Genomic DNA, 55943 nt, shown 5'->3' on the forward strand with positions numbered 1-55943 from the left:
ACTCGATCCACGGCCGCGCGCCGGCGATCGCGACCGGGCTCGCGGTGGCCCGGCCGGACCTGAGCGTGTGGGTGGTGACCGGTGACGGCGACGCGCTGTCGATCGGCGGCAACCACCTGATCCACACCCTCCGGCGGAACGTGAACCTGAAGATCCTGCTGTTCAACAACCGGATCTACGGCCTGACCAAGGGGCAGTACTCGCCGACCTCGGAGCCGGGCAAGGTGACCAAGTCCACGCCGATGGGCTCGGTCGACAACCCGTTCAACCCGGTGTCGCTGGCGCTCGGGGCCGAGGCGACGTTCGTGGCCCGGACGGTCGACTCCGACCGCAAGCACCTGACCCAGGTCCTGCGGGAGGCCGCGGAGCACCGCGGGACGGCGTTCGTGGAGATCTACCAGAACTGCCCGATCTTCAACGACAACGCGTTCGACGCGTTCAAGAACCCGGAGACCCGGGACGACGCGATCATCCCGCTGGTGCACGGTGAGCCGATCCGCTTCGGCAAGGACGGCCGCCTCGGCGTGGTCCGCGACGGCTTCGCCTCGCTGGCCGTGCGTGAGGTCGCCGACCTGCCGAACGGCGAGGCCGACCTGGTCGTCCACGACGCGCACACCGACGACCCGGCGTACGCGTTCGCCCTGTCCCGGCTGACCGACGCCGGCGTCCTGCACCAGGCCCCGATCGGCGTCTTCCGTAAGGTCGACCGGCCGGCGTACGACGACCTGGTCCGCCAGCAGATCACCACCTCCCAGGAAGCCCAGGGCACGGGTGACCTGCAGGCGCTCGTCACCGGCTCCGACACCTGGACCGTCAACTGAACAGCTAACGGTGGACACTCGGGCGCCTATCGTGGACAGGTGGGCGAACGAGTTGTCCTGGTGGTGGCGTACGACGGCGTCGAACTGCTCGACGTCGCGTGTGTGACGTCGTGTCTGGACATCGCGAACCGGATCGGGGCGAGTCCGCCGTACAAGGCGGTGCTGCTGACGCCGGGTGGGCGGGCCGTCACGTGTGATTCGGGGCTGCAACTGCAGGCGCACGACGCGCTCGAGCGGTTCAACGAACCCTTCGACACGTTGCTGGTGTCCGGCGGGCTCGGCCACGAGAAGGCCGCGGCCGACGCTCGGCTGGTCGGTCACGTACGCCGTCTCGCCGCGCTCGCCCGGCGGGTGACGTCGGCCTGCACCGGCGCGACCGTGCTCGCGGAGAGCGGCCTGCTGAACGGCCGCCGGGCGACGACGCACTGGATGTACGCCGACCGGCTGGCCGCGAACTACCCCGAGGTCCAGGTCGACGCCGACCCGATCTACATCCGGGACGGCCATGTCGCGACCTCGGGCGGCGTCACGAGCGCGCTGGACCTGACGTTGTCGTTCATCGAGGAGGACCACGGCGAGGCGCTCGCCCGCGGCGTCGCGATGGGGACGGTCGCCTATCTCCAGCGGCCGGGTGGGCAGTCGCAGATGAGCATGTTCGTGGCGACCCGGCTGAGCGGGGACCTGCTCGTCCGCCGGATCCGCGACCACATCCACAGCCACCTCGGCGCGGACCTGGCCACACCGGCGCTGGCGCGGTTCGCCGGCGTCAGCGAGCGACACCTGTCGCGGTTGTTCCTCACCCACGTCGAGCAGACGCCTGCGCAGTACGTCCGCCGGGTCCGGACCGAGGCGGCGGCGCACCTGGTGGCGTCGGCCGGGACCCCGCTCGTGGCGGTCGCGCGGCAGTGCGGGTTCGGGTCGACCGAGTCGCTGCGGCAGGCGTTCCTCGACCGGTACGGCGTACCTCCGTCGACGTACCGTCGCCAGCAGGCCGGCTGACGCGCGCCGTCTGGAGCCGAGCCGCACCGCAGGAATCCGGTCCGCTTCCCCAAGGATCCGGACGCGATCACGCGGAGGCGGCCGACTCGAGGGCTGGTGTCCGCAGGATCGGGCCCATGACGAACAGGGGGTTGACGGCAGGCTGGCCGACCGGGCTGGCCCTGGTCACCGCCGCGGCCGCGCTCGCGCTGATCATCGGGTTCGACCGGGAGGCCGAGTTCTTCGGCCCGGCGGTCGCGACGATGGCCGGGATCTACGTGATGGCCTACGCGATCGGCCGGCCGTGGACGGCCTGGGTGGCGTTCGCCGTCCTCAGCGCGGTGGCCTCGGTCTTCCACACCCTCGACGCCGCCGGCGCCTGGTCCGTCGAGCCCGGCGTAGGGATGGTCGCGGTCCTGGTCGTGCTGTGGGTATGGGCGATCGTCCGGCGCCGGTACGCCGAGCCGACGTTCACGCTGGAGACCGCCGGCATGGTGTTCTTCGGCGCGATCACGATCCTCGTCGTCGCGACCGAGTCGACCGCCGCGATCGCGCTCGCCGGCCTCGGCTGGCTGCTGCACGGCGCGTGGGACGCGTACCACTTCCGGACGAACACGATCGTCAACCGCCCCTGGTCGGAGTACTGCGGCATCATCGACCTGATCGTCGGGGTCGCCCTGCTCGTGTCGGCGGTGACCCGATGAGCGACACCGAGGAGCGCAACCTCAGAGCAACTCGCTGACGGTGTGGATGATGAGGCCGACCAGGGCGCCGACGACGGTGCCGTTGATGCGGATGAACTGCAGGTCGCGGCCGACGTGCAGCTCGATCCGGGCGGCGGCCTCGCGGCCGTCCCAGCGCTCGATGGTGTCGGAGATGACCGAGACGATCTCGCTGCCGTAGGTGCGGATCACGTACCCGACCGCCTCGGCGGCCCGCGCGTCCACCTTCGACCGCAGCGACTCGTCGTCCTGCAGCCGCTGACCCAGGTCCTGCAGCGCCTTGGTCCCGCGCACCCGCAACGTGCTGTCCGGGTCGTTGATCGAGTCGATCAGCGCCGTCCGGACGGCGTCCCACACGGCGGTCAGGCTGGACCCCATGTCGGGGTGCGTCAGCATCCGGGCCTTGAACGTCTCGAACCGGTCCATCACCTCCGGGTCGTGCTGCAGGTCGTCGGCGAGCTCGCTGAGCAGCTTGTCGATCGCCTTCCGGGCCGCGTGCGCCGGATTGTCGCGGACGTCGGCCAGCCAGGCCAGCGCCTCGCGGTGGATCCGGTCGATCACCAGCCGGTCGACCCACTGCGGTGACCACCGCGGCGCCCGCGGCCCGACGACCTCGGCCAGCAGCTCCCGGTTGTCGCGCAGCCAGTCGTGTGCCTCGACCATGAGCAGGTCGAACAGGGCGTGGTGCGCGCCGTCGTCGACCACCGACTGCAGGAAGTGGCCGGCGATCGGGCTCAGCGGCTCCTTGACGAACCGCGGCAGCAGCGACCCGCGGACGAACGCGGTCACGTCGTCGTCACCGAGCTTCGGCAGGGCCGCGCCGATCGTCCGCGCGCCCTCGGCCACGATCCGCTCGGCATGGTTGCCGGAGGCAAGCCACTCCCCGGCCCGGCGGCTGACCTCGGCGGTCCGCATCTTCTCCGCCACCACCTCCTCGGAGAGGAAGTTCTCGGTGACGAACTGCTCCAGGCTCTCGGCCAGGCTGTCCTTGCGGGTCGGCACGATCGCGGTGTGCGGGATCGGCAGCCCGAGCGGCCGGCGGAACAGCGCGGTGACCGCGAACCAGTCCGCCAGCGCACCCACCATGGCGGCCTCGGCCGCCGCGTTCACGTACCCCCAGGCGCCGTCCCGGTGCAGCGTGACCACGTAGACCACGGCCGCGAACACCAGCAACGACAACGCCACCGACCGCATCTGCCGGAGGCCGCGCCGCCGTACCTCGTCAGCAGCACTCAACGTCAAGGTCGCCATACCTTGATCTAACCAAGTCGGCGGTGATCACGCCCTCAGGCGACTCCCCCGGCGATCCATGAGTCCGGAGATCAGGGCGAGGACCAGGCCGGCGGCCGCGAGGGCGGCGCCGACGCGGCTGGGCCACTCGTAGCCGTAGCCTGCGGCCAGGACCACGCTGCCGAGCCAGGCGCCGAGGGCGTTCGCGATGTTCAGCGTCGAGTGGTTCAGGGACGCGGCCAGCGACTGGCCTTCGTGGGCGACGTCCATCAGCCGGGTCTGCAGCGCCGGGACCAGGATGCTCGCCGAGAACCCCATCGCGAACACCGCCGCGAGCGCGCCCGGCCGGGTCTGCGCGAGCCACCCGAACGTGCCGAGGACGACGGCGATCGCGATCAGGCCGCCGTACAGGCTCGGCATCAGCGCGCGGTCGGCGAGCCGGCCGCCGACGACGGTCCCGCACGTCATGCCGACGCCGTACACGGCGAGCACGATGGTGACCGCGGCCTCGGAGAAACCGGCCAGTTCCGTCATCGTCGGGGTGATGTAGGAGTAGGTCGCGAACATGCCGCCGAAGCCGACCATGCCGACCAGCAACGCCATCCACACCTGCGGCCGGGACAGCGCGCTCAACTCGCTGCGGACGTTGACGTCGCTGCCGACCGGCTGCGGTGTCACCCAGAACCAGACCGCGACCAGCGTCAGCAGACCCAGCCCGCCGACGGCCAGGAACGGCACCTGCCAGCCGAGCTTCTGGCCGAGCAGCGTGGTCACCGGGACTCCGACGATGTTGGAGACCGGCAGTCCGACCATGCTCATCGAGACCGCCCACGCCCGCCGGCCGGCGGGCACCATCGACGCCCCGACCACCGCACCGATCCCGAAGAACGCGCCGTGCGGCACCCCGGTCAGGAACCGCGCGGCCATCAGGAACTCGTAGCTGGAGGCAACGGCCGACAGCACGTTGCCGAGCACGAAGACCGCCATCAGCCCGAGCAGCAGCCGCTTCCGCCCGGTCCGCGCGCCGAGCGCCGCGATCACCGGCGCCCCGACCACGACGCCGAGCGCGTACGCCGAGACGACGTGCCCGGCGGTCGGGATGGAGACGCCCACCCCGTCGGCGATCTGCGGCAGCAGGCCCATGGTGACGAACTCGGTGGTGCCGATCGCGAACCCGCCGGTCGCCAGCGCGAACAACGCCAGTCCGACGTGCCGCCCGCCGCGATCAGTGTCAGGCGTCATCGAAGTTGTCACGACTGATTGTCCCATCGGACCGCCACCTGCAAGGATCCGGCATGGGCAACTTCGGAGACCACCAGTTGGGCATCTACCTCCAGGGCATGCTGCAAGGGACCAGGCCGGAGATCACCACGGACCTGGCCCGGCTGGAGTCTCAGGCTGCCGGCAAGCTGTCGGCGGAGGCGATGGGCTACATCGTCCCGAGCGCCGGCAGCGGCGCGACCGCGCGGGCCAACCTGGCCGCGTTCGACCGCTGGCGGCTGGTGCCGCGGATGCTCCGCGGCAGCACCGAGCGCGACCTGTCCTGCGCCATCCTCGGTACGCCGATGCCGGCGCCGGTGCTGATCGCGCCGATCGGCGTCCAGACGCTCGCCCACCCGGACGGCGAGCTGGCCACCGCGCGTGCGGCCGACGCGCTCGGGCTGACGTACACGCACTCGACGCAGGCGAGTCACGCGTTCGAGCAGATCGAGGCCGGCAGCAAGTGGTACCAGCTCTACTGGCCGACCGACCGCGACGTCTGTCTGAGCTTCCTGCGGCGCGCGAAGGCCGCCGGGTACGGCGTACTCGTCGTCACCCTGGACACCGGGACGCTCGGCTGGCGTCCGGCCGACCTGGACCGCGGCTTCCTGCCGTTCCTCAAGGGTGAAGGGCTGGCGAACTACTTCAGCGACCCGGCCTTCCAGGCGAAGCTGGTCAAACCGGTCGCGGAGGATCCGGCCGCGGCGGTGATGCACTGGGCGCAGATGTTCCCGAACGTCGGCCTGGGCTGGGACGAGCTGTCGTTCCTGCGGGAGAACTGGGACGGCCCGATCGTGCTGAAGGGGATCACCGCGGTCGACGACGCCAAACTCGCGGCCGAGCACGGCGTCGACGGCATCGTGGTGTCGAACCACGGCGGCCGGCAGGTGGACGGCGCGATCGGGGCGTTGGACGCGTTGCCGGCGATCGCCGAGGCGGTCGGCGAGCAGCTGACCGTGCTGTTCGACTCCGGTGTCCGCACCGGCGCGGACGCGGCCAAGGCGCTCGCGCTCGGCGCGAAGGCGGTGCTGCTCGGGCGGCCGCTGCTGTACGGTCTCGCGCTGGCCGGTCAGGCCGGCGTCGAGCACGTCCTGCGGTGTTTCCTGGCCGAGCTCGACCTCACGCTGGCGCTGTCCGGGTACGCGAACCACCGGGAGCTGAACCGCGACTCGCTGGTCCGCGCATGAAGGCGGTCATCTTCGACCTGGACGACACGTTGTTCGACCACACCACGTCGGCCACGAAGGCGCTCCATAGCTGGGTCCCGGCACTCGGCGGTACGTCGTCGGACGAGCTGGTCGCGCAGTGGTTCGTGATCGAGCAGCACTGCTTCGACCGCTGGCTGAACGGCGACACGACGCATCAGGGCCAGCGCCGGGAGCGGTTGCGCAGCTTCCTGCCGCTGATCGGCCACGTGGTCCCCGACGGCGACGCCGAGCTGGACGACATCTACACCGACTTCCTGGGGCACTACCGCGCCCATTGGGTCGCCTTCCCGGACGCGCAACCCGCCCTGGAGGTTGCCCGGAGCAACGGTTGGCGGATCGGCGTGCTGACGAACGGGAGTACGGCGCAGCAGAACGCCAAGCTGACCGAGATCGGGCTCGCGGCGCTGGTCGACGTGGTCTGCACGTCGGAGATCCTGGGGGTCAGCAAGCCGGATCCGCAGGCGTACCTGAGGACCTGCGAGGCCCTCGGCGCGGATCCGGCCGAAACCCTGATGATCGGCGACAACTACGACCTGGACGTGGCGGCGGCCCGGAAGGCGGGGCTCACTGCCCACCACCTCGACCGGGCCGCCGGTGTCACCCTGCTGGACCTACTCAGACGCCGCAGCTAGGCGCGTCCCAGACGTTGCTGGTGCGGATGTCTACACCCTCACCACAACGCCCGAAGGGCTAGACCCCGCAGGTGGGAGCGTCCCAGACGTTGCTTGTGCGGATATCGACGTGTGTGTGGTCGTTGTGGCCCGGGTAGCCGGGGCCGAAGATGCCGCCGAAGCCGTGGTTGCGGGCCTGCTTGGCCAGCGTGCAGAGCGAGTGCGACCCGACCAGGTCGGCCGACCGCCCGTACAGGTGCTGGCTGTTGCTCGCGCCACCGACCGAGTTGTTGCACGGGATGCTGCGGAACCCGCTGGTGACGTTCAGCGGCTGGTCGCCGAGCGCGTGCCGCATCGCCTCCAGCTGCCACATCGTCTGCAGCGCGTTCGCCTTCGTGGCCGCCGCACTCAGCGGTCCGCCGTCGAACCCGGAGCCGCCGCAGCCGTCGTCCAACTCGGTGTAGGTGAAGTGGATCGGCGTACAGTCGTCGTCCTGCAGCGAGTAGATCTTGCTGAAGGTCGCCGGTCCGGCGATGCCGTCGGCCGCGAGTCCGTACGCCGACTGGAAGCGCTGGACGGCCGCCTTGGTCGCCGGCCCGAACGCACCGTCCGTGGCCAGATGACCGCCGTACCCGGGCCAGCCGGCCACCCGGATCTGCAACTGGCGCACGTCCTCGCCGCTGGCGCCTTGGGAGAGCGTGCGACCCCACGTGTAGCAGCCGTCCGCGTGGGCCTTGGTCGCGCTGACCACCTGCGTGGTCACGGTCGCGCCGACCATGGCGGCGAACAGCGCCAGGACGGCCAGCAACCGGGGTAGGGGTTTACTCAGGAGTCGGGACATCGGACACCTCCGGGGCGGTGAAGGAACCTGTCCGAGCCAGCATTACGGCACCATCCACCCCTTGGCCAGTCCTGGGTGAAACTTTCTGACCAACACGCGGAGAAATCGCGTGGTGACGCGATCAGATCCAGGAGTGCAGGTCGGCCGCGTCCTTGGCGAGCCGCTCCGGCGAGTCGTCGGCGACGAACTCGAGCAGCGCGTTGATCTCGCGGTCCTCGGCGGCCAGCCGGTTGAGCACGGGCCGCCACAGCGACTCCCGGCCGGCCAGCGGGAGCCGGTAGTTCGACGGCCACCAGGAGAACACGTGCACGGTCGTCAGCCACGGCATCAACGCCTCGAGTTGCTCGAGGCACGCGGCGTCGCTGAGGTCGACCGGCGGCTGCCAGTAGGTCTTGAGGTTGGGCGCGCCGACGTCGAGCAGCAGCGTGATGGTCGAGTCCACCTCGTCGGTCAACGTGTTGCGGTGGAACTCGAGGGCGATCTCGACCCCGGAGCCGGCCGCCACGTCCGCGAGCTCGGCCAGTCCACGGGTCACCGCCATCCGGTCCCCCACCCCGGCGTCCGCCGTACCGACGTTGCCGGCCCAGACCCGGATCCGGGGAGCTCCGAGGGCCACGGCGGTGGCGACGGCGGAGCGCATCTCCTCGCGGTCGACACTGCCGGCCCGCAGGTACGAGCCGTACGCCGCGATCGCCAGTCCCCGGTCGTCGCACAAGGCCTTCACCCGCTTGGCGGTGTTCAGATTCCCGAGCGGCACGTGCACGTCGCCGCCCCACTCGACCGCCGCGAGCCCGGCCCCGGCCGCGACCTCCACCACCTCGTCGGCCGGCAACTGGCGGAACGTCACCGAGACCAGACCGGTCCTCACACCCACGCGTGCCTCCTCGTGTCCACCCCTCTATCCAACCGCATCACACCAGCGCGTCTCACGTCATGAGCAAACAGCTTGGACGCCACTGTTGCCTGCGCCTAGGGTGGAGGGGTGCCAGAGCAGCGGAGAGGGTTCGTCTACGGCCTCGCCGCGTACCTGATCTGGGGTCTCTTCCCGCTCTACTGGAAGCTCCTGGACCGTTCCGGAGCCGTCGAGGTGCTGGCCCACCGGGTCGTCTGGTCGATGGTGACGATCGCCCTACTGGTCGTCGTACTGCGGAAGTTCGGCCAGGTGAGAGCGGTCCTTCGGGACCCGCGGCGGCGGTGGCGATTGATCGCGGCCGCGGTGCTGATCTCGGTGAACTGGGGCACCTACATCTGGGGCGTGCACAACCACCGGGTCGTGGAGACGTCCCTCGGGTACTTCGTCACTCCGCTGTTCACCGTGCTGCTCGGCGTCCTCGTGCTGAAGGAGAAGCTGCGGACGGTGCAGTGGGCGGCGCTCGCGATCGCCTTCATCGCGGTGATCGGGCTGACCGTCGAGAACGGCAAGCCGCCGTGGGTCGCGCTCATCCTGACCTTCTCGTTCGGGCTGTACGGGCTGGCGAAGAAACAGGCCGGCGCCGGGGCGATCGAGGGGATGGCGATCGAGACCGCCACGGTCGCGCCGGTCGCGCTCGCGGCGATCGTCGTGCTCGGAGCGCAAGGGCAGTCGACGGTCACCGACCACGGCGCGGGGTACCTGGTCGTGCTCCTGCTGGCCGGGCCGATCACGTCGATCCCACTGATGCTGTTCGGCGCGGCCTCGACCCGGGTGTCCATGACCACGCTGGGTCTGCTGAACTACATCACCCCGACCATGCAGTTCGCGCTGGCGGTGCTGCTCTTCCACGAGGCGATGTCGCCGATGCGCTGGGCCGGCTTCGGCCTGGTGTGGCTGGCGCTGGCGATCTTCACCTGGGACAGCATGGCGCACCGGCGCCGGATCCAGTCGCTCGAACGGGCCGCGCTGACCGCCTCCGCAGTGTGACTGTTCGGCTTCTCCTTGCTACTTAGGGCAACCTAAGCCTTCGGACGTTCACCTGACCTTCACGTAGTTACCGCCTGGCCTCCCTAGGGTCCCGGGCGTGACCAAGTTCCTGCCGCTGATCAGCCAGATCGGCACCCGCCACGGATCCCGAAGCTTCCGCACCTGTGAACTCAAGTGCGCCAACCAGTGCGACCACCCGGAGCCGAACACCTCCGGCAACGAGCACATCCAGACGGTGATGCGGTCGGCGTTCTCCCGCCGCAACGTCCTCAAGGTCGGCGCCGCCGGCGTCGCGGCCGCCGGCGTCGGCGCGCTCGCGGCCAACCTCACCCCCGCGGCCGCCGACCAGTCGGCCGGCGCCGGCTGGGGCGGTGACCAGGGCAACGGTTCGTTCCCCGGTTTCGGCAAGAAGGGTGCGCTCACGCACGGCGTCGTACCGCCGAACCGCAAGGACGACATCGTCGTCCCGCGCGGCTACGACCAGTCCGTCATCATCGGCTGGGGTGACCCGGTCGAGTACGGCGCGCCGCGGTTCGACGCGTACCGGCAGTCGCCCGAGGCGCAGGCCAAGCAGTTCGGGTACAACAACGACTACACGATGATCGTGCCGCTGCGCGACGAGCGGAAGGCGCTGCTCGTCTGCAACCACGAGTACACCGACGAGAACCTGATGTTCCCGGCCGGCAAGTACGACCAGAAGACGATCGCGAAGATCGCCATGGCCGCGCACGGCATGACCGTGGTCCAGATCGAGCGGGTCGGCCGCAGCGGCGAGTGGCGCCGGGACCGGCAGGGCTCGAAGTACAACCGCCGGATCACCGCCACCACGAAGTTCGAGGTCACCGGCCCGGCCGCGTCCGACCCGCGCGTCGGCAAGGTTGCCTACGGCACCTTCGGCAACTGCGCCGGCGGCGTCACCCCGTGGGGCACGATCCTGTCCGGAGAGGAGAACTTCAACGGGTACTACGACGTGTCCGGCACGATCCCGGCGGAGTACGTCGACAGCTACAAGCGGTACGGCGTCCCGACCACGGTGACCAAGTCGGCCCGTGAGTGGAGCACCGTCGACCCGCGGTGGGACCTGAGCAAGACGCCGACCGAGGTCTTCCGGGCCGGCTGGATCGTCGAGGTCGACCCGTACGACCCGAAGGCGGCGCCGAAGAAGCGGACCATGCTGGCCCGGCTCAAGCACGAGGGCGCGACCACCACGATCACCGCCGACGGGCGGATCGCGGTGTACCTCGGCGACGACGAGAAGGGCGAGTACATCTACAAGTTCGTCTCGGCCGGCAAGTACGACGAGAAGAACCGGAAGAAGAACTTCGGCCTGCTCGACGAGGGCACCCTGTACGTCGCCAAGTTCACCGGCGACGGCGCCGGGGACGGCCTGTACGACGGCACCGGCCAGTGGATCCCGCTGACCACGGACAAGAAGTCGTTCATCGACGGCATGTCCGTGCAGGAGGTGCTGATCAACACCCGGATCGCCGCGGACAAGGTCGGCGCGACCCGGATGGACCGGCCCGAGGACGTCGAGCGGAACCCGGTCAACGGCCGGGTCTACGCCGCGCTGACGAACAACGACAACCGGGGCGTGAAGTTCCCGGCCGACGAGGCGAACCCGATCGTGACGTCGCACACCCGCGACACCCTCGGCGGCCCGCTGATCGAGAAGGCCGGCAACCGCAACGGCTACGTGCTCGAGCTGACCGAGGAGGGCGACGACGCGGCCAAGACCGGCTTCTTCTGGACGCTCTTCCTGGTCTGCGGCGACCCGGCCGCGCAGGAGACGTACTTCGGCGGGTTCGACAAGACCAAGGTGAGCCCGATCTCCTGCCCGGACAACGTCGCCTTCGACGGCTCCGGCAACCTGTGGATCTCCACCGACGGCAACGTGCTCGGCTCGAACGACGGCATCTTCACCGTCCCGGTGGCCGGCCCGAACCGCGGTCAGGTCAAGCAGTTCCTGTCCGTGCCGTTCGCGTCCGAGGCCTGCGGTCCGTTGGTGTCGGAGGACGACAAGACCGCGTTCGTCGCCGTCCAGCACCCGGGCGAGACCGACGACGCGACCTTCGAGAAGCCGACCTCGACCTGGCCGCACACGCACAAGTACCCGCGCCCGGCGATCGCCTGTGTCTGGCGCAAGGACGGCGGCCGCGTCGGCAGCTGACCGGCCGATCGAATCGCACGAGGCCCGGCACTCTGGAGGGTGCCGGGCCTCTTGCGGTCCCGATCCTGGATGTTTAGTATCCAGGTTATGAAGATGAACGAGGGCGTCGAGTGGGCGATGCACAGCTGTGTGAACCTCAGCTGGGTGCCGGGTCAGCCGGTCACCGCCAAGCACCTCGCCGCCTTCTACGACCTGCCCACGGCGTACCTGAACAAGCAGCTCCAGGCGCTCACCCGGGCCGGCATCCTCAGCTCGGTCTCCGGACCGAAGGGCGGCTTCCAGCTCGCCCGCGACCCGCGCAACATCTCGCTGCTGGACATCGTCGTCGCCATCGACGGGCCGGACGAGGCGTTCCGCTGCACGCAGATCCTCAAGGCCGGCCCGGGCGCGGATCCGACAGCCGACTACACCAAGGTCTGCCTGGTCTCCCAGGCGATGCGGACCGCGGAGCTCGCCTACCGCCGCGAGCTGGCCGGCCAGACGATCGCGGACATCGCCGAGCGCGTGGTAGCGCGGACCCCCGAGGCACCCACCCGGGTCCGCACCCGCTTCGCCAACCTGAAGTCCTGACCTTCTCGTTGCCATCGTCAACCATTTCCGCCGGAGTTGATTCTGGATGTCTGATATCCGAAATAAGCCGCTGGTGCTCGCGCTGCTGGCGTTCGCCCAACTGATCATCGCGATCGACTACACGATCGTGTTCGTCGCGGTGCCCGACATCGGCCGCGAGCTCGGGTTCGCCGCGCACAACCTGCAATGGGTGGTCAGCGGGTACGCCGTCGCGTTCGGCGGCCTGCTGCTGCTCGGCGGCCGGATGGCCGACCTCCTCGGCCGCCGCCGGATGTTCACCCTCGGCCTCTTCCTGTACGGCGTCTCGTCGCTGGCCGGTGGATTCGCCGGCGAGCCGGGGCTCCTGGTCGCGGCCCGCGCCGTACAGGGCTTCGGCGGCGCGATCCTCGCCCCCGCCGTCCTCTCGCTGATCGGCACGCTCTTCGAGGAGGGACGCGAACGCAACCGCGCGTTCTCGATCTGGGGTGCGGCCGGCGGCAGCGGGATGGCGCTCGGCTCGCTGCTCGGCGGCGTCCTCACGCAGTCGTTCGGGTGGCCGGCGGTGTTCTTCGTGAACGTGCCGCTCGCGCTGATCGGCGTGGTCGCCGGTCTGCTGCTCCTTCCGCTCGACGTGGCCAGGCAGGCAGGCCGACGCTTCGACGTACCCGGTGCGCTGACGGCGACCGCGGGTATCACCTCGGTCGTGTTCGCGCTGGTCCAGGGACCGGCCACCGGATGGAACGGCATCAGCCTGACCGCCGCGGTCGTCGGTGCCGTCCTCCTCGCCCTCTTCGTGCTGATCGAGGCGCGGTCCGCGGATCCGCTGATGCCCCTGCAGCTGCTGGGGATCCGGAACCTCCGCACCGGCTTCTTCGTGATCACCCTGTTCGCCGCGACCTTCGGGCCACTGCTGTACTTCGAAACCGTCTACTTCCAGGACATCCACGGCTACAACGCTCTGCAGACCGGCCTCGCGTACCTCGTGCCGACCGTCGCGATCTTCGTCGGCGCCAACCTCGGCGGCCGGCTGGCGACCCGCTTCGGCCTGCACCTCACGCTGGCCGTCAGCCTCGCGATCGGCGCGCTCGGGACCGCGCTTCTCGGGGTGGGTCTGTCGACCAGTGCGCCGTACGCCGAGCTGGTCCCCGGACTGTTGATCCTGGGACTCGGGCAGGGCAGTGCGTTCACCACCATGTACGCCGCGGCGTCGACCGGGGTCGCGGCCGAGTACCAGGGCATCGGGTCCGGGATGGCGTCGACCGGTCAGCAGATCGGCAACGCGGTCGGCCTGGCCGTCCTGGTCGCGATCGCCAACCGCGGGGTCGAGGGCCTGACCGGTGACACCCTCCGCACCACCACCACCCAGGGCATCCGGATCGCCGTCCTGATCACCGCCGCCGGGATCGTGCTCACCGCCGTCCTGGCACTCACCGGCCGCAAGACCCCGGCACCGGCGCTCGTCGATGCCGTCAGCAACTAATCCGCACAGAGGAGCTCGACCATGGAACCTGTACTGATCCGCGCCGACGACGCCGAGGTGCTGTCCGCCAGCGGTGTCACCCTGTTCGCCGACGTCGAGGCCACCGGCGGACACCTGACCAGCCACCGCTCCGTCTTCCATCCCGGTAAGGAAGGCGCTCCCCCGCACCTGCACAAGGAGGCCGCCGAGCTGTTCTTCGTGCTGTCCGGCTCACTCCGGGTGCTCACCGGGGAGGACGTGATCACGCTGGCCCAGGGTGACTTCCTCGTCGTACCGCCGAACACGCCGCACGCGTTCGAGGCGGCGGGCGACACGGAGGCCGAGGTCCTCTTCGTCCTTACGCACGCGAAGCCCCGGTTCGGCTACTACCGCCTGCTCGAAGGCGTGTACCGCGGCGAGACCGACCCGGCCGAGCTCGGGAAGACCAGCGACCTCTACGACAACCACTACGTCGAAAGCGCGGCCTGGCAGGCGCGGTGATGACCGACGGTGCCCGGCTCGTCGCACGATGACGGGCCGGGCACCGCCATACCTCATGACCTGCGCGCTTTCGGGAACAGTGACGCTATGGGGCACGACTGGTTTCTGACCGCGGAGGAGCGCGGCAATCCGGCGACCGACATCGACGTCGACGGGCCGTGGATCGAGGGCAACCTGGTCCGGCCGCTGGTGCACGGCGCGACCTACTTCCAGCGGCTGTACGACGAACTGCGCGTACTGCGGGCCGGCGACCGGATCTACTTCACCGACTGGCGTGGTGATCCGGACGAGGCCCTCATCGACGACGGGCCGAGTATCGGGTCGATGCTGTGCGACCTGGCCCGTGCGGGCGTCGAGGTCCGCGCGCTGTTGTGGCGCTCCCACTCCGACCACCTGAACTTCAGCTCCCAGGAGAACCAGCACTTCGGGGCGGAGCTGAACGAGGCCGGCGGCGAGATCCTCCTCGACCAGCGGGTACGGCGACTCGCCTCGCACCACCAGAAGCTGTTCGTCATCCGCCACCGCGACCAGCCCGAGGCCGACGTCGCCTTCGTCGGCGGGATCGACCTGTGTCACGGCCGCCGCGACGACGACCGGCACCTCGGTGATCCGCAGACGGCACCGATGGACCCGCGGTACGGGAGCCGGCCGCCGTGGCACGACGTGATGCTCGAGGTGCGCGGACCGGCGGTCGGAGACCTGCTGCGGTGCTTCGTCGAGCGCTGGGACGATCGGCATCCGCTCGACCGGCGGACGCCGTACCGGATGGTGATCCAGCGGCTGGCGCGGATGCCGCGGCACCCGGAGCAGTTGCCGGAGTCGTTCCCGGATCCGCCAGCGGCCGGGCCGCACACCGTGCAGGTGCTGCGGACGTACGCGCACAAGCACCCCGGGTTCCCGTTCGCGCCGCAGGGGGAGCACAGCATCGCCCGGGCCTACCTGAAGGCGTTCGCGCGGGCCCGGTCGCTCATCTACGTGGAGGACCAGTACCTGTGGTCGTCCGCGGTCACGGACGGGATCCGGGAGGCGTTGGAGCGATCACCGGAGCTGCGGGTGATGGCCGTCGTACCGCGCTATCCGGACCAGGACGGCCGGATCAGCGGCCCGCCGGCGCGGCTCGCCCAGCTGGACGCGCTGCGGCTGCTGGAGTCGGACCGGGTCGCGATCTACAACCTGGAGAACGAGGACGGCGTACCGATCTACGTGCACGCGAAGGTCTGTATCGTCGACGACCAGTGGCTCACCGTCGGTTCGGACAACTTCAACCGCCGCTCCTGGACGAACGACAGCGAACTCACCTGCGCCGTCGACTCCGAATCCCTGTGCCGCTCGCTGCGCAAGGAGCTCTGGTCCGAACACCTCGCCACCGACGACCCCGAACTGGACCCGATCGCCGCCTTCGACCAGTGGCACCGAACCGCCGCCGCCCTGGACAAGTGGTACGAGTCCGGCCGCCAAGGCCCCCGCCCCGCCGGCCGCATCCGCCCCCACCACCCCGAACCGCTCACCCGCCTCCAGTCCCTCTGGGCCGCCTGGCTGGCCCACCACCTCTACGACCCCGACGGCCGCCCCCGAGCCCTACGCCGCGAAAACCGCTTCTAGCTAGCCGATGGCACGAAGGGTCACATCGAGGGCGTGCACACCGAGCACAGCTGGGAGCCTGCCTGGCTTGCGCTGAAATCAACGAGCCAGCTCATCACAACCAAGGTCTGCGACCCATCGGCCAACAACCCCTCCGGCTATAGAGCACGACCAGACGGCGACTCGGATCGCGCGGCACGGTGGAGATCTTGTGTTCAGTGCCTCATCTCAGATCGCACACGCCGCAACGCAGCCTTGAGTGCGGCGAGGTTCTCCTGGTGCCGACTGTCGAGCTCAGCGCGATCAACTGTCTTGTTCAGGGCTTCGACGTGTTCGCGGACTGACTCGAAGACGCCGTCGAGGCGCTCGTTGCCGCTCAAGAACGTCGCTTGCCCGATCGCCGATCGCGCAGTGAACTCGCGGCGGTATGCCTCTTGCCGAAGCGCCTCTCGTTCTTCCTCCGAGAACCCCTGGATCCTCGCCAACGCGCGGGCGAAGGTTGCGCGTTCGTACTCGTACAGAGCCGTCGCGCAGTCGCCGTACACCCGCACTTGGGCGCCGAGGATCTGACCTTCGCGGGCGCTCGAGCGCTGCCACCGAGCGGACAGCCAGACGCCGAGCAGCGTGGACACGAAACCCAGGGCGGCGACTACGACTGTGGTGTCCATCGGCCCAACCCTACGGTCTGCGCGCTCGCAACCGCTTCTAGACGGAGCGGGTGGCTACTAGGTCGCAGAGGGAGTCGAGGGCTTGGCGGGCGGGGCCTTCGGGGAGGGGGGAGAGGAGTTTGCGGGCGTCGGCGGCTCGGCGGCGTACGTCGTCCTCGGCCTGGCGGAAGGAGGGGTGGGCGCGGAGGAGCTCGAGGGTCTCTGTCAGGCGGGCGTCGTCGGAGAGATCGGAGTCGAGGAGCTCGAGCAGGCGGGCGTCGGCCGGGCGGGAGGCGTCCGCCTGGGCGCGGAAGATCAGCACCGGGAGGGTGGGCACGCCCTCGCGCAGGTCGGTGCCGGGAGTCTTGCCGGACTGGCCGGACTCCGAGGCGATGTCGAGCAGGTCGTCGGCCAACTGGAAGGCGACGCCGATCTCCTCACCGAAGGCCCGCAGCGACTCCTGGACCTCGTCCGGCGCACCGGCGTACCGGGCGCCGAAGAGCGCGGACGTCGCGATCAGCGAGCCGGTCTTGTCCGAGACCACCGACAGGTAGTGGGCCAGCGGATCCTGGCCCTCGGCGACCCCGAGGGTCTCGCGGATCTGCCCCTCGACCAGCCGGCCGAACGTGCGCGCCTGGATCCGGACCGCCTCCGGGCCCAGGTCGGCGACCAGGTCGGAGGCCCGGGCGAACAGCCAGTCGCCGGACAGGATCGCGACCGAGTTGTCCCAGGCCGCGTTCGCGGTGGACGAGCCCCGGCGCAGCGCCGCCTCGTCCATCACGTCGTCGTGGTGCAGCGTCGCCACGTGGGTCAGCTCGACCACCACCGCGGCCTTGACCACGTCCGCGGCCGCCGGCGACGGCCCGAACTCGGCTGCCAGCAGCACCAGCAACGGCCGGAACCGCTTGCCACCGGCAACCATCACGTGCTGCGCGGCCGCGGTGACGAACGGCGCCTCGGACTGGGTCGACTCGCGCAGTGCCTGCTCGACCGACTCCAGGCCGGCACGAACCCGGGCTTCGAGCGCCTCGTCGGCGAACGCGAAGCCCAGGCTCTCGGCCGGCAGCGGAGACGGACTCAACGGATGAACTCACCCGCGCGGGCCGCCAGCTCGAGCACCGGTCCGGGAACCAGGCCGAGAACCACCGTGGCGGCGAGACCGAGGGCGACCGCGGTCGTGGTCTGCCACCCGGGCAGGGCCACGTCCGGCGCGTCCGCCGGGAGGTCGGAGAAGAACATCAGCACGATCACCCGGACGTAGAAGAACGCCGCGACCAGGCTGCACAGTACGGCGACCACGACCAGCGGCCACGCGCCACCGGTCCAGGCCGCGGTGAACACCGCCCACTTGCCGGTGAAGCCCGCGGTCAGCGGGATGCCGGCGAAGGAGAGCAGGAAGAACGCGAAGATGCCGGCCAGCAGCGGCGACTTCTTGCCCAGTCCGGCCCACCGGGACAGGTGGGTGGCCTCGCCGCCGGCGTCGCGCACCAGCGTGACCACGGCGAACGCGCCGATGGTCGGGAAGCCGTACGTGACCAGGTAGAACAGCACCGCCTGGGTCGAGGTGACGCCGCTGAGCACGCCGTTCCCGGCCTGCGCGAGGCCGATGAACGCGGTCAGCAGGAAGCCCGCGTGCGCGATCGACGAGTACGCCAGCATCCGCTTCACGTCGGTCTGGGTGATCGCGACGATCGAGCCGACCACCATCGTCAGGATGGCGACCACCCACATCATCGGCGCCCAGTCCCAGCGGGTGCCGCCGAGGGCGACGTAGAAGACCCGCATCAGCCCGATGAACGCGGCGATCTTGGTGCAGGCCGCCATGAACCCGGTGACCGGCGTCGGCGCGCCCTGGTAGACGTCCGGCGTCCAGGAGTGGAACGGTACGGCGCCGACCTTGAACAGCAGGCCGACCCCGAGCAGACCGGTGCCGGCCAGCAGGATCGCCTCGCCGCCGGTCCGGCCGGCCAGCGCGTCCGAGATCCCGCCGAGCGACATCGTCCCGGCGTAGCCGTAGAGCAGTGCGATCCCGAACAGCAGGAACGCGGACGCGAACGCGCCCAGCAGGAAGTACTTCATCGCCGCTTCCTGCGAGATCAGCCGGCGACGGCGCGCCAGCCCGCAGAGCAGGTAGAGCGGCAGCGAGAACACCTCGAGCGCGACGAACAGCAGCAGCAGGTCGTTCGCCGAGGCGAACAGCATCATGCCGCCGACCGCGAACAGCGTCAGCGGGAAGATCTCGGTGTGCTCGACCTTGGCCGCCGTCCCCTCCCGCTCGGCCTCGGACCCCGGTACGGCGGCCGCCTGGCCGGCGAACGCGGACAGGCCACCGTCGACCGACCGCTCGGCGAACAGCAGCACGCTGATCAGCGTCAGCGCGAGCAGCACGACCCAGGTGAACAGCGCCGGGCCGTCGACCGAGATCGCGCCCTGCGCCGCGAGCAGTTCCTTGTTGTCGTTGATCAGGATGGCGGTCAGCACCCCGGCGACGACGATGGCCACCACCGTGATCGCCAGCTGCACCAGGTGCCGCAACGGCCGGGGCAGGAACGCCTCGGCGACGACCCCGAGGCAGGCCGCACCGAAGACGACGAACAGCGGCATCAGCTCGCCGTACTCGATCTTCGGCGCGGTGAAGTCCGCCAGCGGCAGCATCTGCGCGATCACTTCTGTCCCTCCGTCACGGGGATCTCCGGAGCCTTGTCAGTCACGCCGACGTACTGCATGGTCGACTCCACCGCCGGCTTGATGATGTCCACCACCGGCTTCGGGAAGATGCCCAGGCCGATGATCAGTACGACGAGCGGCGCGATCGCGACCACCTCGCGCACGTTCAGGTCCTTCAGCTTCTCGATCCCGTCGCGCACCGGCCCGGTCATCAGGCGTTGGTACATGATCAGGATGTAGAGCGCGGCCAGCACGATGCCCAGGACGGCGACCACCGCGAGCACCTTGTGCCGGCTGAACGTGCCGGCCAGCACCATGAACTCGGAGATGAACGGCGACAGACCGGGCAGCGCCAGGCTGGACAGGCCGGCGAACAGGAAGGTGCCCGCGAGCACCGGGGCCACCTTCTCGACACCGCCGTAGTCGGCGATCCGCGCGGACCCGCGCCGCGAGATCAGGTAGCCGGCGACCAGGAACAGCGCCGCCGTGGAGAGACCATGGTTGAACATGTAGAGCGTCGACCCGGTCAGGCCCTGCGACGTCAGCGCGAAGATGCCCATCACGATGAAGCCGAAGTGCGAGATCGAGGTGTACGCGATCAGCCGCTTGATGTCGGTCTGCCCGATCGCCACCAGGGCGCCGTACAGGATCGAGATCAGCGCGAGCACCAGCACCACCGGGGTGGCCCACTCGGACGCGTTCGGGAACAGGCTCAGGCAGAACCGGATCATCCCGAAGGTGCCGATCTTGTCCAGGATGCCGACCAGCAGCACCGACGTGCCCGGCGTCGCCTCGGCGGCGGCGTCCGGCAGCCAGGTGTGGAACGGCACCATCGGCGCCTTCACCGCGAAGGCGAAGAAGAAGCCGAGGAACAGCCAGCGCTCGGTGTTCTGGCTCATGTCCAGCTTGATCAGGTCGGTCAGCAGGTACGACGGCTCGCCGGCGTTGGCCGAGACGACGTACAGCCCGACCACCGACGCCAGCATCAGCAGACCGCCGAGCAGCGAGTAGAGCAGGAACTTCACCGCGGCGTACGAGCGCTGCGGACCGCCGAAGCCGCCGATCAGGAAGTACATCGGGATCAGCGTGGCCTCGAACAGCACGTAGAACAGGAACACGTCGGTGGCCGCGAACACCCCCAGCGACAGCGCCTCCAGGCCGAGGATCCAGGCGAAGTAGGACTTCTCCGACCAGCGGCCGTCCTGCGCGTCGTTCCAGGACGCGATCATCACGACCGGGGTGAGCAGCGCGGTCAGCACCACCAGGACGACGCCGACACCGTCGAGGCCGAGGGCGAAGTGCGCGCCGAACGGCTCGATCCAGGTGTGCGTCTCGGCGTAGTCCTCGGCGCCGTTGCGCTGGTAGCCGATCGCGATCACCGCGGTCAGCGCCAGCGTGACCAGCGCGAAGCCGAGCGCGACCTGCTTGGCCAGCAGCGCCTTCGCCGTCGGCACCAGCATCGTCGCCAGTGCCCCGACGAACGGCAGGAGCAGTAACAGGGTCAGCCAACCGATGTTCACGACAACCTCACCGCGAGGAGGGCGACGACCACGAATGCGGCGCCGAAGACCATGCTGAGTGCGTACGAACGGACGAAGCCCGTCTGGAACCGGCGGAGCCGGCCGGACAGTCCGCCGAACAACGCGGCCAGCCCGTTCACCAGGCCGTCCACCCCGCGGTTGTCCAGCCAGACCAGCGTCCGGGTGAGGTACTGGCCCGGACGCATCAGGACCGCCTCGTTCAGCGCGTCGCCGTACAGGTCACGGCGGGCGAAGGTGGTGACCGGCGAGCCGGCCGGCGCCTCCCGCGGGATGTCCCGGCGGTACAGCAGCACCGCGACGGCGATGCCGACGGCAACCACCGCGAGGGTGATCAGCGTCATCACCAGGACGCTCACCGGCAGGTGGTGCTCCTCCTCGGGCCCGACCACCGGCTCGAGCCAGCCGACGATCCAGTGCCCGGCGAAGTACAGCGCACCGCCGCCGAGCGACAGTGCCGCCAGGATGATCAGCGGCCACGTCATCACCGCGGGCGACTCGTGCGGGTGCACGTCGTCGGCCCAGCGCTTCTTGCCGAAGAACGTCATGATCATCACCCGCGTCATGTAGAACGCGGTGATGCCGGCGCCGAGCAGCGCACACAGCCCGATCACGAAGTTGTCCGCGAACGCGGCCTCGATGATCTTGTCCTTGCTGAAGAAGCCGGAGAACGGCGGGATGCCGAGGATGGCCAGGTAGCCGAACGCGAAGGTGACGAAGGTGACCTTCATCGGCGTCCGCAGCGCTCCGTAGTGCCGCATGTTCACGTCGTCGTTCATGCCGTGCATCACCGAGCCGGCGCCGAGGAACATGTTGGCCTTGAAGAAGCCGTGGGTGAGCAGGTGGAAGATCGCGAACACGTACCCGGCCGGGCCGAGACCCGCGGCGAGCATCATGTAGCCGATCTGGCTCATGGTCGAACCGGCCAGCGCCTTCTTGATGTCGTCCTTGGCGCACCCGATGATCGCACCGGCCAGCGCGGTCACCGTACCGACGATGACGACGGCGGTGGACGCGGCCTCGGTGTGCTCGTAGATCGCGCTCGACCGCACCACCAGGTAGACGCCGGCGGTGACCATCGTGGCCGCGTGGATCAGCGCCGACACCGGGGTCGGGCCCTCCATCGCGTCCAGCAGCCAGGACTGCAGCGGCACCTGCGCGGACTTGCCGCAGGCCGCCAGCAGCAGCATCAGGCCGAGCAGCGTGGCCCAGGTGCCGGACAGGCTCTCGGCGCCGGCGTCCACGGTGACGAACGCGGACGAGCCGAACAGCGCCCACATGCTCATCACCGCGAGCGAGAGGCCGATGTCACCGACCCGGTTCACCACGAACGCCTTCTTCGCCGCGACCGCCGCCGAGTCCTTGTGCTGCCAGAAGCCGATCAGCAGGTACGACGCCAGGCCGACGCCCTCCCAGCCGACGAACACCAGCAGGTAGTCGGCCGCGAGCACCAGCAGCAGCATCGCCGCGATGAACAGGTTCAGGTACCCGAAGAACCGGCGCCGCCGCGGGTCGTGCTCCATGTAGCCGATCGAGTAGATGTGGATCAACGAGCCCACACCGGTGATCAGCAGCACGAACAGGATCGACAGCGGGTCGATCAGCAGGGAGAAGTCCACCGTGATGCTGCCGACCGAGAACCACTCGAACAGCCGGACCGTCTCGGACCGCTCCTCGTGCCCCAGGCCCTGCATCTGGAAGAACAGCACAACGCCGAAGGCGAACGAGACCAGCGGCGCCAGCGTGCCCAGCAGGTGACCCCACGCGTTGGTGGCCTTGCCACCCAGCAGCAGGATCGCCGCGGACACCGCCGGGACGGCCACCAGCAGCCACGTCAGCTCATGACTCATCGGTGATTACCTCAGTACTTGAGCAGGTTGGCGTCGTCGACCGAGGCCGAGCGACGGGTGCGGAAGATGGCCATGATGATCGCCAGCCCGATCACGACCTCGGCCGCGGCCACCACCATCACGAAGAAGGCGGCGATCTGGCCGTCGAGGTTGCCGTGCTGGCGGGCGAAGCTGACGAACGCCAGGTTGCAGGCGTTCAGCATCAGCTCGACGCACATGAAGACGACGATGGCGTTACGGCGCACCAGCACGCCGAGCGCGCCGATGCTGAACAGGATCGCCGCGAGCACGATGTACGGCTCGGTCGTCACAGCTTGTCTCCTTCGCCATAGCCGGAGAGGTCCGTACTTTCGGGCTCGGGCGGGACCTGGTCTCCCGGGTCGCCCTCGCTGAGCTCGCGGACCTTCTCGACCTCGTCACGCTCCTCGGACTCGGGGAACACGGTGCCACGTGCCTGCAGCACCCGCGAAACCGAGGTCGGCGCGATCGACCCGTCCGGCAGCAGCGCCGGCGTGTCGACCGCGTTGTGCCGGGCGAGTACGCCGGGCGTCGGCAGCGGACCCGGGTGGACGCCGGACTCGGCGTACTTGCGGATCCGGTCCTCGGCGTGGTCGCGCTGGGTGCGCTTCTTGGTCAGCCGCTCCCGGTGCGCGAGCATCATCGCGCCGAGCGCCGCGGTGATCAGCAGCGCCGAGGTCACCTCGAAGGCGAACACGTACTTGCCGAACAGCAGCTGCGCGATCCCCTTCGGGTTGCCGTCCGGCTGCGCCTCGGCCAGCCCGGTCGGGTTGCCGTAGACCGCGTTGCCGACGGCCGCGATCAGCAGCACCGCGAAGCCGAGGAACGCCAGCCCGGCGAGCAGCCGCTGGCCGCGGATCGTCTCCACCAGGGAGTCGCTCGCGTCCACGCCGACCAGCATCAGCACGAACAGGAACAGCATCAGGATCGCGCCGGTGTAGACGATGATCTGCACGGCGAACAGGAACGGTGCGTCCTGGGCGGCGTACTGCACGGCCAGGCAGATCATCACGGTCGCCAGCAGCAGCGCGGAGTGCACCGCCTTGCGGACCAGCACCATCCCGATCGCGGCCAGCACCATGACCGGCGCCAGCATCCAGAACGCCACCTGGGCGCTGGTGACGAGCGTGATCACTTGCCGTCACCACCTTCGGCCGGTACGGCGGCACCGGTCAGCCCGAGGTAGTAGTCCTTCTCGGTGGTGCCGAGCTGCATCTCGTGCGGCGGCTCCTGCATCCCCGGCAGCAGCGGCGCCAGCAGGTCCTTCTTCTCGTAGATGAGGGACTCGCGGGTGCGGTCGGCCAGCTCGTACTCGTTGGTCATCGTGAGCGCCCGGGTCGGGCAGGCCTCGATGCACAGACCGCAGAGGATGCAGCGCAGGTAGTTGATCTGGTAGACGCGCCCGTACCGCTCCCCCGGCGAGAACCGGCCGGAGCTGTCGTCGGCGTTGTCCGCGCCCTCGACGTAGATCGCGTCCGCCGGGCAGGCCCAGGCGCACAGCTCGCAGCCCACGCACTTCTCCAGGCCGTCCGGCCAGCGGTTCAGCTGGTGGCGGCCGTGGAACCGGGGCGCGGTCGGCTTCTTGTCGAACGGGTACTGCTCGGTGAACACCTTGCGGAACATCGTCCGGAAGGTGACCCCGAACCCGGCGACCGGATCCAAGAGCGACTCTTTGACTGTCTTCTTCTCAGCCACGGCTGACGTCCGCCTCTTTTCGGCTCTCCGTGTGAACGAGCGGTGGGGGCACCGGGTAGCCGCCGGCGAAGGCGTCGAAGTCCTTCGCCCGGTCGTCCTCGGTGGTCTTCTCCGGCTTCGGCTTCTGCGGGATGAACATGGTGACGATCGCGATCAGCAGCACCACCCCGGCGGCGACCAGCAGCGTGGTCCGGCTGAAGGTGGTCTCCCGGCCGACGGCGCGCACGGTGGCGACCAGCAGGATCCAGCCCAGCGAGACCGGGATCAGGATCTTCCAGCCCAGCTTCATGAACTGGTCGTAGCGCAGTCGCGGCAGCGTTCCACGCAGCCAGATGTAGAGGAAGATGAAGCACATCATCTTGCCGACGAACCACAGCACCGGCCAGTAGCCCGAGTTCGCGCCGTCCCAGATCGAGATCGGCCACGGCGCCCGCCAGCCGCCGAGGAACAGCGTGGTGGCCAGCGCCGACACGGTCGCCATGTTGATGTACTCGGCCAGGAAGAACATCGCGTACTTCATCGACGAGTACTCGGTCAGGAAGCCGGCCACCAGCTCGCCCTCGGCCTCCGGCAAATCGAATGGCGCCCGGTTGGTCTCGCCGACCATCGAGATCACGTAGATCACGAACGACGGGAACAACAGGAACGCGTACCAGCCCGGCAGCGGGATGTCCGCGCCGAACAGGTTGATCGACTGGCTCGAGCCCTGCGCCGCGACGATCTCCGAGGTGGACATCGAGCCGGCGAACAGGAACACCGTCACCAGCGCCAGGCCCATCGCGACCTCGTAGGAGATCATCTGGGCGCTGGAGCGCAGGCCACCGAGCAGCGAGTACGTCGAGTTGGACGACCAGCCGCCGAGGACGATGCCGTAGATGCCGATCGAGGCGACCGCCATCACGTACAGCACCGAGACCGGCAGGTCGGTGATCTGCAGCCGGGTGTAGGTGTCGGTGAACGGGATCTTCACCGTCGGCCCGAACGGGATCACCGCGAAGGTCAGGAAGGCCGGGATCGACACGATCACCGGCGCCGCGACGTAGACGAGCTTGTCCACGCCCTTCGGCATCAGGTCTTCCTTGAACATCAGCTTCATACCGTCGGCCAGCGACTGCAGCAGACCGGCCGGGCCATGCACGTTCGGGCCGATCCGGTGCTGCATCCGGGCCACCACCCGGCGCTCCCACCAGATGTTGAACAGCGTCAGCACGACGAGGAAGACGAAGACCAGCAGCACCTTGAGGCCGATGACCCACCACGGGTCGTTGCCGACCCCGGCGTCGGCCGGGGCGGCGAGGGGGATCAAGCTCATGCGTTCCCTCCGGCGATCGTCACGATCGAGCCATGGTCTGCGTGCAGCGACCGGCGGACGTGCGAGTCGGCCGAGTTCGTCGGCAGCCACACCACGTTGTCGGTCATCGGGGTGATCACCACGGGCAGCCGGATCGACCCGGCGTCGGTGCTGACCACGAGCTCGTCACCGTCGGCGACGCCGACCCGGTGCGCGGTGGTCAGCGAGATCCGGGCCACCGGCGTGCGGGCGGTCGCGGTCAGGTGCGGCTCGCCGTCGTTCGCGCGGCTCTCGTCGATCAGCATCCGCCAGGTCGCCAGCCGGGTGGAGTCGAACGCGCCGAGCGACGGACCGGCCTGGTACGTCGGCTCCTTCGCCCGGTCGCCGTCCCAGCGGCCGAGCTCGTCGAGCTCCTTCTTCGCCCCGGCCGGAGTGGTGAACCCGAGCGAGCGGTCCATCTCCTGCGCGAGCGCGGCCAGCGCGCGCACGTCCGGCATCGCCGTCGGCACCTTCAGCACCACCGGGAACGGCCGCTCGCGACCCTCCCAGTTGACGAACGTGCCGTCCTTCTCCGCCGGCGGCACCACCGGGAAGACGACGTCGGCGTGCTCGGTGACCTGCGAGTTGCGGACCTCGAAGCTGACCACGAACGGCGCCGCCGCGAGCGCGGCCAGGGCCGCCGCCGGGTCGGGCAGGTCGTCGATCTCGACACCCGCGACCACCAGCGCCTGCAGCGTGCCGGCCGAGGCGATGATGTCGGTCAGGTCCCGGCCGACCGTCGAGGGCAGACTGTCTACGCCCCACGCGGCTTGCATGTCGACCCGCGCCGGCGGGTCGGAGACCAGCCGGCCACCGGGCAGCAGGCCCGGGAGGCAACCGGCCTCCAGCGCACCGCGGTCACCCGCGCGCCGCGGGATCCAGGCCAGCTGGGCACCCGTGTCGAGCGCGACCCGCAGCGCCGTCGAGTAGCCGCCCGGCACACCGGCCAGCCGCTCACCGACGATGATGATCGAGTCGGGACCGAGCGAGGCCAGCGCGGCCGCGCCGGTCTCCCCCGCGTTGCCGAGGTCGGCCAGGACGGCCGCCTCGGTCCCCGGCGAGGCCGGTACGACGACGCCGTCGAGCTTCTCGATCCCGCGCGAACCGTAGGCCGCGACCGTGAACACCTTGGTCCCGTGGGCGCGGACGCCCTTGCGCAGCCGCAGGAACACCGACGGGGCTTCCTCCTCGGGCTCGAACCCGACGAGCAGCACGGATGCGGCCTTCTCCAGGTCGCCGAACGTCGTACCGAGTCCGGTGCCGGCCACCGCGGCGGCCAGGAAGTCGGCCTCCTCCTCGGAGTGCGGCCGGGCCCGGAAGTCGATGTCGTTGGTGCCGAGGGCGACCCGCGCGAACTTCGAGTACGCGTAGGAGTCCTCGAGGGTGAGCCGGCCGCCGGTCAGCACCGCCGCGTTGCCGCGGGCCGCGGTCAGCCGCTCGGCCGCGAAGGTCAGGGCCTCCGGCCAGGACGCCGGCCGGAGCTCGCCGTCCTCGCGGATCAGCGGGTGGGTCAGCCGGTCACCGGTGGTCGCGTAGTTGAACGCGAACCGGTCCTTGTCGGAGATCCACTCCTCGTTGACCTCCGGGTCGTCGCCGGCCAGCCGGCGCATCACCTTGCCGCGCCGGTGGTCGACCCGGATCGCCGCGCCGGAGGAGTCGTGCTCGGCCACCGACGGCACCGACACCAGGTCGAACGGCCGCGAGCGGAACCGGTACGCCGCGCTGGTGAGCGCACCCACCGGGCAGATCTGGATCGTGTTGCCGGAGAAGTAGCTCTCGAACGGCTCCTTCTCGTAGATGCCGACCTGCTGCAGCGCACCGCGCTCGACCAGCGCGATGAACGGGTCACCGGCGATCTGCTCGGAGAACCGGGTGCAGCGCGCGCACAGCACGCAGCGCTCCCGGTCCAGCAGCACCTCGGCGGAGATGTTGATCGGCTTCGGAAAGGTCCGCTTGACCTCGGTGAACCGGCTCTCGCCGCGGCCGTTGGTCATCGCCTGGTTCTGCAGCGGGCACTCGCCGCCCTTGTCGCAGACCGGGCAGTCCAGCGGGTGGTTGATCAGCAGGAACTCCATGTTCCCGTGCTGCGCCTTGTCCGCCACCGGCGAGGTCACCTGGGTGCGGATCACCATCCCGTCGGCCACCGTCAGCGTGCAGGACGCCTGCGGCTTCGGCATGCCGCGACCGTTGCCCGCGTCAACGACCTCGACCAGGCACTGGCGGCAGGCGCCGACCGGGTCGAGCAGCGGGTGGTCGCAGAACCGCGGGATCTGGATGCCGATCTGCTCGGCCGCCCGGATCGCCAGGCTGTTCTTCGGAACCTTCACCTCGATGTCGTCGATGGTCACGGTCACCAGGTCGGTCCGCTCCACCTCGGTGGACGGATTCGCTGGGTTGTTGGTGATCGTCATGCGCTAGCTCCAGCGGTCGCGAAGACGGTCGATGCCATCGGGTCGAACGGGCAGCCGCCGTTCTCGAAGTGCGCCAGGTACTCGTCCTTGAAGTACTGGATCGAGCTGGTGATCGGGGCCGTGGCACCGTCACCGAGAGCACAGAAGGACCGGCCGAGGATGTTCTCGGAGAGGTCGAGCATGGTGTCCAGGTCTTCCTCGGTGCCCTGGCCCTTCTCCAGCCGCTCCAGGATCTGGACCAGCCACCAGGTGCCCTCCCGGCACGGGGTGCACTTGCCGCATGACTCGTGCTTGTAGAACTCGGTCCACCGCAGCACCGCCCGCACCACGCAGGTGGTGTCGTCGAAGATCTGCAGCGCCTTCGTCCCCAGCATCGAGCCCACCGAGCCGACACCCTCGTAGTCCAGCGGTACGTCGAGGTGCTCGGCCGTCAGCAGCGGCGTCGAGGAACCACCCGGGGTCCAGAACTTCAGCTCGTGCCCCTCGCGCACCCCACCGGCCAGGTCGAGCAGCTGCCGCAGCGTGATGCCCAGCGGCGCCTCGTACTGGCCCGGGCGGGTGACGTGCCCGGACAGGGAGTACAGCGTCATCCCCTTGGACTTCTCGGTGCCCATCGAGGAGAACCAGTCGCCGCCGTTCTGGATGATGGCGGGAACGGACGCGATCGACTCGACGTTGTTGATCACCGTGGGGCAGCCGTACAGCCCGGCCACGGCCGGGAACGGAGGACGCAGCCGGGGCTGCCCGCGGCGGCCCTCGAGCGAGTCGAGCAGCGCGGTCTCCTCGCCGCAGATGTACGCACCGGCGCCGGCGTGCACGATCACGTCCAGGTCGTAGCCGCTGCCGAGGATGTCCGTGCCGATGAAGCCGGCCGCCTTCGCCTCCTCGACCGCCTGCTGCAGCCGGCGGATCACGTGCAGCACCTCACCGCGGACGTAGATGAACGCGGTCGACGCGCGGATCGCGTACGACGAGATGATGACGCCCTCGACCAGCGTGTGCGGCGAGGCCATCATCAGCGGGATGTCCTTGCAGGTGCCCGGCTCGGACTCGTCCGCGTTCACCACCAGGTACTTCGGCTTCGGGTTGTCCTGCGGGATGAACGACCACTTCATCCCGGTCGGGAAGCCCGCGCCGCCACGGCCGCGCAGGCCCGAGTCCTTGACCGCGGTGACCACGTCGGCGGGCTGCATCCGCAGCGCCGTCCGCAGCGCGTCGTACCCACCGGAGCGCTGGTACGACGCCAGCTGCCAGGAGCGGATCTGGTCCCAGTTGTCGGACAGTACGGGGGTCAGCATGGGTCAGTCCTCCTTCCGGGTGTCGTCGGCGTGCACGGCCTGGGATTCCTTGCCGGGCTGGTCGGACGGCCGCGGCCCGGCGGCCTCCTCCGGCGAGACCGTCTCCTGGGCCGCGGCGCCGTCGCCGCCACCCTGGCGGCCGCCGGGGGCGGTCCAGTTCCGCTCGCGGGCCAGCCGCAGACCGGCCAGCGTCGCCTTGCCGCCGGTCGGACCCTCGTCGGCGCGGCCGTCCGGGAACCCGGCCAGCACCCGCTCGGCCTCGCGCCAGGTGCAGACGGTGGCGCCGCGCGGCGACTTCACCTCGGTGCCCGCGCGCAGGTCGTCGACCAGCTGGGTGGCCGACTCCGGCGTCATGTCGTCGAAGAACTCCCAGTTCACCATCATCACCGGCGCGTAGTCGCAGGCGGCGTTGCACTCGACGTGCTCGAGGGTGATCCTGCCGTCCTCGGTGGTCTCGTCGTTGCCGATCTCGAGGTGCTGCTTGAGCCGCTCGAAGATCAGGTCGCCACCCATCACCGCGCACAGCGTGTTGGTGCACACGCCGACGTGGTAGTCACCGACCGGGCGCCGCTTGTACATCGTGTAGAAGGTCGCCACCGCGGACACCTCGGCGCCGGTCAGCCCGAGGACCGCGGCGCACGCCTCGATGCCCTCCGGGGTGATCCGGCCCTCGACCGACTGCACCAGGTGCAGCATCGGCAGCAGCGCGGACCGGCCGACCGGGTACCGGGCGGCCAGCGCGCGCATCTCCGCGATCGTGGTCTCGGTGATGTTCGACTCACCGGTGCTGTAGGGCACCGGTGTGTGCGTCGCAGTCGTGTGGTTCTCGGTTCCCACTATCGGTCCACTCCACCCATAACCGGGTCAAGGCTGGCGACGGCGACGATCACGTCGGCGACCTGTGCGCCCTCGCACATGATCGGCATCGCCTGCAGGTTTGCGAAGGACGGGTCACGGAAGTGCGCCCGGTACGGCTTGGTGCCGCCGTCGGAGACCACGTGGCAGCCCAGCTCGCCGCGCGGCGACTCGATCCCCACGTACGCCTGGCCGGCCGGGACCCGGAAGCCCTCGGTGACCAGCTTGAAGTGGTGGATCAGGGCCTCCATCGACTCGCCCATGATGTGCTTGATGTGGTCGAGCGAGTTGCCCATCCCGTCGGTGCCGACGGCCAGCTGGCTCGGCCAGCCGATCTTCTTGTCGGCCACCATCACCGGCTGCCCCTCCATCTTCGCCAGCCGGTCGGCGCACTGCTCGACGATCTTGAGCGACTCGTGCATCTCCTGCAGCCGGACCCGGAAGCGACCGTACGAGTCCGCGGTGTCCCAGGTCGGTACGTCGAAGTCGTACGTCTCGTACCCGCAGTACGGCTGGGTCTTGCGCAGGTCCATCGCGTACCCGGTCGAGCGCAGCGGCGGCCCGGTGATGCCGAGGGCCATGCAGCCGGTCAGGTCCAGGTAGCCGACGTCCTGCAGCCGCGCCTTGAAGATCGGGTTGGCGTTGCACAGCTCGGCGTACTCGGGCAGGTGCTTGTTCATCCAGGTGATGTACTCGCGGATCTTGTCCAGCGCACCCGGCGGCAGGTCCTGGGCGACGCCGCCCGGCCGGATGAACGCGTGGTTCATCCGCAAGCCGGTGATCAGCTCGAACAGGTCGAGCGTCATCTCCCGCTCACGGAAGCCGATCGTCATCACGGTGAGCGCGCCGATCTCCATCCCACCGGTGGCGATGCAGACCAGGTGGCTGCTGATCCGGTTGAGCTCCATCAGGAGCACCCGCATCACGTTCGCCTTCTCCGGGATCTGGTCCTCGATCCCGAGCAGCCGCTCGACCGCGAGGCAGTACGCCGCCTCGTTGTAGAACGGCGACAGGTAGTCCATCCGGGTGCAGAACGTCACGCCCTGCGTCCAGGAGCGGAACTCCATGTTCTTCTCGATGCCGGTGTGCAGGTAGCCGATGCCGCAGCGGGCCTCGGTCACGGTCTCGCCCTCGAGCTCCAGGATCAGCCGGAGCACGCCGTGGGTGGACGGGTGCTGCGGGCCCATGTTGACGACGACCCGCTCCTCGGGCTCCTCGCCGAGGCCGGCCACGACCGAGTCCCAGTCCTGGCCGGTGACGGTGAAGACCTTGCCCTCGGTGGTGTCGCGAGTGGTCGCGTACGGATCAGTAGTGGTCATCAGTTGTACGACCTCCGCGTGTCGGGCGGCGGGATGACGGCGCCCTTGTACTCGACGTCGATACCGCCGAGCGGGTAGTCCTTGCGCTGCGGGTGCCCCGGCCAGTCGTCCGGCATCTGGATCCGGGTGAGCGCCGGGTGACCGTCGAAGATGATGCCGAAGAAGTCCCAGGTCTCCCGCTCGTGCCAGTCGTTGGCCGGGTAGACCGAGACGATCGACGGGATGTGCGGGTCGGCGTCCGGGGCGGACACCTCCAGCCGGATCCGCCGGTTGTGGGTCATCGACATCAGGTGGTAGACCGCGTGCAGCTCGCGGCCGGTCTCGTTCGGGTAGTGCACGCCGCTGACGCCCGAGCAGAACTCGAACCGCAGCGCCTCGTCGTCGCGCAGGTGCTTGCAGACCTCGACCAGCCGCTCGCGCTGGACGTGCAGGGTCAGCTCGCCGCGGTCGACCACGACCTTCTCGATCGCGCCGTCGCCGACCAGGCTCTCCAGCCGCTCGGTGGCACCGTCGAACCAGGAGCCGTACGGCTTCGGCGTACCGCCGGGCAGGGCGACCTGGCGGCGCAGACCGCCGAAGCCGGAGGTGTCACCGGTGCCGCGGACCCCGAACATGCCCTGCCGCTGGTCGACCACCTCGGCCGCCGGCGTCTGAGCGTCGCCGGCCGGCGAGGTCGCCGGAAGATTCTCGGGCTGGTGCTCGCTCACCGGAGGAGACCCTTCATCTCGAGCGTCGGCGAGGCGGCCAGTGCGGCGGCCTCGCGCTCCTGCAGCTCCGCCCGCTTGTTGGCGCCGAGCTTGCTGTGCTGGATGTCGTCGTGCAGCTTGAGGAACGCGTCCAGCAGCATCTCCGGCCGCGGCGGGCAGCCGGGCAGGTACATGTCGACCGGGACGACGTGGTCCACGCCCTGGACGATCGCGTAGTTGTTGAACATGCCGCCCGACGACGCGCAGACACCCATCGCGAGCACCCACTTCGGGTTCGGCATCTGGTCGTAGATCTGGCGCAGGACGGGGGCCATCTTCTGGCTCACCCGGCCGGCCACGATCATCAGGTCGGCCTGCCGGGGCGACGCCCGGAAGACCTCCATGCCGAACCGGGCGGCGTCGTACCGCGGCGCGCCGGTGGTCATCATCTCGATCGCGCAGCAGGCCAGCCCGAAGGTTGCCGGCCACAACGAGGCCTTCCGCATGTAGCCGGACAGGCCCTCGATCGTGGTCAGCAGGACGCCGGCCGGAAGCTGTTCCTCAACACCCATTGCTCAGTCCCATTCCAAACCGCCGCGCCGCCACACATAGGCGTACGCGACGAAGACGGTGACGATGAAGATGACCATCTCGATCAGCCCGAACAGCGCCATCTGGTCGAAGGCGACCGCCCACGGGTAGAGGAAGATGATCTCGATGTCGAACACGATGAAGAGCATCGCGGTGATGTAGTACTTCACCGGGAACCGCCCGCCACCGACCGGCTGCGGGGTCGGCTCGATCCCGCACTCGTAGGAGTCGAGCTTGGCCCGGTTGTAGCGCCGTGGTCCGACCAGCGCGCTCGTCACCAAGGTGCCCGCCACGAAGATCGCCGCGAGCACACCGAGAACGAGGATCGGTACGTAAGGGTGCATCGGGTTCGTGCTCCCTCCTTCAGCCGGTGGTCTGTCTGTCTGCGTTTCCGAACGACACTGTGTTATCAGTACCGCTGTGGCTCATCTCACTCGCCCCGCCGGTGTCACGCGGCCGGGGCGACCTTGGTGAGGCCGTTGATGATCTTGTCCATCACGTCGCCGTCGCGCGGGTCGGTGAGGTTGGCCAGCAACTTCAGGGTGAACTTCATCAGCGTGGTGCGCGGCAGACCGTACTTCGTGCACAGCCGCATCACCTCCGGATTTCCGATCAGCTTCACGAAGATCCGGCCGAGCGTGTAGTAGCCGCCGTACTCCTGCTTGAGCGCCTTCGGGTACGCCGACAGCGCGCGTTCACGCTGGTTCGGCTGCCGGCGCAGTGCCTGGGCGGCGACCTCGGCGGCGAACGCCCCGGACTCCATCGCGTACGGGATGCCCTCGCCGTTGAACGGGTTGACCATGCCGCCGGCGTCGCCGAGCAGCATCAGGCCGCGGGTGTAGTGCGGCTGCCGGTTGAACCCCATCGGCAGGGCGGCACCGCGGATCGGCAGAGTCTGGAACTCGTCCCGGAACTGCCACTCCTCCGGAGTGTTCTTCAGCCACTGCTTCAACAGGTCCGAGTAGTCGACCTTGCCGAACGCCTCGGAGGTGTTCAGGATGCCGAGGCCGACGTTGACCGTGCCGTCGCCCATCCCGAAGATCCAGCCGTAGCCCGGCAGCAGGTTGCGCTGCCCCGGATTCTGCGGGTCGTCGGCCCACAGCTCCAGCCACGACTCGAGGTAGTCGTCGTCGTGCCGGGGGCTGGTGAAGTAGGTGCGGACGGCAACGCCCATCGGGCGGTCGTCGCGCTTGTGCAGCCCCATCGCGATGCTCAGCCGGGACGAGTTGCCGTCGGCCGCCATCACCAGCGGCGCGCGGAACTCCAGGTCGGCCCCGGCCCGCCGGCCGTTGTCGTCGACCGGCTTGGCGGTGACGCCGACGATGTGACCGCGGTCGTCCAGGACCGGGCCGGACACATTGGTCCGCTCGCGCAGCCGGGCGCCGGCCTTGACGGCCTGGCGGGCCAGCAGGTCGTCGAAGTCCATCCGGTTCCGGGTCAGGCCGTAGTTCGGGTGGCTGGACAGGTCCGGCCAGTCGAGCTGCAGCACGTGCCCGGCGCCCTGGATGCGCAGGCCGTAGTTGCGGATCCAGCCGGCGTCCTCGGAGATGTCGATGCCCATGTTGATGAGCTGTTTGGTGCCGCGCGGGGTGAGCCCGTCGCCACACACCTTCTCCCGCGGGAACGCGGTCTTCTCCAGCAGCAGGACGTCGAGTCCGGCGTTGGCCAGGTGGTAGGCCGCCGCCGAGCCCGCGGGTCCGGCGCCGACGACGATCACGTCAGCGGTCTCCGCTGGCTGCCCGCTCGGCACGCTCTGGCTCATCTCGGTTCCCGGCCTGGAAGTAGGGGGCTGGTGCGCTCGTGAATCGCTTCACGAAGCCTCGTCACCCGACAGTCTAGGACTGCCTGACGCGGACACGAAACCGGCCCTGAATCCCTTGGCAGCAACCGATTTATGCGCTGTTTTCCTTGCGAAATTAGGTGGGCTTGACGGCCCGGTGAATGGCGACCAGGCCGCCGGTCAGGTTGCGCCACTGGACCCTGGTCCAGCCCGAGGCCTCGATGGTCCGGGCCAGCGGCTCCTGGGCCGGCCAGGCGCGGACCGACTCGGCCAGATACTCGTACGCCTCCGGGTTCGTCGACACCGCCTTCGCCACCACCGGCACCGCGCGCATCATGTACTCCAGGTACGCGATCCGGAACGGCTTCCAGGTCGGGTGTGAGTTCTCCAGGACGACGAGCCGCCCGCCCGGCCGGGTCACCCGGAGCATCTCCTCCAGGGCGACCGTGACGTCGTTCACGTTCCGCAGCGCCCACGAGATCGTCACCACGTCGAACGTGCCGTCGGCGAACGGCAGCCGCAGCGCGTCCCCGGCGATCAGGTCCAGCTCGGGGTACCGCCGCTTGCCGACCCGGAGCATGCCGACCGAGAAGTCGCACGACACCACCTCGGCGCCGGCCTCGCGCAACCTGATGCTCGACGCCCCGGTCCCGGCGGCCAGGTCGAGGATCCGCATCCCCTTCCGCGGCGCGATCTCGGCGTACGTCTGCGGCCGCCAGTACGCCTTCTCCAGCCCCATCGTGGCCACCGCGTTCGTCCGGTCGTACCCCTCGGCCACGTTGTCGAACATGGCCGCAACGGCCTGCGGTTCCTTGGACAGATCTGCGCGGGTCACCTGTCTAGTTCATCACGGGTACGGCGGGCGCCGGAAACGACCGGTGACCGGGCAGGCATACGCTTGCATCTCGTGAGTGCATCTCCAGGGCAGCGGTCGGCCATCGGGACCCGGGGTCGCGCGGTGAGCGAGGAGTGGTGCGGTGAGCTTGTCTGAGCCGGTCGGGAGCCAGGCTCCCCAGCTGGTCGTTCGCAGTCAGCGGGTCGACGGGGTGTCGGCCGAGCTGATCGACCACCTGCCCACCGAGGGCGCCCTGGCCTGGGTACGGCGTGCCGACGGTCACGTCGGCTGGGGCGTCGCCGCCCGCCTCGACGTTGCCGGTGGCAACCGCTTCGGGGAGGCCGTGTCCTGGTGGAAGGAGCTGGTCGCGGCCGCGGTGGTCCGCGACGAGGTCGGCGTACCAGGGTCCGGACTGGTCTGCTTCGGGTCGTTCGGGTTCACCGACGACGACCCGGGTGAGCTGGTCGTGCCCGAGGTGATCGTCGGGCGCCGCGGCGGGACCACCTGGGTGACCACGATCTCCCCGGCGTCCTCGCTGGCCGCGCCGCCGGACCTGGTGCACCACGAGCCCGCGCCGGTGCACGACGTCGCGTTCGCCGACGGCGCGCGGTCCGGGACGGACTGGTCGAGCATCGTCGCGGACGCGATCAAGCGGATCACCGCAGGCGAGCTCGACAAGGTGGTGCTCGCTCGCGACCTGATCGCGATCGCCGAGCAGCCGATCGACCTGCGCTGGCCGTTGCGCCGGCTCGCGGCGGCGTACCCGAACTGCTGGACGTTCGCCGTCGACGGGCTGATCGGTGCCACGCCGGAGCTGCTGGTCCGCCGGGAGAAGGGGCTGATCACGTCCCGGGTGCTGGCCGGGACCATCCGCCGTACCGGGGACGACGCGCACGACCTCGCGCTGGCGGCGTCGCTGGCGCGATCCAGCAAGGACCTCGAGGAGCACGAGTTCGCGGTCCGGTCGGTCGCCGACGCGCTCGAGCCGCACTGTACGTCGATGAACGTGCCGGAGACGCCGTTCGTGCTGCACCTGCCGAACGTGATGCACCTCGCCACCGACGTCGCCGGGGTCGCCGCGAACGGCGCGTCCGCGCTCGGGCTCGCCGCGGCGCTGCACCCGTCGGCCGCGGTCTGTGGTACGCCGACCGACCTCGCCCGGGACCTGATCGGGGAGATCGAGGGGATGCGGCGCGGCCGGTTCAGCGGACCGGTCGGCTGGATGGACGCGGCCGGCGACGGCGAGTGGTGCATCGCCCTGCGCTGCGGCCAGGCCGACCCGGAGGACCCGCGGCGGATGCGGATCTTCGCCGGCGCGGGCATCGTGGCCGGCTCCGACCCGGTCGCCGAGCTGGCCGAGACGAACGCCAAGCTGGTTCCGATGAGAGACGCGTTGGGAGACTGACTGTGAAGCTCACCAAGTTCGCGCACGCGTGTGTCCGGTTGGAGAAGGACGGCAAGGTCCTGCTCGTCGACCCGGGGACGTTCAGTGAGGACGCCGCCTTCGAGCGCGCCGACGCGGTGCTGGTCACGCACGAGCACCCCGACCACCTGGACGTCGACCGGTTGTCGGCGCTCGACGTACCGGTGTACACGAACGCCGGGGTGGCCGCTCAGCTCACGGATCTCGGCGACCGGGTGAGCGTGGTCGCGGACGGGCAGTCGTTCGAAGCGGCCGGGTTCGCGGTCCGTGCCTATGGCAAGGACCACGCGATCATCCTGCCGGAGCTGGGGGTTCCGTGCGAGAACGTCGGCTACCTGATCGAGGACGCCGTCTACCATCCCGGCGACTCCTTCACCCGGCCGGACCGCCCGGTGCACACCAACCTGGTCCCGATCTCCGGCCCGTGGTTCTCACTCCCGCCGGCCATCGAGTACGCCCGGACCGTCGAGTCCCAGCAGACCGTCGGCATCCACGACGCCCTCCTCAGCCCCGTCAGCCAAGGCATGCTCAAGCGCTTCCTCACCGATTTCGGCGGCCGCCCGTACCTCCCCCTCACCCCCGGCGAATCCACGGAGCTCGCCTGACCCGGGTCAGGCGGTGAACTGCAGGTCGACGAAGTCGGCGACGGGGCGGTAGCCGGCTTGGTGGTAGATCCTGTTTGAGGTGGGGTTGGCCAGATCCGTGTAGAGGCAGGCTTGGTTGCCTGCGGCAAGGATGTGAGCGGTGACGTGACTGGTGAGGGCGCCGGCGTACCCGCGGCGGCGGTGTTCGGGTGGGGTGTAGACCGGGCCGACCCGGCAGGCGCCGTAGACCGGTAGGTGGTAGCCGGCCATGCTCACCGGCTCGGCGTCGACCTCCCAGATCCACATGCTCCCGGACGCGAGCTGTTCCTCGGCCCATTCGACGTCGCCGAGTTCCTCCGGGAAGCCGTCGCGCGCCCAGCCCGCAACCAGGTCGACGTCTCCGTCACGCATCAGCCGGGCCGACCCCGGCGCGGACAGCGGCGTCAGCGTGCCGAGCTTGTGTAACCGGGTCGCCTTGGTCTCGATCGCGCGGACGTCGCGCCGCGCACACCACCGGTCCGCGAATCGCTCCACCGCGGGCCGATCCCCCGCCACGCCACCGAGCTCCGGCAGTACGTCGAGATACGCGTCGGCGACGGCTTCGGCGTACTCCGATCGCAGCGCCCCGAGGTACACCGGCCGGCCCGGCGTGCGCATCGCCGCCCCGACCACGTCACCCTCGTGCACCGAGACGTAGTACCCGGGCTCCTGTTCGGACGGACCGATGGCCCGTTGGTGCACGTTGGTCATGATGATCGTGTGCAGCACCGGATCCGCTTGCAGGAAAGGGAAGACCGTCCGTTCGAAGGCGGCCGCGTCGCTCGTCACCCGCACGTCCATGCCTGCGGAGACTACTCCTGCGGACGGTGGCGGTCGCCCGGATTTACACTGCGGCTATGTCCACCACGCGGTTGTTGCTGCTCGGCGTCGTGCGGATCTTCCAGCCGGCGTACGGGTACCAGCTGCGTCGCGAGCTGCTCACCTGGAACGTGCAGGACTGGGCGAACATCAACCCCGGCTCGATCTACACCGGCCTGCGCACGCTGGCCAAGCACGGCTACCTGCAGGAGCTCGACGAGGGCAGCCGCCCCGGGCGTACGTCGTACAAACTGACGAGCGACGGTGAGACCGAGTACTTCTCCCTGCTGCGGCAGATGCTCTGGAACGTCGACGGCTTCCACCCCGACCGGATGATGGTGACGCTGAGCTTCCTCTGGTCGCTGCAGCGGGACGAGGTGCTGGCCGCCCTCGAAGCGCGGATCACGCAGTTGGAGCAGCGCCAGAAGGCCGAGCCGTTCGCGGAGCGGCAGGTCCTGGAGGACCCCGGTACGCCGAACCACGTGATCGAGATGTTCCGGATCACCGCCGCCCGCGACCGTGGTGAGCTCGAGTGGACCCGGTCGTTCCGGGAGCGGATCGTGGCCGGCGACTACTCGTTCGGCGGCGAACCGGCCGACTGGGCCCCCTACCCGGGCATGATCACCCACTGGGGCGAGATCCCGCGGCCGCCGTCCCACTGAACCGCTGCTCAGCGGATCGCAGATTAATCAACATTGACTATTCAAGATTGATCGCTGACACTGGCCGCATGATGATCGAAGCGCGCGGACTGGTGCGCACCTTCAAGACCAAACGGGGCCCGGTGCAGGCCGTCCAGGGGGTGGACCTGGACGTCGCCGACGGGGAGATCGTCGGCTTCCTCGGGCCGAACGGGGCCGGCAAGACCACCACGATGCGGATGCTGGCGACCCTGATCACGCCGACCGCGGGCACCGCGACCGTGGCCGGCTGCGACCTGGCCAAGGACCCGGTCGGCGTACGGCGCCGGATCGGCTACGTGCCGCAGAGCGGCTCCACCCTGCCGGAGGCGATCGCCGGCGACGAGGTCGTCGACCACGCCCGGCTGTACGGCGTACCGAAGGCCAAGGCGGCCGCGGACGGGCAGCGGCTGTTCGAGGAGCTCGACCTGGCCGGCCTGTGGCGGCGGCAGTGCAAGACGCTGTCCGGCGGCCAGCGGCGCCGGCTCGACATCGTGATGGGGCTGGTCCACGACCCGCGGCTGATCTTCCTGGACGAGCCGACCACCGGTCTCGACCCGCAGGCCCGGGCGAACCTGTGGCAGCACATCCGCGGCCTGCGCGACCGCGGCGCGACGATCTTCCTCACCACCCACTACCTGGACGAGGCGGACGCGCTCTGCGACCGGATCCTGGTCATCGACCACGGCAAGATCGTCGCCTCCGGTACGCCGGACACGCTGAAACAGCAGGTCTCCGGCGACGGCGTCCGGCTGAGCCTGGCCGACGCCGCCCAGGCGCCCGCGGTCAGCAAGATCGTGCAGGAGCTGGACGGCGCGGTCGAGATCGAGACCGACGGTGACGTGGTCGGCTTCCGGATCCCCCGCGGCGGCTCGGTGCTGCCCGGCCTGCTCCGCCAGATCGATGCCCAGGGCATCGAGCTGAACGGCGTCGAGGTGCACCGGCCAACACTGGACGACGTGTTCCTGACTATGACCGGCCGATCGCTGCGCGACGAGGAGACGCCGGCTGAGCCCGCGAAGGAGGCGGTGGCGTGAACACCCTCCGCGAAACCTGGATCGTGTTCCACCGGGCGATGCGGCTGACGCTGCGCAACCCGATGTGGGCGATCCTGATGCTCAGCCAGCCGCTGATGTACCTGTTCCTGTTCGGCCCGCTGCTGAAGCCGATCACCGCCCAGATCAGCGAGGGCGCGACCACGAACGCCTACCAGGTGTTCATTCCCGGCCTGATCGTCCAGCTCGGCATGTTCGGCGCGATGTTCGTGGGCTTCGGCCTGATCGCGGAGTACCGGGCCGGCGTGATCGAGGCCGACCGGGTCACGCCGGCGTCCCGGATGGCCCTGATGGCCGGGCGGGTACTGCGGGACGTCGTCGTACTGGTCGTGCAGACGCTGGTGCTGCTGATCGCCGCGATCCCGCTCGGTCTGCGGGCACCGTGGAGCGGCGTACTGCTGTCGCTGGTGATCGTCGCCCTGCTCGGCGCGACCTTCGCCTCGCTGTCGTACTCGGTCGCGCTGATCACCAAGAGCGAGGACGCGCTGGCGCCGCTGCTGAACGGCATCGCGATGCCGCTGCTGCTGCTGTCCGGCATCCTGCTGCCGATGCAGATCGGCCCGACCTGGCTGCAGCGACTGTCCGACATCAGTCCGCTCAAGCACGTGGTGAACGGCGTCCGCGCGCTGTTCCGCGGCGACATCGACAACAGTGCGTCGTTGTGGGGCCTGTTCTGGGTCGTCCTGCTCACGGCCGTCGGACTCGCCGTCGGCGCCCGGACCTTCCGCAAGGAATCCGCGTAGGTAAGCCGTTGTTCATCGGGGTGTCGCCCGGCGGCGTTAGCCTCCGGCCATGCGGTCGCCGATGGTCCGAGGCGTGGTCGGCAGTGTCGTAGTCGCCGTGGCGAGCCTGGTGACGTCGGTGGTGCCGCCCTCCTCGTGGGTGGCGTCGTTCCCGGTCACCGGCGACCTGCGGGCCAGTCTGCCCGGCCGGATGGTCGGGTTGTCGTTCATGGTCGCCGGGCTCGGGCTGATGGCCTGGGCCTGGCTGACCGTGGGCCGTCAGGTGATGGCCGGCCTCAAGCCGCCGCTGGTCCGGATGACGGCCTACTGGTGCGCGCCGCTGTTGTTGATCCCGCCGCTGTTCAGCCGGGACGCGTGGAGCTACGCCGCCCAGGGTGCACTCGTGGCCGAGGGCTACAACCCGTACGACGTGGGCCCCGGCGTACTGTCCGGCCACATCGTCGAGGCGGTCGACCCGATGTGGATGCAGACGCCGGCGCCGTACGGGCCGTTGCCGCTCGCGTACGGCGGTCTGCTCGCACGAGTCACGATGGACCCGTACGTGCTGATGCTGGCGCACCGGCTGCTCGCCGTCGTGGGCATCGTCCTGATCGCCTGGGCCGTGCCGCGGCTGGCGACCGCCTGCCGGGTGAACCCGGTCTTCGCGACCTGGCTGGTGGTCGCGAACCCGATGCTGATCATGCACGGCATCGGTGCCGCGCACAACGACGTACTCATGCTCGGCCTCGCTTGCAGCGCCTTCGCGCTGGCCCTGACCGGCCGGTGGGGTACGGCGGCCGTCGTGGCGGGTGCCGCGGCCGCGGTGAAGCTCCCGGGCGGACTCGTGGTGATCGCGATCGCCGCGGTGATGAGCCCGTTGGCCGGGCGGGCACTGCGCTTCGCGAGTCTGGCGATCGCGGGGGCGGCCTCGGTGCTGACGTTGGTGACCATCGGCGAATTGACCGGTGTCGGATCCGGGTGGCTGAGCGCGCTCGACGTACCCGGGCTGGTGCGCTCGCCGTTCTCGATCGCGAACCTGATCGGCATGGCGGCGTCCGGCGTCCTCGGGTGGCTGGGTGAGGACACCGCGGCCGAGCAGGCGCTGCAGATCGTCCGGTTGGTCGGGATGGTCACGGCCGTCACGCTGATCGCCGTCCTGAGTCTGCGGTCGTCGATCCACCACGCCGCACGGGCCGTGGGTATCGCGCTGCTGGCCGTCGTCCTGCTCGGGCCGAGCGCCCACGACTGGTACTTCCTCTGGTGCCTGCCGTTCCTGGCCGTCGCCCGCCCTGGCCGCCGGCTGGTCGTGACCATCACGGCGGTCAGCCTGATCTTCACGATCGCCGCGCCGCTCAACTCTTCGCTGCGCGGCGCGACCATCCCAATCCTGACCACGACCGCGCTGGTGATCGCCATCATCTCCCCGCTGCTGAACCACCTCCGCACCCTGCACCCGGTGCGGAAGCCCAAGACCACGGTGCCGGTCGAGGAGCCGGTGCGGGTTACTGCTGCTTGAGCGCCTCCACCAGCGCCTCGGTCAGCGGCCGGTGCGTGGTCCGCTCGACGCGCGCTTCGATCACGTCGATCCCGGCGACGGTCGGAGCCAGCGCGGCGCGCAGTGCGTCCGGGGTCTCGACCAGCGTGTAAGGAGTGCCGGTCGCCGCGCAGAGCGCGGACAGGTCGGTGTTGTGCGGCGTCCCGAACACCCGCTCGAAGTGCGTCGCGTGCGTCGGGTCGCCCTGCTCGAGCGTGGAGAAGATCCCGCCGCCGTTGTCGTTGACGACGACGATGCGCAGGTCGGGCCGGGCCTCGTCGGGACCGATGATCAGACCGTTCGCGTCGTGCAGGAACGCGAGGTCGCCGATCAACGCGTACGTCGGCCCGGCGTTCGCCAGCCCGGCGCCGACCGCCGTCGAGATCGTCCCGTCGATCCCGGCCAGGCCGCGGTTGGCGATCGTCCGGATCGGGACGACCGGAGCGAGGTCGAGGTCGCGGACCGGGTTCGACGAGGCGACCACGAGCATGCCGTCGGCACCGGCCGCCGCACCCACGATCGCCGCGATCCGGGGTCCGGTCAGGCCGTCTGCGAGCACCTTGTCGATCACGGGACGGGCCGCCTGGTCGGCGTCCTGCCAGCGCTCGAGCCAGTCGGTGGTGTCCGGGCCGGCGACCTCGAGTCCGGTGATCACGGCCGCCGCGCGCCGGGTCGCGTCCGGCCAGTGCCCGGTCGGGGACACGACGATCACCTCGACGTCGGGCCGAGCCAGTAGCTTCGAGACCGGCCGCGACAGCGTCGGGTGGCCGAACACCAGCACCCGCTCGATCTCCCCGGCCAAAGAACTTGCCTGCAGCAACAAACGATACGCTGAGACGACCGCGGGCCCGGTCCGGGCGCGACTGGACGGCTCGGCGAACAAGGGCCACCGACCGGCCTCCGCCGCCAACCGCGCCGCCTGCGACGCACCGTCGCCCGCGACCACCACGGTCTTCGGCCCGGGCTGGACGGCGGACGGTTGTCCGACGGCCGCGTGGATCGCGGTCCACGGACCCGTGCTGCGGCCTTCCAACGGCTCGGGCCAGTCCGGTCCGTCGGTGGGCACGAGCGGCTCGGCCAACGGGCAGTTGAGCTGCACCGGCCCGGGGTCCGCCGACCGTGCGCCGACCGCATTGGCCACGGCCCGGGCGATCTGCGAGCGCCAGTACGCGACCTGGCCGACCTCGCGGACCGGCGTACCCATCTCGTGGAACAACCGGACCGCGGACCCGAACACCTTCAGCTGGTCGGTCGTCTGGTTGGCGCCGATCCCCCGCAACGCGGGTGGGCGGTCGGCGCTGAGCACGATCAGCGGCAGCCCGCTGTGGCAGGCCTCGAGGACGGCCGGGTGCAGGTTCGCGACCGCCGTACCGGAGGTCGTCACCACGGGAACCGGGAGACCGCTGCCGCGGATCAACCCGATCGCCAGGAAGCCCGCCGTACGCTCGTCGATCCGGACGTGCAGCCGCAGCCGGCCCTCGCGATCCGCGGCGGCGAAGGCCAGCGCGAGAGGCGCGCTGCGCGAGCCCGGCGCCACCACGGCCTCCCGTACGCCGCAGCGGATCAGCTCGTCGACCACCACCGTCGCGAACGCCGTGGACGGGTTCATCCGGCACTCCTCTTCTGCACTCGGCTCATGCGCTCTTCCCACACCGCAGTCCTGGCCGCGTCCGCTCGTGCGGCCTCCAGCAATGCCGGATCCGGCTGCACGCGCTGGACCGGCAGGAAGCCGTCGACCGGCAGCAGGGGGTCGGCGACGACCTCACTCGTGAACATCGACACCGTGGCCAGGCCGCACGCGTACGGCAGCTCGGGCAGGGCTGCGGCCAAGGCGACGCCGGCGGCGATGCCGACCGAGGTTTCGAGCGCGGACGACACCACGACCGGCAACCCGATCTGGTCGGCGATCTCCAGGCAGGCGCCCACCCCGCCGATGGGCTGGACCTTGAGTACGGCGATGTCCGCCGCCTCCAGCTTCTTCACCAGCAACGGGTCCTCGGCCCGCCGGATCGACTCGTCCGCGGCCACGGGTACGTCGGTGCGTCGTCTGACGGCCGCGAGATCCTCCACGGCCGCGCAGGGTTGTTCGACGTACTCGAGGTCGAAGCGCTGCAGCTGTTTCAGGTGCTTCACGGCCTCGTCGACCGACCAACCGCCGTTCGCGTCGATCCGGACCATGCCGGTACCGATGGCGTCCCGCACGGCCTCGACCCGTGCCAGGTCGTGGTCGAGCGTTTGGCCCGGCTCGGCGACCTTGACCTTCGCCGTGCGGCAGCCGGACGCCCGGACGATCTCGGCTGCCTTCTCGGGACCGACGGCGGGCACCGTGCAGTTCACCGGTACGACGTTCCGCAGCGGCGCGGGCCATCCGTCGACGGCCGCCTCGCGCGCAGCCCGCAGCCAGGGGACGCAGGTGGCGTCGTCGTACTCGAGGAACGGGCTCCACTCGGCCCAGCCGGCCGGGCCTTCGAAGAGCATGCCCTCGCGCACGGTGATGCCGCGGAACTTGTTCTTCAGGCCGATCGAGTACGTGATCACCGCACACCGTCCAGCAGGCGCTGCCGATCAACCTTGCCGGAGGCAAGCATCGGCAGGGCGTCCAGGTGGATGACGTCGCGCGGGGCCCAGGCGCGCGGCAGTGTTTCGGCCACGTGGTCACGTAACTCGTCTCGGCTGCCTTCACCGACCACGAAGGCGACCACTCTGCTGCCCCACTCCGCGTCCGGGACGCCCAGAACCACGGCATCTTTTACTCGCGGGTGCTCGAGCAACCGGGCCTGGACGGTCGGCAGCGTGACGTTGACCCCGCCGGAGATGACCACGTCGTCCACCCGGCCGATCACTCGTAGCCGCCCGTCCACGAACTCACCCCGGTCCTGCGTCCGGAACCAGCCGTCGCGCAATACCTCTGCGGTCAGCTCGGGTCGCAGCCGGTATCCGGAGAACAGGGTCGTGCCCTTGATCAGGATCCGGCCGTCGTCGAGCGCGATCGACGTACCCTCCAACGGCAGGCCGGCGTACACACAGCCACTCCCGGTCTCGGTCATGCCGTACGCCGGGATCGCGGTCACCCCGGCCTCGGCCGCGCGGGCCTTCAACGGGGCTGGGGTCGCGGCACCGCCGATGACGATCGCGTCGAACGAGCGCAGCGCGTCCGCGTCGGTGTCGAGGTAGCGGGCGAGCTGGGTCGGCACCATCGCGGTATAGCGGCGTTCGGCCGTCATTCGCTGTGCGGACTCGGTGAAGCTCTCGCCGGCGATCACCGGGCTCAGGCCGGCCACGACCGAGCGGGTCAGGATCTGCAGGCCGCCGACGTAGTACGGCTTCATCGGGAGCAGCCACTGGCCCGGTCCGCCGAGCCGGTCGTGGGTGGCCGTCGCGGACGCGATCAGCGCTTCCTTGGAGAGCAGGACTCCTTTGGGCTCGCCGGACGACCCGGAGGTGGTGAGGACCACGGCGCAGTCGTCCTCGAGCGGCTCGTCCGGCGCGGCCGCCTGCCGGACCCGCGCAGCGGCGGCCGGATCCGCGGGCAGCGGCGCGAACGGCGTACCCGTGCCGTCCAGTACGGCGGACAGCGCGGACAGCACGGCATCCGGCGTACCGGGGACCAGGCGCAAGCTAGACATGTCAGCACCGAGCGTACGGGCCGGTCACCTGGACCCGGCGTGTGGCTGACAGAATCGGCAGTCATGGCCACCCCTGCCCAGTGGATCGAAGGCGCGCGCCCACGGACGCTGCCCGCCGCGATCGCCCCCGTCCTCGTCGGAACCGGCGCGGCCGTCTACCTGGACGGCTTCGTCTGGTGGAAGGCCCTGCTCGCCCTCGGCGTCGCCCTGGCCCTGCAGATCGGCGTCAACTACGCCAACGACTACAGCGACGGCATCCGCGGCACCGACGAGAACCGCGTCGGCCCACTCCGCCTGGTCGGCTCCAACGTCGCCACCCCGGGACAGGTGAAGACCGCAGCCTTCACCTGCTTCGGAGTGGGCGCCGTACTCGGCGTCATCCTGTGCGCCACCTCGACGTGGTGGCTGCTGGTCGTCGGGGCGGCCTCACTGGTCGGTGCGTGGTTCTACACCGGCGGCAAGCGCCCGTACGGCTACCGCGCGCTTGGTGAAGTCAGCGTCTTCCTCTTCTTCGGCCTGGTCGCGGTGCTGGGCACGACGTACGTGCAGGCCGAGGCGCTGCACTGGACGGCGCTGGCTGGCGCGGTCGCGATCGGCTCGATCGCCTGCGCTCTCCTGGTAGCCAACAACCTCCGCGACATCCCCACCGACACAGTCACCGGCAAACGCACGCTGGCCGTGGTCCTGGGACCTGCACGGTCCCGCCAACTGTACGCCGCCCTCGTAGCCCTCGCCTTCATCCTCGCGGCAATCTCAGCCCTCGCAACCCCGTGGACCCTGCTCGCCTTGATCGCCCTCCCCCTAGCGGTGAAGTCCGTGCGGATCGTCACCAGCGACGCTGTCGGCCCCGCCCTAATCCCAGTCCTCAAATCCACCGGCCTCACCGAACTCCTGTACGCCACCGGCCTAGCCCTCGGCCTCACCCTCGGCGGATAGTTCCCCTCACGCGTGGGTCGGCTGATCAGGCAGCTGGTTCGCGCCAGCGGCCGGTGGTGGCGAAGGTTTCCAGGGTGGTCAGGTACGGCGCGATGTCGATGCCGTTCGTGCGGAGCCAGGCGTCGTCGTAGTACGTGTTGCCGTAGCGTTCGCCGCTGTCGCACAGCAGCGTGACGATGCTGCCGCGGACGCCCGTACGGCGCATCTCCTCGGCCAGCCGGAGTGAGCCCCACAGGTTCGTGCCGGTCGACCCGCCGACCAGCCGGCCGGTGACCCGCGAGCAGAACCGCATCGCGGCGATCGAGGCCGCGTCCGGGACCGAGATCATCCGGTCGACCACGCCGAGGACGAACGACGGCTCGACCCGTGGCCGGCCGATGCCTTCGATCCGGGACGGGCGGCCGGTGGAGAAGTCGTCGTCGCCCGCTTCGAACGCCGGGAAGAAGGCCGAGTTCTCCGGGTCGACGACGGCGACGGAGGTGTCGTAGCGCTGGTAACGGACGTAGCGCCCGATGGTGGCCGACGTCCCGCCGGTGCCGGCGCCGACCACGACCCAGGTCGGGATCGGGTGCTGCTCCAGCTTGAGCTGCCCGAAGATCGACTCCGCGATGTTGTTGTTGCCACGCCAGTCGGTGGCGCGTTCGGCGTACGTGAACTGGTCCATGTAGTGGCCGCCGGTCTCCTCGGCCAGCCGCTTCGCCTCGCCGTAGATCTGGCCGGACCGCTCGACGAAGTGGCAGCGGCCGCCGTAGAACTCGATCAGCTCGACCTTCTCCTGGCTGGTCGAGCGCGGCATCACCGCGATGAACGGGAGCCCGAGCAGCCGGGCGAAGTACGCCTCGCTGACCGCGGTCGAGCCGCTGGACGCCTCGATCACGGTGGTGCCTTCGCGGATCCAGCCGTTGCACAGCGCGTACAGGAACAGCGACCGGGCCAGGCGGTGCTTGAGCGAGCCGGTCGGGTGCACGGACTCGTCCTTCAGGTACAGGTCGACGCCGATGAGCTCGGGCATCGGGAACACGTGCAGGTGCGTGTCCGCGCTCCGGTTCGCGTCGGCGTCCACGATCCGGATCGCCTCCGCGACCCACGCCCGCGCCTTGTCGTCGCGCCGATCGACCTCGCGACACACCCCATCAACCTCACTCATGCGGGCCAGGCTAGATGCTAAGAGCCCCATTTGAGTATTCCTACGCTCGGTCACGTGGGCGGTGGGCGGGAGCATACGGGTCATGATTCCGATGGGACCGATCGAGTTCACGCCGGCTGAGGTGGCCGTGCTGCTGGGGATGTTGGTGCTGCTGGGGGTCGGCGCGGCGTTGCCGGCGACGGTTGCGTTGGCGGTTGTCGGGCATCGGCGGGCCACGCGGTACCCGGGGTGGAACGCGCTCTGGTACTGGCTGTGGGCGACGATCGGCACGGTGGGCCTGATGGGTGCGCTGCTCGACGCCGGGCTGGGGTGGGTCGGGGTGCCGGTCAGCTGGCTGCCGGGGCTCGGGGCCGCGTGGGTGCTGAGACCACGGCGACCCGGGAGCGAGCTAGGTTGGACGGACACGACGCCGAGGCAGGGGGAGCGATGAGCGAGCACGAAGAGCGGCCAACGCGGCAGCGCGCCACGTTGACGGATATCAGTTCGCGGGCCTGGGAGCATCCGGCGGACCGGGGTGCCCTGGTCGCGCTGCGGCAGCTGAAGGGGTTCGACTTCGTCCTGCGGAAGCTGTCCGGGATGATCAACGAACGGGCGTTCCGGCTGCAGTTCCTCGGCTCGGCGATCCGGGTCGACGAGCGGCAGTTCCCGACCGTGCACCGGCTCTACACCGAGGCCGGTACGACGCTCGACGTACGCCAGCTCCCGGAGCTGTACATCACCAACAGCCCGATCTGGAACGCCGTCACCATCGGCATGGACCGGCCGTTCATCGTGGTCAACAGCGCCCTGCTGCAGGGGCTGGACGAGGAGGAGCTCCGGTTCATCCTCGGGCACGAGCTCGGCCACGCGCAGAGCGGGCACGCGCTCTACCAGTCACTGCTGTTCTGGCTGATGCGGCTGACCGGCGCGCTGAACTGGATGCCGATCGGCGCACTCGGGCTCCGGGCGATCATCGCCGCGCTGCACGAGTGGTCCCGGAAGGCCGAGCTCTCCGGCGACCGCGCCGGCCTGCTCGCCGTCCAGGACCCGGCGGTCGCGCTGCGGGTCCAGATGAAGCTGGCCAGCGGCGGTCAGCTCGGTGAGCTCGACACCACGGCGTTCCTCGCGCAGGGAACGGAGTACGAGAGCGCCGGCGACCTGCGGGACAGCGTGCTGAAGCTGCTGCTGCTCGAGGCACAGTCGCACCCGCTGGCCGTCATCCGGGCGCACGAGCTGCGCCGCTGGGTGGACGAGGGCGAGTACACCCAGATCGTCTCCGGCACCTACCCGAAGCGGCAGGACGACGCCACCGCCTCGATGTCGCAGGAGGCGAAGAACGCGGCCAAGTCGTACTCCGACGCCTTCGCCCGCTCCCAGGACCCGCTGGCCAAGCTGCTCCGCGACATGGGCGACGGCCTCGGCGGCGTCCGCGACTGGGTCTCCTCCAGGTTCCCTCCGCGCTGATCGCGACCGGACCAAGACGAAGGGCCCGCTTCCCCCCTCCCGGGAAGCGGGCCCTTCGGGCTGTTCGGCCGACCGACGGCGGTCAGCCCATGTGCACCGGACCGGACTGGCCGTCGGTGGCCAGGTCCTTGTGCTTGATCGACAGGCCGACGATGGTGACCACGGCCGCGCCCAGCATCAGGAAGGTGGACCACAGGAACGCCCGGGTGAACCCGTGCGTGGTCGCCACCGCGGTGAACTGACCCTCCAGCTGCCTCAGCTGCTCCGGCGACGAGCCGGACTGCGCCGCCTTCTGCAGCTCGGGGGCGAGCTCGGTGAACCGGTCCTTGATCGCGCTGGTGGAGATCGTGCCGAGCAGCGCCAGGCCGACCGCACCACCGATCTGCTGAACCGTGTTCAGTACGGCGGAGCCGACCCCGGAGTCCTCGTGGGCGACGCCGCTGACCGCGGTCAGCGTGAGCGGCACGAAGATCAGGCCCATGCCGAACGACAGCAGCAGGACGAACGGCAGCAGGTGGGCCCAGTACGTCGAGTCGACCTCGAGCTGACTGAATCCGAACATCCCGCCGGCCGCCAGCACGCCACCGGCACCCGAGATCCACCGCGGGTCCATCCGCGACACCAGCGACGAGGCGACCTGGGCGGCCGCGACGATGCCGAGGCTGAACGGAAGAAACGCGAAGCCGGTCCGGATCGCGCTGTAGCCCATGATGTTCTGCACGTAGATCCCGAGGAAGTAGAACATCGAGAACATCGCCGCACCGACGACCAGCATCACGAAGAAGCTGACACCCCGGGTCCGGTTGGCGAGGATCCGGAACGGCATCAACGCGTGCCGGGACCGGGCCTCGATGCCGAGGAAGATCCCGATCAGCGCGAGACCGCCGAGGATGTAGGTCAGCGTCGCCGCGTCACCCCAGCCCTCGGTGGCCGCGTGCGTCAGGCCGTAGACCAGCGAGGTGAGACCGAGCGTCCCGGTGATCGCGCCGGGCAGGTCGAACTTGCCGGTCTGCCGGGGCGACTCGCCCAGGAACCGGAACGCCAGTACGGCGACGATCAGGCCGATCGGCGTGTTGATGAAGAAGGTCCACCGCCAGTCCGCCTCGGTCAGCGCGCCACCGAGGATCAGGCCGACGGCCGCGCCGGCGCCGGACATCGCGGCGTACACACCCATCGCCCGGTTGCGCTCCTTGCCGGCCGGGAAGGTGGTGGTGATCAGGGCCAGCGCGTTCGGCGAGGCGGCCGCGGCGGCGACGCCCTGCAGGATCCGGCTGATCAGCAGCACGCTCTCGCTCTGGGCGATACCGCCGACGAGCGAGGCGATCCCGAACAGCACGACACCGAAGACGAACACCTTGCGGCGACCGACGATGTCCCCGATCCGGCCGCCGAGCAGCAGCAGGCCGCCGAACGCGAGCGCGTAGGCGTTCACCACCCACGGCAGGTTCTCGTTGCTGAAGCCGAGGTCGTTCTGGATGTGCGGCAACGCGATGTTGACGATGGTGCCGTCCAGCACCACCATCAGCTGCGCCATGCTGATCAGCGCGAGCGCGATGCCGAGGTGGCGGTGACCGTGACCGTTCCCGGCCGTGGGCACCGTGTCGACCGGCCGGTTCTCCGGCGGATCGGCCTTGGCGACGTCTTCGGACATGACTGAATTCCCCTCTTGGGCGTAACTGCGTTGGTATCGGCGGACCGGCCCCTCACCGGTCAGCTCGCCTGCGACCCCCGCGCCGCAGGCAGGATCACGTTGTCGATCACTCGGAGGATCAGGTCGTCGGTGGGCGGGACGCCGAGGATGTACGCGTGGTGGACGATGAGCGCCGGCAACGTCACCGACAGCAGCTCGACGTCGACCTCGGGCGCGACCTCGCCGCGGGCGACCGCGCGCTCGTACACCTTGCGGGTCACCTCCAGCCGCGGCGCCAGGAAGCGCTCCTGGAACGAGCGCTGCAGGTCCGGGTCCCGGTGCAGGGCGGTGACCAGGCCGGCGATCACCGACATCGGCATCTCGTCGGTGAACCCGCCGTCGCCGCACGACATCGAGACCAGGTCGCCGCGCAGGCTGCCGGTGTCGACGTCCTCCGGCACCGGGCAGCCCTTCGCCCGGCTGATCGCGTCGACGACCAGGTCGGCCTTGGTGGACCAGCGCCGGTACAGCGTCGCCTTGCTGGCCTTGGCGGCCGTCGCCACCGCGTCCATCGTCAGCCGGTCGTACCCCAGCTCGGCCACCACGGCCAGCGTCGCGTCGAGGATCTCGTCCTCACGCCCACCCTCGACCCGCGGCCGCTGGCGCACTCCTGCTGACTCCACCACTGATCACCCTGCGTAGATCACTTGTCACGGATAGAACGAAACGGTTTCGTTTCATCCATCACTCTACGACTCATGTGAAGGAACGCACAAAGGATTTTCCGGAGATTTCCGACGTGGCCTACGTCACTCTGCGTACCAGTGCCGCCGGTGGTACGGCGCCAGCAGCCGGGGCGGCGAACAAGAAACGGTGGGCTCGGACAGGAAATAACGTGTCCGAGCCCACGAGTAGGTGTTCAACCCCCCGGCGGATACCGCGGGGAGTCAGCCGGTCAGTCGTCGTCTTCGGCGGTGCGGGCCTGGTCGAGGCGGTGGGAGATCTTCTCCGCGCGGTGCTCGATCTTGTGGGCCAGTCGGTCGCGGGCGGCGCGCAGCACGAAGATCGAGAGGATGGAGGAGACGATCAGCGCGAGCAGGAGCAGCGGGAAGATCGTCAGCCAGTTGTTCAGGGCGAACCAGAGCACGGCGAAGCAGACGGCGAACAGGGCCGCCCGCAGGCCGGTGTAGATGGCGAACTCCTTCATCTCACACCCCAGCGTAGGAGTGCAGGCCGGACACCAACAGGTTCACGCCGACGAAGTTGAAGATGAAGACGAACCAGCCGACGATCGCGATCACGGCGGCCCGGCGACCACGCCAGCCGGCCGTCGCGCGGGCGTGCAGGTAGGCGGCGTACACGACCCAGGTGACCAGCGACCAGACCTCCTTCGGGTCCCAGCCCCAGTAGCGCCCCCAGGCGTACTCCGCCCAGATCGGCCCGGCCACCAGGACGCCGAAGGTCCACAGCGGGAAGGCGAACGCGAGCACCTTGTACGCCGTACCGTCCATCGCCTCGGCGGTCGGCAGCCGGCGCAGCGACGCCGACATGGTGCCGCCGGACAGCACGCGCTTCTCGGCACGGGCCTTGACCAGGTACAGCACCGACACCAGACCGCCGACGGTGAACGCGCCGCCGGAGATCGCCGCCGCGGACACGTGGATGACGAGCCAGTACGAGTGCAGCGCCGGCACGAGCGGCCCGGCCGGCGTGTAGAGCGCGAGCGACGCGAGCCCGAGTACGGCGGCCACGACGAGCGTCACGCCGAGACCCAGCCACTGCAGCCGGTACCGGTGCACGAAGATCAGGTAGACCGCCGCGACCGCGAGCGACGCCGTGATCGTGAACTCGTACATGTTGCCCCACGGCACCCGCTCGGCCGCGAGACCGCGCGTCAGCACGCCACCGAGGTGCAGCACGAACGCGAGCCAGGTCAGCAGCAGCCCGATCCGGCTGGCCGCGTCCATCCGCTCGGTCCGGCCGACCGAGTCCTCAAGACCAGGGTCAGCCGCATCGACCGTGGCACCGGTCGGCGCCCCGTCGGAGGCGACCAGCACCTCCTCCTGGACCTCGGCCTGGGCGACCGCCGCGCGACCCATCGCCCACTCCAGGGCGTGCGACACCATCGCCAGCGCGTAGATCACCGTGGCCGTCGGGATCAACAGGTTGGAGACTTGCGCGAAGGTCTCCGGGCTCATGGCTTCTCCTGCGGGTTCGGTGGGTCGGGTCTCAGCGTGTCGGTGACGGCCTGGAGTTCGTCGCCGAGGCCGCGCTCGGGTCCGCGGTCCAAGCCCGCGACCTCGACCACGGTACGCCCGTCCTCGGTCCGTACGCGCACCCAGGTACGCCGGGGATGCACGAACAGCGACCCCATCAGTCCGAGGATCGCCAGCAGGATGCCGGCCAGCGCCAGGTCGGTGCCCGGGGTGTGGCTGACCTGCAGCTTCACCCAGCGGCTGTACCCGTCGAAGGTGATCGAGCCCAGCTTGTCCGGCAGCACCTTGGTCTCCCCCGGCGCCATCAGGAACCGGAGCTTGTCGTCGTTCTCCTCGAACTGGGTGAGCTTCGTCTTGTCCAGCTGGTACACCGACTCCGGCTTCCCGGTCTCCGGCTGCGGCCGGCCGTAGTACGCCGTCATCACCAGCTTCGGGTCGAGGTCGTCGGGGAACACCGACACCGGGCCGCGGTCGTCGATCACCGCGGTCGGCAGGAAGAAGCCCTCGAAGCCGAGCTGGGCCGGCCGGGCGTCCGGGGCCTTGACCACCCCGAACGACGAGAAGTTGCCGTCCTGCGGCAGGAACGGCGCCGGCCCGGAGAACGCGACCTTGCCCTCGCCGTCCCGCACGGTCACCTTCGGCGCGTAGCCGTGACCGAGCAGGTAGACGCTGCTGCCGTCGAGCTTGAGCGGGTGGTTCACCCGGAGGTCGTAGGACTGCTCCGGCGCGTCCGGGGTCTCCTGGTAGGTCAGCTGCGCGTTGAACTCGCGGGCGGCGCCGCGCTGCGGCCCGTCCAGCTGGAACCTCGCCTCGAAGTCCTTCACCGTCAGCGAGAACGGCGGCAGCGCGTCCTCGCTGAACACCCGGCCCGGCGCGAAGTCGTCGTACTGCGCCAGCGAGTTGGAGAAACCGTTGCCGACGACAACGAGCACGGTGCCGCGGTAGCCGAACAGCGAGCCCCAGGCGACCCCGATCAGGGCGAGGATCAGGGAGAAGTGGAAGAGCAGGTTGCCGGCCTCGCGGAGGTAACCACGCTCGGCCGCGACCGCGCCGTCGTACGCCTGCACCCGGAAGCGGCGCTTCTTCAGCTCGCGGGTGGCCACCTCGAGGACGTCGCCGGGGGCGTCGACGGTGAAGCTCCGGTAGCCGGTCAGCCGGTTCAGGTTGCGCGGCGGCTTGGGCGGCCGGGCCCGCAAAGCCTTCAGGTACACGCCGAGCCGGGGCACCACGCACCCGATCAGCGAGATGAACAGCAGCAGGTAGATCGCCGAGAACCAGGCCGACTTGTAGACGTCGAAGAGCCCGAGCTTGTCGTAGATCGGCCCGAGCGTCCGGTGCTCCTCGAGGAAGTCGGTCACCTTGATCGGGTCGACGCCGGTCTGCGGGATCAGCGACCCCGGGACCGCGCCGAGCGCGAGCAGGAAGAGCAGCACCAGCGCCGTCTTCATCGAGGTGAGCTGACGCCACGCCCAGCGCAGCCAGCCGACCAGCCCCAGCGCGGGCGGCGGCTCGGGCGGAGCGGTGGTCCGGTCCTTGAGCTCGGTCATCTCACACCGCCGACCCGAAGTTGCTGACCCACTGCCTGAGATCGGCGGTCATCGAATCCCATACTCCCGTCAGCAGCAACAGTCCCACCGCGATCATCAGTACGCCGCCGATCCGGATCACCAGCACCTGGTGCGCCCGGACCCAGGTCACCGCGGCCAGCATCCGCCGGAACGCCAGCGCCGCGACGATGAACGGGATGCCCAGCCCGAGGCTGAACACCATCGCCAGCGTCGCGCCCCGCCCGGTGCTGCCCTCGGTGGCGGCCAGCGTCATCACGGTCCCGAGCGTCGGCCCGATGCACGGCGTCCAGCCGAACCCGAACAGTACGCCGAGCAGCGGCGCGGCCGCGATCCCGACGGCCGGCACCCGGTGCACGCGCACGTCCTTCTGCAGGAAGCCGAACCCGCCGAGGAACACCAGGCCCAGGACGACGGTCAGCGCGCCGAGCACCCGGGTAATCGTCGTCTGGTGCTCGAGCAACGCGTCCCCGGCGGCACCGAACACCACCCCGGTGAGGATGAACACGGCCGAGAACCCGGTCACGAACAACGCGGTCCCGGCGAGCATGCGCCCGCGCTGCTTCGACCCGAGCTCGGCCGCGGACAGGCCGGTCACGTAGGAGAGGTAGCCGGGCAGGAGTGGTACGACGCAGGGCGAGAAGAACGAGATCGTGCCGGCCAGCACCGCGATCGGCAGCGCCAGCAGCATCGAGCCCGTCATCGACTCGGCGAACCACTCACCCATCAGTCTGTCAGCCCGCGTCCTTGACCATTCCGAGCAACGTCTGCTTGGTCACCGGGCCGAGCACCCGGGACGCGACCTTGCCGTCCTTGTCGATCACCAGCGTGGACGGGATCGAACTGGCGGAGATCTTCTGCCCGCGGAACTTCAGCAGCAGCCTGCCCTGCGGGTCGTAGAGGCTCGGGTACGGCACCTTGAACACCTCGACGAACTTCCTCGGCGCGGCCGTGTCCAGGTCGCGGGTGTTCAGCCCGATGAACTGCGCGGACTCCCCGAGCTCGGTGGCCGCTTCCGCGAACGCGGGGGCCTCCTCGCGGCACGGTCCGCACCACGAGCCCCAGACGTTCAGTACGACGACCTTGCCCTTCGCGTCGGCCAGCTGCCACGGCTTCCCGTCCAGCGTGGTCCCGCCGAAGTCTGGAGCAGCCGCGCGCTCGCCCGCCGGGAAC

General features: G+C 69.8%; 54 protein-coding genes (2 of these 54 cut by a window edge). 20 read left to right on the forward strand and 34 right to left on the reverse strand.

All coding sequences use genetic code 11. The features are described 5' to 3' along the window. The 3 genes from ACQPYZ_RS32140 to ACQPYZ_RS32150 form a co-directional block, all read left to right on the forward strand. Positions 1-821: the 3' portion of a 2-oxoacid:ferredoxin oxidoreductase subunit beta gene (locus ACQPYZ_RS32140; RefSeq protein ID WP_433162678.1), read on the forward strand. Its footprint begins 259 nt before the window's first position; only the last 821 of its 1080 coding nucleotides appear in the window; its start codon lies off the left edge, out of view; its stop codon occupies positions 819-821. A 39-nt stretch (positions 822-860) separates the two neighbouring features. Continuing rightward, positions 861-1820 (forward strand): GlxA family transcriptional regulator, encoded by a 960-nt coding sequence (locus ACQPYZ_RS32145; protein ID WP_433162679.1) that lies wholly within the window; start codon positions 861-863, stop codon positions 1818-1820. 116 nt (positions 1821-1936) lie between these two features. Next, complete coding sequence (locus tag ACQPYZ_RS32150; RefSeq protein ID WP_433162680.1) at positions 1937-2503, forward strand: hypothetical protein; 567 nt, start codon at positions 1937-1939, stop codon at positions 2501-2503. Between the two features lie 21 nt (positions 2504-2524). On the opposite strand, the gene ACQPYZ_RS32155 is transcribed toward ACQPYZ_RS32150, so the two are convergent. Next, positions 2525-3772, reverse strand: coding sequence for a DUF445 domain-containing protein (locus ACQPYZ_RS32155; RefSeq protein ID WP_433162681.1), 1248 nt, complete (start codon positions 3770-3772; stop codon positions 2525-2527). 27 nt (positions 3773-3799) lie between these two features. After that, a complete protein-coding gene (locus ACQPYZ_RS32160) occupies positions 3800-4993 on the reverse strand; it encodes an MFS transporter (protein ID WP_433162682.1) in 1194 nt (397 codons plus the stop codon). A 53-nt stretch (positions 4994-5046) separates the two neighbouring features. Here ACQPYZ_RS32160 and ACQPYZ_RS32165 point away from each other — a divergent pair, with 53 nt between their 5' ends. Then, entirely contained in the window at positions 5047-6198 is a 1152-nt protein-coding gene (locus ACQPYZ_RS32165) for an alpha-hydroxy-acid oxidizing protein (protein ID WP_433162684.1), read from the forward strand. After that, positions 6195-6851, forward strand: a complete 657-nt coding sequence (locus tag ACQPYZ_RS32170) for an HAD family hydrolase (RefSeq protein WP_433162685.1) — start codon at positions 6195-6197, stop codon at positions 6849-6851. Before ACQPYZ_RS32165 ends, ACQPYZ_RS32170 begins: the two co-directional genes overlap by 4 nt. Before the next feature lie 58 nt (positions 6852-6909). On the opposite strand, the gene ACQPYZ_RS32175 is transcribed toward ACQPYZ_RS32170, so the two are convergent. Continuing rightward, entirely contained in the window at positions 6910-7671 is a 762-nt protein-coding gene (locus ACQPYZ_RS32175) for a D-Ala-D-Ala carboxypeptidase family metallohydrolase (RefSeq protein ID WP_433162686.1), read from the reverse strand. Positions 7672-7792: 121 nt separating this feature from the next. Continuing rightward, positions 7793-8545 (reverse strand): sugar phosphate isomerase/epimerase family protein, encoded by a 753-nt coding sequence (locus ACQPYZ_RS32180; RefSeq protein WP_433162688.1) that lies wholly within the window; start codon positions 8543-8545, stop codon positions 7793-7795. A gap of 108 nt (positions 8546-8653) precedes the next feature. Here ACQPYZ_RS32180 and rarD point away from each other — a divergent pair, with 108 nt between their 5' ends. From rarD to ACQPYZ_RS32210, 6 genes are all read left to right on the forward strand, one after another. After that, on the forward strand, positions 8654-9571 hold the full coding sequence (rarD, locus tag ACQPYZ_RS32185) for an EamA family transporter RarD (RefSeq protein WP_433162691.1): 918 nt from the start codon (positions 8654-8656) through the stop codon (positions 9569-9571). Positions 9572-9668: 97 nt separating this feature from the next. Beyond that, on the forward strand, positions 9669-11741 hold the full coding sequence (locus ACQPYZ_RS32190; protein WP_433162693.1) for a PhoX family protein: 2073 nt from the start codon (positions 9669-9671) through the stop codon (positions 11739-11741). Between the two features lie 87 nt (positions 11742-11828). Then, the gene (locus tag ACQPYZ_RS32195) at positions 11829-12311 is read left to right on the forward strand and encodes an RrF2 family transcriptional regulator (protein WP_433162694.1); all 483 of its coding nucleotides are present in this window, start codon (positions 11829-11831) and stop codon (positions 12309-12311) included. A gap of 46 nt (positions 12312-12357) precedes the next feature. Further along, positions 12358-13770 carry an MFS transporter gene (locus ACQPYZ_RS32200; RefSeq protein WP_433162695.1) on the forward strand — a complete coding sequence of 471 codons (1413 nt, stop codon included), beginning with the start codon at positions 12358-12360 and terminating at the stop codon, positions 13768-13770. A gap of 21 nt (positions 13771-13791) precedes the next feature. Next, positions 13792-14250 carry a cupin domain-containing protein gene (locus tag ACQPYZ_RS32205; protein ID WP_433162697.1) on the forward strand — a complete coding sequence of 153 codons (459 nt, stop codon included), beginning with the start codon at positions 13792-13794 and terminating at the stop codon, positions 14248-14250. 87 nt (positions 14251-14337) lie between these two features. Further along, complete coding sequence (locus ACQPYZ_RS32210) at positions 14338-15852, forward strand: phospholipase D-like domain-containing protein (RefSeq protein WP_433162699.1); 1515 nt, start codon at positions 14338-14340, stop codon at positions 15850-15852. Positions 15853-16046: 194 nt separating this feature from the next. Here ACQPYZ_RS32210 and ACQPYZ_RS32215 read toward each other — a convergent pair whose 3' ends face one another. From ACQPYZ_RS32215 to ACQPYZ_RS32300, 18 genes are all read right to left on the reverse strand, one after another. Continuing rightward, positions 16047-16499, reverse strand: coding sequence for a hypothetical protein (locus ACQPYZ_RS32215; RefSeq protein ID WP_433162700.1), 453 nt, complete (start codon positions 16497-16499; stop codon positions 16047-16049). Positions 16500-16536: 37 nt separating this feature from the next. Beyond that, entirely contained in the window at positions 16537-17559 is a 1023-nt protein-coding gene (locus ACQPYZ_RS32220) for a polyprenyl synthetase family protein (RefSeq protein WP_433162702.1), read from the reverse strand. Next, the gene (nuoN, locus tag ACQPYZ_RS32225; RefSeq protein ID WP_433169801.1) at positions 17556-19133 is read right to left on the reverse strand and encodes an NADH-quinone oxidoreductase subunit NuoN; all 1578 of its coding nucleotides are present in this window, start codon (positions 19131-19133) and stop codon (positions 17556-17558) included. Before nuoN ends, ACQPYZ_RS32220 begins: the two co-directional genes overlap by 4 nt. A gap of 8 nt (positions 19134-19141) precedes the next feature. Next, the gene (locus ACQPYZ_RS32230) at positions 19142-20605 is read right to left on the reverse strand and encodes an NADH-quinone oxidoreductase subunit M (RefSeq protein ID WP_433169803.1); all 1464 of its coding nucleotides are present in this window, start codon (positions 20603-20605) and stop codon (positions 19142-19144) included. Positions 20606-20661: 56 nt separating this feature from the next. Beyond that, positions 20662-22533, reverse strand: a complete 1872-nt coding sequence (nuoL, locus tag ACQPYZ_RS32235) for an NADH-quinone oxidoreductase subunit L (protein ID WP_433162704.1) — start codon at positions 22531-22533, stop codon at positions 20662-20664. 11 nt (positions 22534-22544) lie between these two features. Continuing rightward, positions 22545-22844 (reverse strand): NADH-quinone oxidoreductase subunit NuoK, encoded by a 300-nt coding sequence (gene nuoK, locus ACQPYZ_RS32240; RefSeq protein ID WP_360172083.1) that lies wholly within the window; start codon positions 22842-22844, stop codon positions 22545-22547. Continuing rightward, positions 22841-23647, reverse strand: coding sequence for an NADH-quinone oxidoreductase subunit J (locus ACQPYZ_RS32245; RefSeq protein ID WP_433169805.1), 807 nt, complete (start codon positions 23645-23647; stop codon positions 22841-22843). The genes nuoK and ACQPYZ_RS32245 overlap by 4 nt, the downstream gene beginning before the upstream one ends. 35 nt (positions 23648-23682) lie before the next feature. Continuing rightward, the gene (gene nuoI / locus ACQPYZ_RS32250; RefSeq protein WP_433162706.1) at positions 23683-24246 is read right to left on the reverse strand and encodes an NADH-quinone oxidoreductase subunit NuoI; all 564 of its coding nucleotides are present in this window, start codon (positions 24244-24246) and stop codon (positions 23683-23685) included. Beyond that, positions 24239-25558 (reverse strand): NADH-quinone oxidoreductase subunit NuoH, encoded by a 1320-nt coding sequence (gene nuoH / locus ACQPYZ_RS32255; protein ID WP_433162708.1) that lies wholly within the window; start codon positions 25556-25558, stop codon positions 24239-24241. Before nuoH ends, nuoI begins: the two co-directional genes overlap by 8 nt. Continuing rightward, on the reverse strand, positions 25555-27987 hold the full coding sequence (locus tag ACQPYZ_RS32260) for an NADH-quinone oxidoreductase subunit G (RefSeq protein ID WP_433162709.1): 2433 nt from the start codon (positions 27985-27987) through the stop codon (positions 25555-25557). Before ACQPYZ_RS32260 ends, nuoH begins: the two co-directional genes overlap by 4 nt. Further along, positions 27984-29285, reverse strand: coding sequence for an NADH-quinone oxidoreductase subunit NuoF (gene nuoF / locus ACQPYZ_RS32265; protein WP_433162711.1), 1302 nt, complete (start codon positions 29283-29285; stop codon positions 27984-27986). Before nuoF ends, ACQPYZ_RS32260 begins: the two co-directional genes overlap by 4 nt. A gap of 3 nt (positions 29286-29288) precedes the next feature. Beyond that, positions 29289-30032 (reverse strand): NADH-quinone oxidoreductase subunit NuoE, encoded by a 744-nt coding sequence (gene nuoE, locus ACQPYZ_RS32270; protein ID WP_433169807.1) that lies wholly within the window; start codon positions 30030-30032, stop codon positions 29289-29291. An 89-nt stretch (positions 30033-30121) separates the two neighbouring features. Next, positions 30122-31459, reverse strand: coding sequence for an NADH-quinone oxidoreductase subunit D (locus tag ACQPYZ_RS32275; protein WP_433162712.1), 1338 nt, complete (start codon positions 31457-31459; stop codon positions 30122-30124). Continuing rightward, complete coding sequence (locus tag ACQPYZ_RS32280; RefSeq protein ID WP_433162714.1) at positions 31459-32166, reverse strand: NADH-quinone oxidoreductase subunit C; 708 nt, start codon at positions 32164-32166, stop codon at positions 31459-31461. Before ACQPYZ_RS32280 ends, ACQPYZ_RS32275 begins: the two co-directional genes overlap by 1 nt. Continuing rightward, entirely contained in the window at positions 32163-32717 is a 555-nt protein-coding gene (locus ACQPYZ_RS32285; RefSeq protein ID WP_433162715.1) for a NuoB/complex I 20 kDa subunit family protein, read from the reverse strand. The genes ACQPYZ_RS32280 and ACQPYZ_RS32285 overlap by 4 nt, the downstream gene beginning before the upstream one ends. Positions 32718-32720: 3 nt before the next feature. Beyond that, entirely contained in the window at positions 32721-33080 is a 360-nt protein-coding gene (locus ACQPYZ_RS32290; RefSeq protein WP_132209850.1) for an NADH-quinone oxidoreductase subunit A, read from the reverse strand. A gap of 104 nt (positions 33081-33184) precedes the next feature. Beyond that, positions 33185-34498, reverse strand: a complete 1314-nt coding sequence (locus ACQPYZ_RS32295) for a geranylgeranyl reductase family protein (protein ID WP_433162718.1) — start codon at positions 34496-34498, stop codon at positions 33185-33187. Positions 34499-34652: 154 nt separating this feature from the next. After that, positions 34653-35351, reverse strand: a complete 699-nt coding sequence (locus ACQPYZ_RS32300) for a demethylmenaquinone methyltransferase (RefSeq protein WP_433162719.1) — start codon at positions 35349-35351, stop codon at positions 34653-34655. Positions 35352-35493: 142 nt separating this feature from the next. On the opposite strand from ACQPYZ_RS32300, the gene ACQPYZ_RS32305 reads away from it, so the two are divergent. Together ACQPYZ_RS32305 and ACQPYZ_RS32310 are read left to right on the forward strand one after the other, a co-directional pair. After that, the gene (locus ACQPYZ_RS32305; protein WP_433162720.1) at positions 35494-36756 is read left to right on the forward strand and encodes an isochorismate synthase; all 1263 of its coding nucleotides are present in this window, start codon (positions 35494-35496) and stop codon (positions 36754-36756) included. Between the two features lie 2 nt (positions 36757-36758). Further along, positions 36759-37379, forward strand: a complete 621-nt coding sequence (locus tag ACQPYZ_RS32310; RefSeq protein WP_433162722.1) for an MBL fold metallo-hydrolase — start codon at positions 36759-36761, stop codon at positions 37377-37379. A 6-nt stretch (positions 37380-37385) separates the two neighbouring features. Here ACQPYZ_RS32310 and ACQPYZ_RS32315 read toward each other — a convergent pair whose 3' ends face one another. Further along, positions 37386-38198, reverse strand: a complete 813-nt coding sequence (locus ACQPYZ_RS32315; RefSeq protein ID WP_433162724.1) for a GNAT family N-acetyltransferase — start codon at positions 38196-38198, stop codon at positions 37386-37388. Positions 38199-38254: 56 nt separating this feature from the next. Between ACQPYZ_RS32315 and ACQPYZ_RS32320 the strand changes: the two genes are divergently transcribed. The 4 genes from ACQPYZ_RS32320 (at position 38255) to mptB (ending at position 42189) form a co-directional block, all read left to right on the forward strand. Continuing rightward, entirely contained in the window at positions 38255-38878 is a 624-nt protein-coding gene (locus ACQPYZ_RS32320; RefSeq protein ID WP_433162726.1) for a PadR family transcriptional regulator, read from the forward strand. A 68-nt stretch (positions 38879-38946) separates the two neighbouring features. Then, entirely contained in the window at positions 38947-39933 is a 987-nt protein-coding gene (locus ACQPYZ_RS32325; RefSeq protein ID WP_433162728.1) for an ATP-binding cassette domain-containing protein, read from the forward strand. After that, entirely contained in the window at positions 39930-40694 is a 765-nt protein-coding gene (locus ACQPYZ_RS32330; protein ID WP_433162730.1) for an ABC transporter permease, read from the forward strand. Before ACQPYZ_RS32325 ends, ACQPYZ_RS32330 begins: the two co-directional genes overlap by 4 nt. 49 nt (positions 40695-40743) lie before the next feature. Beyond that, entirely contained in the window at positions 40744-42189 is a 1446-nt protein-coding gene (mptB, locus tag ACQPYZ_RS32335) for a polyprenol phosphomannose-dependent alpha 1,6 mannosyltransferase MptB (RefSeq protein ID WP_433162732.1), read from the forward strand. Here the strand turns inward: mptB and menD are convergent. The 3 genes from menD to menE are packed head-to-tail and all read right to left on the reverse strand — an operon-like array spanning position 42176 to position 45833. Beyond that, positions 42176-43816, reverse strand: coding sequence for a 2-succinyl-5-enolpyruvyl-6-hydroxy-3-cyclohexene-1-carboxylic-acid synthase (menD, locus tag ACQPYZ_RS32340; RefSeq protein ID WP_433162733.1), 1641 nt, complete (start codon positions 43814-43816; stop codon positions 42176-42178). The two genes, mptB and menD, sit on opposite strands and share 14 nt — an antisense overlap. After that, positions 43813-44745, reverse strand: a complete 933-nt coding sequence (locus ACQPYZ_RS32345) for an o-succinylbenzoate synthase (RefSeq protein ID WP_433162735.1) — start codon at positions 44743-44745, stop codon at positions 43813-43815. The genes menD and ACQPYZ_RS32345 overlap by 4 nt, the downstream gene beginning before the upstream one ends. Continuing rightward, positions 44742-45833 carry an o-succinylbenzoate--CoA ligase gene (menE, locus tag ACQPYZ_RS32350; RefSeq protein ID WP_433162737.1) on the reverse strand — a complete coding sequence of 364 codons (1092 nt, stop codon included), beginning with the start codon at positions 45831-45833 and terminating at the stop codon, positions 44742-44744. Before menE ends, ACQPYZ_RS32345 begins: the two co-directional genes overlap by 4 nt. A 63-nt stretch (positions 45834-45896) precedes the next feature. Here menE and ACQPYZ_RS32355 point away from each other — a divergent pair, with 63 nt between their 5' ends. Next, positions 45897-46769 carry a 1,4-dihydroxy-2-naphthoate polyprenyltransferase gene (locus ACQPYZ_RS32355; RefSeq protein ID WP_433162738.1) on the forward strand — a complete coding sequence of 291 codons (873 nt, stop codon included), beginning with the start codon at positions 45897-45899 and terminating at the stop codon, positions 46767-46769. Between the two features lie 25 nt (positions 46770-46794). On the opposite strand, the gene ACQPYZ_RS32360 is transcribed toward ACQPYZ_RS32355, so the two are convergent. Beyond that, positions 46795-47916, reverse strand: a complete 1122-nt coding sequence (locus ACQPYZ_RS32360) for a PLP-dependent cysteine synthase family protein (RefSeq protein WP_433162740.1) — start codon at positions 47914-47916, stop codon at positions 46795-46797. 82 nt (positions 47917-47998) lie between these two features. Between ACQPYZ_RS32360 and ACQPYZ_RS32365 the strand changes: the two genes are divergently transcribed. Both ACQPYZ_RS32365 and ACQPYZ_RS32370 read left to right on the forward strand, forming a co-directional pair. Beyond that, a complete protein-coding gene (locus tag ACQPYZ_RS32365) occupies positions 47999-48346 on the forward strand; it encodes a hypothetical protein (protein ID WP_433162741.1) in 348 nt (115 codons plus the stop codon). Further along, positions 48343-49359, forward strand: coding sequence for a M48 family metallopeptidase (locus tag ACQPYZ_RS32370; RefSeq protein ID WP_433162742.1), 1017 nt, complete (start codon positions 48343-48345; stop codon positions 49357-49359). Before ACQPYZ_RS32365 ends, ACQPYZ_RS32370 begins: the two co-directional genes overlap by 4 nt. Positions 49360-49441: 82 nt before the next feature. Here the strand turns inward: ACQPYZ_RS32370 and ACQPYZ_RS32375 are convergent, their stop codons facing one another. From ACQPYZ_RS32375 to ACQPYZ_RS32405, 7 genes are all read right to left on the reverse strand, one after another. Beyond that, positions 49442-51010 carry an MFS transporter gene (locus ACQPYZ_RS32375; RefSeq protein WP_433162743.1) on the reverse strand — a complete coding sequence of 523 codons (1569 nt, stop codon included), beginning with the start codon at positions 51008-51010 and terminating at the stop codon, positions 49442-49444. Positions 51011-51069: 59 nt separating this feature from the next. Further along, a complete protein-coding gene (locus ACQPYZ_RS32380; protein WP_433162745.1) occupies positions 51070-51672 on the reverse strand; it encodes a TetR-like C-terminal domain-containing protein in 603 nt (200 codons plus the stop codon). Positions 51673-51944: 272 nt separating this feature from the next. Next, the gene (locus tag ACQPYZ_RS32385) at positions 51945-52196 is read right to left on the reverse strand and encodes a DUF4229 domain-containing protein (RefSeq protein WP_433162747.1); all 252 of its coding nucleotides are present in this window, start codon (positions 52194-52196) and stop codon (positions 51945-51947) included. 1 nt (position 52197) lies between these two features. Further along, complete coding sequence (gene ccsB / locus ACQPYZ_RS32390) at positions 52198-53187, reverse strand: c-type cytochrome biogenesis protein CcsB (protein ID WP_433162749.1); 990 nt, start codon at positions 53185-53187, stop codon at positions 52198-52200. Next, positions 53184-54752 carry a cytochrome c biogenesis protein ResB gene (resB, locus tag ACQPYZ_RS32395; protein ID WP_433162752.1) on the reverse strand — a complete coding sequence of 523 codons (1569 nt, stop codon included), beginning with the start codon at positions 54750-54752 and terminating at the stop codon, positions 53184-53186. The genes ccsB and resB overlap by 4 nt, the downstream gene beginning before the upstream one ends. A 1-nt stretch (position 54753) precedes the next feature. Then, on the reverse strand, positions 54754-55497 hold the full coding sequence (locus tag ACQPYZ_RS32400; RefSeq protein ID WP_433162754.1) for a cytochrome c biogenesis CcdA family protein: 744 nt from the start codon (positions 55495-55497) through the stop codon (positions 54754-54756). A 7-nt stretch (positions 55498-55504) separates the two neighbouring features. After that, positions 55505-55943: the 3' portion of a TlpA family protein disulfide reductase gene (locus ACQPYZ_RS32405; protein ID WP_433162755.1), read on the reverse strand. 128 nt of this gene lie beyond the right edge of the window; only the last 439 of its 567 coding nucleotides appear in the window; its start codon lies off the right edge, out of view; its stop codon occupies positions 55505-55507.

It is taken from the genome of Kribbella sp. CA-247076 (assembly GCF_050942445.1).
Taxonomy (GTDB): Bacteria; Actinomycetota; Actinomycetes; order Propionibacteriales; family Kribbellaceae; genus Kribbella.

What these genes read in the sequence shown, in the direction of transcription:
- ACQPYZ_RS32150 (WP_433162680.1), top strand. Translation starts at nt 1,937, where the DNA reads ATGACGAACAGGGGGTTGACGGCAGGCTGGCCGACCGGGCTGGCCCTG.
- ACQPYZ_RS32155 (WP_433162681.1), bottom strand. Translation starts at nt 3,772, where the DNA reads ATGGCGACCTTGACGTTGAGTGCTGCTGACGAGGTACGGCGGCGCGGC.
- ACQPYZ_RS32160 (WP_433162682.1), bottom strand. Translation starts at nt 4,993, where the DNA reads ATGACGCCTGACACTGATCGCGGCGGGCGGCACGTCGGACTGGCGTTG.
- ACQPYZ_RS32165 (WP_433162684.1), top strand. Translation starts at nt 5,047, where the DNA reads ATGGGCAACTTCGGAGACCACCAGTTGGGCATCTACCTCCAGGGCATG.
- ACQPYZ_RS32170 (WP_433162685.1), top strand. Translation starts at nt 6,195, where the DNA reads ATGAAGGCGGTCATCTTCGACCTGGACGACACGTTGTTCGACCACACC.
- ACQPYZ_RS32175 (WP_433162686.1), bottom strand. Translation starts at nt 7,671, where the DNA reads ATGTCCCGACTCCTGAGTAAACCCCTACCCCGGTTGCTGGCCGTCCTG.
- ACQPYZ_RS32195 (WP_433162694.1), top strand. Translation starts at nt 11,829, where the DNA reads ATGAAGATGAACGAGGGCGTCGAGTGGGCGATGCACAGCTGTGTGAAC.
- ACQPYZ_RS32200 (WP_433162695.1), top strand. Translation starts at nt 12,358, where the DNA reads ATGTCTGATATCCGAAATAAGCCGCTGGTGCTCGCGCTGCTGGCGTTC.
- ACQPYZ_RS32205 (WP_433162697.1), top strand. Translation starts at nt 13,792, where the DNA reads ATGGAACCTGTACTGATCCGCGCCGACGACGCCGAGGTGCTGTCCGCC.
- ACQPYZ_RS32210 (WP_433162699.1), top strand. Translation starts at nt 14,338, where the DNA reads ATGGGGCACGACTGGTTTCTGACCGCGGAGGAGCGCGGCAATCCGGCG.
- ACQPYZ_RS32215 (WP_433162700.1), bottom strand. Translation starts at nt 16,499, where the DNA reads ATGGACACCACAGTCGTAGTCGCCGCCCTGGGTTTCGTGTCCACGCTG.
- nuoN (WP_433169801.1), bottom strand. Translation starts at nt 19,133, where the DNA reads ATGCTGCCGCTGGCGGACTTCACCGCGCCGAAGATCGAGTACGGCGAG.
- ACQPYZ_RS32230 (WP_433169803.1), bottom strand. Translation starts at nt 20,605, where the DNA reads ATGCTGGTGCCGACGGCGAAGGCGCTGCTGGCCAAGCAGGTCGCGCTC.
- nuoL (WP_433162704.1), bottom strand. Translation starts at nt 22,533, where the DNA reads ATGAGTCATGAGCTGACGTGGCTGCTGGTGGCCGTCCCGGCGGTGTCC.
- ACQPYZ_RS32245 (WP_433169805.1), bottom strand. Translation starts at nt 23,647, where the DNA reads ATGCTGGCGCCGGTCATGGTGCTGGCCGCGATCGGGATGGTGCTGGTC.
- nuoH (WP_433162708.1), bottom strand. Translation starts at nt 25,558, where the DNA reads ATGAGCTTGATCCCCCTCGCCGCCCCGGCCGACGCCGGGGTCGGCAAC.
- ACQPYZ_RS32260 (WP_433162709.1), bottom strand. Translation starts at nt 27,987, where the DNA reads ATGACGATCACCAACAACCCAGCGAATCCGTCCACCGAGGTGGAGCGG.
- nuoF (WP_433162711.1), bottom strand. Translation starts at nt 29,285, where the DNA reads ATGCTGACCCCCGTACTGTCCGACAACTGGGACCAGATCCGCTCCTGG.
- nuoE (WP_433169807.1), bottom strand. Translation starts at nt 30,032, where the DNA reads ATGCGCGCGCTGGCCGCCCGGTACCCGGTCGGCCGGTCCGCGCTGCTG.
- ACQPYZ_RS32275 (WP_433162712.1), bottom strand. Translation starts at nt 31,459, where the DNA reads ATGACCACTACTGATCCGTACGCGACCACTCGCGACACCACCGAGGGC.
- ACQPYZ_RS32285 (WP_433162715.1), bottom strand. Translation starts at nt 32,717, where the DNA reads ATGGGTGTTGAGGAACAGCTTCCGGCCGGCGTCCTGCTGACCACGATC.
- ACQPYZ_RS32290 (WP_132209850.1), bottom strand. Translation starts at nt 33,080, where the DNA reads ATGCACCCTTACGTACCGATCCTCGTTCTCGGTGTGCTCGCGGCGATC.
- ACQPYZ_RS32295 (WP_433162718.1), bottom strand. Translation starts at nt 34,498, where the DNA reads ATGAGCCAGAGCGTGCCGAGCGGGCAGCCAGCGGAGACCGCTGACGTG.
- ACQPYZ_RS32315 (WP_433162724.1), bottom strand. Translation starts at nt 38,198, where the DNA reads ATGGACGTGCGGGTGACGAGCGACGCGGCCGCCTTCGAACGGACGGTC.
- ACQPYZ_RS32320 (WP_433162726.1), top strand. Translation starts at nt 38,255, where the DNA reads ATGTCCACCACGCGGTTGTTGCTGCTCGGCGTCGTGCGGATCTTCCAG.
- ACQPYZ_RS32325 (WP_433162728.1), top strand. Translation starts at nt 38,947, where the DNA reads ATGATGATCGAAGCGCGCGGACTGGTGCGCACCTTCAAGACCAAACGG.
- mptB (WP_433162732.1), top strand. Translation starts at nt 40,744, where the DNA reads ATGCGGTCGCCGATGGTCCGAGGCGTGGTCGGCAGTGTCGTAGTCGCC.
- menD (WP_433162733.1), bottom strand. Translation starts at nt 43,816, where the DNA reads ATGAACCCGTCCACGGCGTTCGCGACGGTGGTGGTCGACGAGCTGATC.
- menE (WP_433162737.1), bottom strand. Translation starts at nt 45,833, where the DNA reads ATGTCTAGCTTGCGCCTGGTCCCCGGTACGCCGGATGCCGTGCTGTCC.
- ACQPYZ_RS32355 (WP_433162738.1), top strand. Translation starts at nt 45,897, where the DNA reads ATGGCCACCCCTGCCCAGTGGATCGAAGGCGCGCGCCCACGGACGCTG.
- ACQPYZ_RS32360 (WP_433162740.1), bottom strand. Translation starts at nt 47,916, where the DNA reads ATGAGTGAGGTTGATGGGGTGTGTCGCGAGGTCGATCGGCGCGACGAC.
- ACQPYZ_RS32365 (WP_433162741.1), top strand. Translation starts at nt 47,999, where the DNA reads ATGATTCCGATGGGACCGATCGAGTTCACGCCGGCTGAGGTGGCCGTG.
- ACQPYZ_RS32370 (WP_433162742.1), top strand. Translation starts at nt 48,343, where the DNA reads ATGAGCGAGCACGAAGAGCGGCCAACGCGGCAGCGCGCCACGTTGACG.
- ACQPYZ_RS32375 (WP_433162743.1), bottom strand. Translation starts at nt 51,010, where the DNA reads ATGTCCGAAGACGTCGCCAAGGCCGATCCGCCGGAGAACCGGCCGGTC.
- ACQPYZ_RS32385 (WP_433162747.1), bottom strand. Translation starts at nt 52,196, where the DNA reads ATGAAGGAGTTCGCCATCTACACCGGCCTGCGGGCGGCCCTGTTCGCC.
- ccsB (WP_433162749.1), bottom strand. Translation starts at nt 53,187, where the DNA reads ATGAGCCCGGAGACCTTCGCGCAAGTCTCCAACCTGTTGATCCCGACG.
- resB (WP_433162752.1), bottom strand. Translation starts at nt 54,752, where the DNA reads ATGACCGAGCTCAAGGACCGGACCACCGCTCCGCCCGAGCCGCCGCCC.
- ACQPYZ_RS32400 (WP_433162754.1), bottom strand. Translation starts at nt 55,497, where the DNA reads ATGGGTGAGTGGTTCGCCGAGTCGATGACGGGCTCGATGCTGCTGGCG.